Genomic DNA, 57,671 nt, shown 5'->3' on the forward strand with positions numbered 1-57,671 from the left:
CTCCGCGTCCGACAGATCACCACGTTCTCCCCGCCCCATGCCCGGAACAACGAGCAGATCAAGCGACAGTCACATGATCGGCCGGACAGCTCCTAGTCGAGTACACCGCGCTCGGCACCACCCCGCGCGCTGCCCGCCTGCACCTGGCCGTGAAGGACGGCCGGCCGGTCGTCGGCGCGGCCACCACCGAGGGCTGGTGCGCCGACCTCCAGCCCTCCCTGGCACACAACCCCATCGCCATCAGCCGGGATGCCGTGCGCTGCAAGGGAGTTCGGGTCACGGGCGCCAAGCGCGGCAAGCATGCCACCGGCGCGATCATCGACCGTGACGCCGACGCCGAGTCCTCCGCCCGGTTCACCGCCGCCGCCGAGGTGAAGGCCACCGAACTGCTGGCCGCGATGTCCCCGACGGAGGCCGCCATCGCGCGCTGCGCCTTCGGCTTCGACGGCAACCCTCCGATGCTCACCGACGCCGGGAAGCTCGACGCCACCGCGATAGCCGAAGTCCTGGGCAAGACCCCCGGCACCGTGAAAGCCACCTGGTCACGCGCCCTGAAGAAGCTGCGGGCTGCCGCGTGAATCGGGCCGTTAACCGCCCCTGCTCAACACTTCGGGCCCCCGAGATCACGACGGCGGGCACTCTGACCGAGGAGAGAACATCATGATCGAATCCACCGAGTACACGGCCACCCTGGCCGCCCGACACGGTTCCGTCGTCGGCGTCCGCAACGAACGGCTGGGCAGCGTGCTCGCGCTGACCGTCGGCGCGGAGACCACCCGCCCGGCCCGGCTCAACGCCGACCAGTGCCGCACCCTGGCCGCCTACCTCATCCGCCAGGCCAGCGCACTGGACAACACCGCGAAGGCCGACCACACCCCCGCCCCGACCACCCGCAGGACCCCGGGACTGTACGACCGCCCCGTCCCCGAACCGCTTCGCGGCATCGATTCGCACTGGGGGCCGCGCTGAACCGTCCCGAGGCCCTGGACCTTGCCCAGAAGACCGTCACCGCGATGGCGACCAACACCCGCGGCTACCAAGACCAGCCTCTCGAAGCCCGGGTGAGTGCCGTCCTGCGCATCGCCAACTTCCTGACCACCACCGGAGAGACCACCGATGACCCCCGTGCCTGAGCGGCAGACTGTCCGCCCGGACGAGCAGCGCTTCCCCTGCAAGTACGACGGCCCCCGCGACTACGCCCGGCTGCACGTGGACGGAGAAGGCGACATCGGTCTGCTGGTGCGCTCCGACACCACCACGGCGTCGATCTACCTGCACCCGGAGATCGCCGACCTGCTCAGCACCGCGCTGGCCCAGGCCGCGGTGCGCTCCCGCGACACCGTCCAGGAGATCCAGCGCGTCCGCGCCGAGGAGGAGGCTGCCGCCCTGCGCGTCGGCGAGTTGGACGCCGCCCGCCAAGCCGAGCAGGCGCGCCAGGAGGGACAGCCCTACCTGGTGGCCGGCGGCTCGACGTTGCCCACCGAACTGCCGGTGAACACCCTCGCCCTCGCGCCCGCCCCGGAGACCGCCTCTGTGACCCCGCAGCCGCCAACGTTCGCCGACGTGATGTTGCCTGCCACCGACACCGCTGCCGAGCGGGAGCGCGCGTTCCTCCGAGCGGCCGAACTGCTCGGCCCCGACGCCGGAGTGGCCTCCAAGATCGCCATGGCGAGCTTCCTGCTGAAGGGCCCGGCGTGAACCTCACCGTGGTCCACGCCGTCCACCAGGCCGCCCGCGCCTACGAGGCCCGCACCCCGACGGGCGAACACGTGATCGTTATCGAGGCCCTGCACCGCTCGCCCGGACAGCTCACCCGAACGATCGTCACCCTCCCCCAGTACGCCGCGCTCGACCTCGTCACCGACATCGAGTCCGTCGGCTGGTAATACCTACCCCTACGCCCAGGCCCCCGTCTGGCACTGTTCGAACAGTGCCAGACGGGGGCCTTTTTATTTGCCCTTCTACTTATGCCGCGTTAGCTGGAGCCTCTTCCAAGACATCTCCAAGCCGCTCAGCAGCTTCATCCGCCGTAATGAACTGCATTCGCGGCTCGCGCTTCAGTGGGCCTCGGGCCGGGAACAGCAGGATTTTGACTGCAAATTCCTCCAGCAACTCCCGGCGACCCACGATATCTGCCTTCTCCCACTCACTGGCCACCGTTCGCCCAGTCGGTACCGAGTACCACCCGGCAGGCTTCTCCGGGGTGGCCTTCGCCTCCCTCAACTCAGCACCCATCCGCGCGTACTCTCGGCGGTACCACTCGGCGTCATCCTGGTCGTCGTACAGGCCGGCAGCACGGTCGGCCCTCAGCCGCTCCCGGTCGGCCTCCAGGTCCGCGATGCGCTGCGCCACCCCGTTTCCCGGTTCCCATACCCGTTCCGTGAACTCAGCGGGACCAAATTCGGTCAGGAACCGTCGTTCTGCAAACTCGTCCATTTCAGCGATCGGCGCGGACGGCTGAGGGCATTTTTCCGAACCCAGCAAACCATCGGTCCGGGCCTTGCACGCCCACGCCGGGATGATTCCGCTCTTGTGGGATGTGCTGGTCCGGTATAGCCGCACAGTGCAGCAGCCACAGACCGCCACGTTGGGCAACAGCAACTCGGATTTGGGAGCCCTGGGGCCCTTCGGAGCCTTTGTCAGCTTCTCCCTCAAAGCGGCCTGAGTCTGCCGGTCCCACAGGCCCGGGGCGATCCGGACGGGGTGCCCGTCCCGTCCCAGCACCGCCTTCCCCTTATGTGTGAGGTAGCCCAGGGAGGCATCCGAGAGGCAGATGCGCTTGATGATGTTGCCATTCCAGTGCCCGCCCGTCGGCTCCTTCCCGTACATCACGCGCGACCAGTCGGCCGGCGAGAGCACTCCTGCACGAGTCAGCCGAGCCGCCTCGGAGTCCACCGTCACACGGCCGGTCTCGTCGGTCAGCAAACGTCGCACGAACCCGCGGGCGACGACCGCCGAATCGGGCTCGTTCTCTGTGTGAGAGACCTTCCCCCCGAAGGGCAGTCGCACGTGCATGAACCCGTATGCGGGGCGCCCGGCGACTTCCCCCTCACGGCGGGCCCGTTCGGCTTCTTGCCGGTTGCGGGTCCTAATACTCCGGTGCTCGCCCTGGGCCATGAACAGCTTGAGCGTGAACTCCTGCTCTTGCTGCGGGTCGTTCAAGTCCCAGTACCCGGCGTGGTCGGCAGTGAGCAGCGTCCGGCCGGCAGAAGCGTTCTCCCGCGCCAGCCTCAGCCCCTCGTATACGTCGCGGCCGATACGGTCCACGGCGGACGCTGCAAGACCGTCGTACGGGCCGTGCCGGCCCTTGAGCCAGGGCCCCAGCTTCGGGCGAGTGAAAGGGTCGGACGCGCCCGACACCTCCCAGTCGTCCGCCCATCCGATGATGTGCCCGCCCTCGCGGGCCGCAGCGTCCAGGATGAGGTCGCGCTGCCGAGCCGGTGAGCTGGTGGCGGCCTGCACTCGGGAGAGGCGGCGCACGCCGAGCAGGCAACGCCCGCAGCCGTCGTACGGCGTTACGGGCGCGTCGTTGGTGCTGGTCATGGTGGGCATACGTTCCCCAGGGGCCGGGGCGGCTCGCGCCGCTGAACGGGCGAACCCGGCCCCCAGGGGAGCCCATCGTTAGGCGAGCCCTGCCCGTTCCAGCGCCTCCACACCCACGCGCAGTGCGTGGATGCGGCCTTCCACTGAATAGTCGAATCCGCCGGGGGCGAGGGTCAGGGTGGTGACGCCGGCGGCGGCGTAGGCCTGCATGCGGTCGGCGATCCGGGCGGTGTCGCCGAGGAGGGAGGTGGCGTCGATGAACTCGTGCGGGACGGCGGCCGCGGCGGCGGCCTTGTCGCGGGCCAGGTAGTGGGTCTGGACCTCGTCGGCGGCCTGCTCGAAGCCCATCCGGCGGGCGAGCTGGCTGTAGAAGTTCTTCTCCTTGCTGCCCATGCCGCCGAGGTAGAGGGCGGTGTAGTCGCGCAGGGTGTCGGTGGCGGCGCGGATGTCCTCGCCGACGGCGATGTTGACGGTGGGGCAGAGGTCGAAGCCGTCCAGGGTGAGCCCGGCCTTGGCGCGGCCGGCCGCGAGGGCGTCGGTGGAGAGGGCGGCGTGCTCGGGGGCGAAGAACAGGCCGAGCCAGCCGTCGGCGATCTCGCCGGTGAGTTCGAGGTTCTTCGGACCCATCGAGGCGATGTACAGCGGGATGTGCTCGCGCACCGGGTGGACGGTCAGCTTGAGCGCCTTGCCGGGCCCGCCGGGCAGCGGCAGCGTCCAGTTGGCGCCGTCGTGCACCAGCCGCTCGCGGGACATCGCCTTGCGGATGATCTCCACGTACTCGCGGGTACGGGCCAGCGGCTTGTCGAACCTGACGCCGTACCAGCCCTCGGAGACCTGCGGGCCGGAGACGCCGAGGCCGAGCCGGAACCGGCCGCCGGAGAGGGTGTCCAGGGTGGCGGCGGTCATCGCGGTCATCGCCGGGGTGCGGGCCGGGATCTGGAAGATCGCCGAGCCGACGTCGATCCGCTCGGTCTTCGCGGCCACGTAGGACAGCACGGTGGCGGCGTCCGAACCGTAGGCCTCGGCGGCCCAGCAGACCGCGTAGCCCAGGCGGTCGGCCTCCTGGGCGACCGCGATGTTGTCGGCGTCCAGGCCGAGTCCCCAGTAGCCGAGGTTGATCCCGAGTCGCATGTGCCCAAGCCTTCCAGTCGGGTGGTGCCGGTGAGCGTAGCCGTCCGGCCGAGGCCATGCTACTGAGCGGTAGTGGTGGCGCGGGTCCCATCCGGCGGGACGGGGCGCGGCGCGCGGGGACGTCCTCCGCGCGGGTCGTCCCGGGCCCGGAGGGGTTTCGCCGCTACCCTCACTGCTCGTGGGGGACAGCGCCCCCGACCTGCGCCATCCCCCTTTGGCACAGCACGTTGACGGAGGGCCAGATGGAACTGCGACAGCTCGGCCGGACCGGACTGCGGGTCTCCCGGTTCGGCCTGGGCACCCTCACCTGGGGCCGGGACACCGACGAGCAGGAGGCCGCCGAGCAGTTGAAGGCGTTCGTCGACGCCGGCGGCAACCTGGTGGACACCGCGGACGTGTACGCCGACGGCGGCGCCGAGTACCTGCTCTCCCGGCTGACGGACGGTCTGGTCCCGCGCGCCGAGCTGGTGATCGCCTCCAAGGCGGGCTCGCTGCCCGGCACCCGCCGCCCCGACGCCTCCCGCGGCCACCTGCTGACCGCCCTGGACGCCTCGCTGCGCCGGCTCGGCACCGACCACGTCGACCTGTGGCAGGTGCACGCGTACGACCCGGCCACCCCCGCCGAGGAGACCCTGCACGCCCTCGACCTGGCGGTCTCCTCCGGCCGGGCCAGGTACGCGGGCGTCTGCCACTACAGCGGCTGGCAGCTCGCCAAGGCCGCCGCCCACCAGCGGGTCTCGCCCGGCAGCGCCCCGCTGGCCTCGGTGCAGCTGGAGTACTCGCTGCTCCAGCGCGGCATCGAGCGCGAGGCACTGCCCGCCGCCGTGGACGCCGGGGTCGGCCTGCTGGCCTGCTCGCCGCTCGGCCGGGGCGTGCTGACCGGCAAGTACCGGCACGGGGTGCCGCCGGAGTCGCGCGGCGCCTCCCCGCACCCGCACCTGGCCGGTTCGGTGCAGCCCTACCTGGGCGAGACCTCGCGCCGGATCGTCGACGCGCTGGCCACCGCCGCCGACGGCCTGGCCTCCACCCCGCTGAAGGTGGCGCTGGCCTGGGTGCGCGACCGCCCCGGCGTGTCGGCGGCCCTGCTGGGCGCCCGCACCGCCGCCCAGCTGCAGTCCGCGCTGTCGGTCGAGGCCCTTACGCTTCCGGGTGAGATCCGCGCTGCGCTGGACGACGTGTCGGCCCCGGTGCACCGCTACCCGGACCAGGGCTGGACGGAGCTGTGACCCGCCGGCCCGCTGAAGGAGCCTGCCCGCGATGACCACCCCCGAGGAGAGCCCGGCCGAGCAGCGCGCCGAAGCGCCGTCCGCCGACGCCTCGCCCGCCGACGCGACCGCCGCCGAAGCAGCGTCCGCCGGTACGCCGCCGGTCGGCACGCCGTCCGCCGGTGCGGACCGTGCCGCCGCCGTGGCCGCGCTCGCCAAGGCGATCGGCGCGATCAACGCGAACGACATCGTCGCCCCGCCCCGCCCCCCGCGCGACGCCGACCTCCCGGCCGACGACGCACCGGCCGACGACGCACCGGCCGACGACGCACCGGTCGGCGAGGAGTCGGCGGTCGAGGAACCGGTGGCCGAGGAGTCCGTGGCCGAGGAGCCGGTCGTCGACGGGCCGGTGGCGGCCGGGGCGCCGGTCGAGCGTCCGGTGCGCCGTCCCGCCGCGCCGCCCGCCGTTCCGCTCGACGACGCGCAGCGCCGGGCCGCGCTGGCCGCCGTCGCCGAGGTGCTGGCCGGGGGCGGGGCGCCCGCCGAGCTGGCGGAGGCCGCGCTGGCCGAGTTCGGCGAGGGCGCGGCCGAGGAGCTGCGGGAGGACCCGTGGGCGGTGCTCTCGCTGCCCGGGGTGCGTCCCGAGCACGCGGACGGTTTCGCCAAGGGTCTGCTCGGCCCCGCCGCCCGGCCGGACGATCCGCGCCGCGCGCAGGCGCTGGTCGCCTGGCTGCTGGAGCAGGCCGCGCTGCGCGGGCACTCGGCGCAGGAGCTGGGCGAGGTCGCCGCGGCGCTGCGCGCCCAGCGGGTGCCGGATGCGGAGGGCGCGCTGCAGGCGGTGCTGGAGGACGGGCGGGTGATGCCGTTCCAGGAGGAGCTGCCGCTGCCGCCCGGCAGCCACGACGAGGACGCGGAGCCGCCCGTCCGCACCCTGCTGGCCCTGGAGCGCCTGGCGCTGGCCGAGGAGAGCCTGGGCGAGGGCCTGGTCCGCCTGCTGTCGACCTTCGTCCCCGGCGAGGACGGGGCCCCCGGCGAGGACGGGACGGCTGACGGTCCGTCGGCCGCCGACGTCCCCGGGCAGCCCGGTCCGGCGGCCTGGGAGGAGGCCGCGGCGGCGGCGCCGCGGTCCGCGCAGGAGCTGGTCCGGGCGGTGGCCGGGTCCGGGCTGGTGCTGCACACCGGCGGCGAGGCGGCCCGGGCCGAACCGGCGGCGCTGCTGCACGCCGCCGCCGGGCTGGGCCTGCGGGCCCGGGCGGCGACCTGGACGGGGCAGGGCCGGGACGCGCTGGCCGCGCTGCTGCCCGCGGACTCCCCCGCCGCCGGGCGGATCGGCACGCTGGCCGACCTGCTGGGCGGCGCGGACGTGCCGCGCGCCGTCGACGGCACCCTCGCGCTGGACGTGCTGGTGGTGCTGGACGCCCCGCTGCTGGACGTGGAGACCGCGGCGACGCTGCTGGAGGCGCTGCCGGACGGGGCCCGGCTGGTGCTGTCGGGCGACCCGGGCAGCCTCTGGTCGGCCGGTCCGGGCCGGTTCTTCGCCGATCTGCTGGCCGCGAAGCCCTGCCCCGCCGTGGCCTCCCGCACCCCCGACTTCGGCCCGATCGGCGAGCTGGTGTCGGGCGTCGGCGTCGGCGAGCTGCAGCCGGTGGACGCCCCCGACAAGGAGGTGGTGATCCTCACCGCCAAGGAGGGCGGCGAGGCCGTCCACCGGGCCGTCCAGCTGCTCACCGACTCGATCCCGCGCGCCCTGTCCATCCCGTCCGAGCAGACGGTGCTGCTGACTCCGGGCCACGGCGGCCCGGCCGGGACGCGGGCGCTGAACGCCGCCGCCAAGGCGAAGCTGAACCCCGGCCCCGGCCGGTTCGGCGGCTTCGACCCGGGCGACCGGGTGGTGCACTCCCCCGCGCTCGGCGTGAACCTGCCCGGGCGGGTGCTGGACGGCGACGCGCGCGGCCTGCACCTGGAGCTCACCGACGGCGGGCGGCTCACCCTGACGCCCGCGCAGACCGCCGGGCTGCGGCACGGCTGGGCGGTGACGGCCCACCAGGCGGTCGGCCGGCGCTGGCCCGCCGTGGTGGTGGTGCTGCCGGAGGACGCGGCGGCGCAGCTGAGCCGCCAGTGGGTGTACTCGGCGTTCGGCCGGGCCGAGCGGCACCTCTCCGTGGTCCACGCGGCCGGTCCGGCGCTCGCCCAAGCGGTCGCGGAGCGGCCCGCGCAGTCCCGGACGACCCGGCTGCGCTCGGTGCTCGCCGACCAGTAGCGCGGTGCTGCCCCGCGCGGTGGCGCGGGGCAGCGGGAGGGCCCGGCGGGTGCCTGTGCACCGGCCGGGCCCTCGTACGTTCGCGTCGGGTCGGGTCACGGGGCGGACCTCCTGGTCCTCCCCGGCCGACTCAGTCCTCGAGCTCGTCGTCGTAGACCTCGCTGACGTCGAAGCGGCAGATCAGCAGCTCCGGGTCGGTGCCGTCGAAGGGCTCGGGCAGCCACTCGCCGGGCTCGGCCGGTTCGGTGGCGGACACCCACAGCGTGGAGTCGCCCTCCTCCAGGCCGAACTCCTCGGCGCGGGCGGCGATCTCGTCCGGCTCGAACTCGCCGAACAGCACGCCGAGCGCCGCCGTCACCTCGCCCTCCCCTCCCCCGCCCGGGGTCAGCGACTCGTCGACCCGCTCGGCCTGGGCGCGCAGGCGCTTCGGGTCGGCGATCAGGTAGTCGCGGCGGATCAGCACGCTGATCGCCTCGGGCTGCTCGGGGCCCTGGTAGCCCGTCCCGCCCTCGTCGCCCGGGATCTCGAACGGGGTGACCTCGTCGTAGACCTCGTAGAGGATCTGGTCGTAGGCGATGGCGGCCGCCGCGAGCTCCTCGTACGCGTGGACGACGACCGGATCGCCGGGTTCGGTGGAGCTGGAGACAGCCTGCAGGTGGCGGTCGATGGCGGCCTTGACCGCCTCTGCGGCGGCCCGTACCTCGGTGATGGTCAGCTGCGCGGCATCAGACATGGTGCAGACGCTATCCCCACCCGGCGACGACACGCACAGGGGTTGTCACCTACGGCCGTTAAATCCGGGCAAGTTCACCCCGGATGTCCGTTCCGCGTGCATCTGCGCCCGCGTTTTCGGTCCGCCCCGATCCGGAGCCGGGCCCTCCACCCGCTCCCGGCGGGTCCGCCACCGGCCGTCGCGGGTCCGTCGCGGCCCTCGGTGGGTGTCGGCGCGCATCGACGGAGTGCGGCGCGGGTATCCCTGTGGCGAGGGAAAACTGATTGACGATCAGCTCCGAACGGGGCGAGGCTCGGACCGTCCGTCGTGTCGGGCGTACCCGAACCGGCCGCCGGTCGGAGACGCGCCGTAGGCTTGCAGGCAGCACAGCAGCGGAGGAGACGCCTTGATCCCTACCAAAACGGTCCGGCTTCCGGAGTACGAGTACCAGTCGCTTCGCCTCCCGCGCGGCACCACCCGCAACGCCGCGCGCCAGTTCCTCACCGAGCAGGCCGAGTACGGGCACTGGGAGCTCGACCGGCTCCGGCTCTACCCCGACGGGAGCCGGACCGTCCGGCTGAAGCGACGCGTGATCCGGCAGGTCCGCCCCACCTGGTAGCCCCTCGCCGCAGACGTACGGCCCTCGCCCCGCGCGGACGCCCGCGCCCGGGACCGCCCCGCCACCGCACGGTGGTGGGGGTGTCCGGGCGCGGGCGTCCGTTCGTCGTGTCGGCGTTCCCGGGTCCGTGCCGGGGCCGGTATCCCGGTGTCCCTGTATCCCGGGATCAGGGCCGGTGCCGGGGCCGGGGCCTCAGCGGCGGGCGAGGGACCGGGAGCGGCGGTACAGCACGCCGCCGCCGAGCATCAGCAGGGCGCCGGCCGGGGCGAGCACCTCCAGCGCGGAGGCACCGGTGTGGGCCAGCTGCGCCTCGGCCGGCATGGCGGCCCGGGCCTGGACGACGGGCGTCGGGGTCGACGGCGGGGTGGGCTGCTCGCCGTTCTGGCCGCCGTTGCGGTCCGTGCCCGGGGTGGTGGGCGTCCCCGGGGTGCCGCCGTGCTCGCCGCCGGTCTCCGGGCAGTCGTCGGTGGGCGGCGGGGTGGGCGGCTGGCAGTCGTCCCCGGGCGGCGGGGTGACGGGCGGGGTCGCGGGCGGCTGGTGCGGCGCCGGGGCGCTGCCGCACTCGTTGCCGAAGGCCGGGTTCCCTACGCCCACCACGTTCGCCGAGTTGCCGCAGGCGTTGACCGGGGCGCTGACCGGCGCCTGCACCTGGTTGCCGGAGAGGACGCCGGGCGAGTTCGCGGTCGTGCCGCTCGCACCGGAGCCGGCCGTGCTGCCCGAGCCGCCGGAGCCGGACCGGGTGCCGCCGGAGCCCGTGGAACCCGAGCCCGTGGAGCCCGAGCCGGTGGTGGAGCCGTGCCGGCCGCCCGTGCTGACATTGGAGCAGTCGTTGCCGTACGCCGGGTTCAGCAGGCCGATCACGTTGATCGTGTTGCCGCAGGCGTTCACCGGGATGTTCACGGGGACCTGCACCGCGTTCCCGGACCCTACGCCGGGCGAGTTCGTCGCGGCGCCGTGCGCGTCGGCGGCGGCGTGGGCGTACCCCGCGGTCGAGGCCAGCACACTGCCGGTGGCCATGGCCGTGAGGAGGCCCTTCCTGGCGACCTGTCGCATTGACTCCCCTTGGTTTCTCATCCGATGGTCTGACTGAATTTTGTGAAGTTGTCGCACTCCGACCTCCGGAAACGCTTGCCGATCCGATAGTCGGAATTGCCCACCGCCACGGCGGAGGCACTACTTCAACGACCCCTATCGGTGAAGGTTGAGCCATCTGCAGTCGATTCATTCGATCGAGCGAGGTGTCCGGTAACCCGGGAACCGCGCCTTTCACCTGATCGGGTCGGCCGCGTCGTCCGGGAGGCGGGGCGCGGGCCGACCGCGGGACCCCGGGGCGGGCCGGGAACGGCGCCGCCCCCGCGCGGCCCAGGAGGCCGCGCGGGGGCGGGATTTCAAGCTCGGCGGTCCGTCGGTCGACGACGGACCCGCTCAGACGTTCTGGCAGCTGTTGCCGAACGCCGGGTTGAGCAGGCCGATCACGCTGATGGTGTTGCCGCAGACGTTGACCGGGATGTGCACCGGCACCTGGATCAGGTTGCCCGAGAGCACGCCCGGGGAGTTGGTCGCGGCACCGCCGGCGTGCGCACCGCCGTGCGCCGAGGCGACACCGGCGCCCGCGAGCACCAGACCACCGGTGGCGGCGACAACGGCGGCAAGCTTCTTGGCCTTCATCTGGCTGTTCCTCCTGGTCGTTTCCAGCCCGTTCCCCCGGGCTGCACACGGAAGAACGAAGCCCCGGCGACCGGGATACGGCGCCGGGGCTGCATTCACCCGTTGAAGTGATCGAACGAACAGATGATCGCCATTTCGCATGTCGATAATCTCGAATGCTGCTCAGCTCGAATGCTGGGCAGTTGTGATGCTGGGCAGTTGTGATGCTGGGCAGTTGTGATGCTGGGCTGTTCTGATGCTCGACCGACTAGTCGGACCGGGCGGCCGGGGATCGGATCGGGGTCGGGGTCAGGCCAGGTCGATGAACCGGTCCAGCACCCGGACGCCGAACTTCAGGCCGTCCACCGGCACCCGCTCGTCCACGCCGTGGAACATGCCGGCGAAGTCCAGGTCCGGCGGGAGCTGGAGCGGGGCGAAGCCGAAGCAGCGGATGCCGAGGTCCTGGAAGGACTTGGCGTCGGTGCCGCCGGACAGGCAGTAGGGGACGGCCCGGGCGATCGGGTCCTCGGCGCGCAGCGCGGTCTGCATCGCCTCGACCAGGGCGCCGTCGAAGCTGGTCTCGATCGCCTTGTCGTGGTGCAGGCTCTCGCGCTTGACGCGCGGGCCGAGGACGCTGTCCAGCTCGGCCAGGAACTCCTCCTCGTAGCCGGGCAGGAAGCGGCCGTCCACGTGCGCGGTGGCCTGGCCGGGGATGACGTTCACCTTGTAGCCGGCGCCGAGCATGGTCGGCTGGGCGGTGTTGCGCAGGGTGGTGCCGATCATCTTGGCGATGCCGCCGAGCACCCGGAGCGTCTCGTCCATGTCCTCGGGGTCGAGCCGCACGCCCAGCGCGTCCGAGAGCTCGTCCAGGAAGGCCCGGACGGTCTTGGTGATCCGGAGCGGGAACTGGTGCCGGCCGAGGCGGGCGACGGCCTCGCACAGCTCGGTGATGGCGTTGTCGTCGTTCTCCATCGAGCCGTGGCCGGCCCGGCCCTCGACGGTCAGGCGCATCCAGTGCATGCCCTTCTCCGCCGTCTCCACCAGATACAGCCGGGCCTGGTCGTTGACGGTGAAGGAGAAGCCGCCGACCTCGCCGATCGCCTCGGTGACGCCCTCGAACAGCTCGGGGTGCCGGTCGACCAGGAAGCGGGCGCCGTAGGTGCCGCCGGCCTCCTCGTCCGCGAGGAACGCGAGCACCAGGTCGCGCGGGGGCTTGCGGCCGGTGCGGAGCCGGTCGCGGACCACCGCGAGGGTCATCGCGTCCATGTCCTTCATGTCGACGGCGCCGCGGCCCCACACGCAGCCGTCGGTGATCTCGCCCGAGAACGGGTGCACCGTCCAGTCGTCGGCGTTGGCCGGCACCACGTCGGTGTGGCCGTGGATCAGCAGGCCCGGACGGGACCGGTCCTCGCCCTCGATCCGGACCACGGTCGAGGCGCGGCCCTTCGCCGACTCGAAGATCTGCGGCTCCAGGCCGAACTCGGCGAGCTGCTCGGCGACGTACTCGGCCGCCTTCCGCTCGCCCGGGCCAGTGCCGTCGCCGTAGTTGCTGGTGTCGATGCGGATCAGGTCCCGGCAGATCTCGGCGACCTCCGACTCGGCCGTCACCGTGCGCTCGCTGCCCACACTCATCGCTCCCACCTCGTGTCTGCCCGCCCCGGCGCGGCTGCGGCCCGCGCCGCCCCGACCCGGCCGGGGTCCGCGGGCGTCGTCCCGCCATCCTCCCCCAGCACCCGTCCGGCCCCAAGGGCATATCCCCCCGACACTCCTTACCGCCGCCCGCCGCCACCCCCTTTCGAAGCCCGCCCCGCCCCGCGACCCCCGGTTTTGGGTCTGCCAGGCGATCTTTGCTACTGTTGTCCATGTCAGCGCGGGGAACACGCCGCGCGGACGACACCCCGTCCGGGTGGCGGAATGGCAGACGCGCTAGCTTGAGGTGCTAGTGCCCTTTATCGGGCGTGGGGGTTCAAGTCCCCCCTCGGACACCAGCACAGACCCCTCTTCACGAGGGGTTTTTTGCTTTTCCGGGCACCGGCGCGACCGGCCACGTGACCAACGGCCCGGGAAGTCCCCTGGTCGGACCAGGGATGCGAGGCCGATCCGACCGACGCTCGATGCCGCCGACTTCTTCGCCCCCAGCGCGGCGACGGCCGTAGTCGGCCATCGTGCAGCCCGGCGAGTGATGGCGGGCGTTGGCGGAGAACTCCACTGGGTTCTCGCCGTTGTCGAGATCGTTCGTGATCTTCGATTACCCAGCCGAGCAGGGTGGTGCACACCCACATCACGCCCTCGGACAGGGGCGACGCCCTGGCGACGGTCGTCCGCATCGACACCTACCGGCCGACCGCACCGGAAACCCCAACCCCCGTACCCGGAAAACCACTTCGCCCGCAGCCAGCCACGGCAACGAACCCGTTCCCCTCCCTGCTCCGATGCTCGAACCAAAGAAGCCCCGGCCGACAGACCGGGGCTTCTTTCGTTGCTTCCGCCGCCTACGCGTCGCGCGACGTGATCACGGCCCCGAACTTTCCCGCCTTGATCGCGTCTCTCAATGTCTCCCACCCGGCAGCGGACAACACCGCCACCCCGGACGGGCGTTCGGCAGCACGGACCGCCACATACCCCGGAACGTTGACCGCCACCTCCGGCCCACCGCCCACCCCCAACCCGCCGAACCGGAAAGCACTGGAATGCGGCGGGCCCACGGACGGCGGGGGCCGCCACAGAGCGGCGCGAGCAACCGGAGCGGGACGCGGCTCCGACCACAGGTCGAACTCGCACCAGACATGATCCCGCCCGCACCGCCACATGTGGCCGAACCGATCGGCCTCCCACAGGGCTTCCGCAACAGCCTGACGGTCCGCCCCGCTCCCGGACACGTCCAGATCGAGCCGGACACCTTCCGGAAGACCCGCGATACGCACCTCACCCCCCGAGGCCGCAGCCAGCCGGGAAGCAATCCCGAACGCCCTTTCCCGCATCCGGCGTTCAGCCGCAGCGTCACCCACCCCTCAACCCCTGCACAGGACAGCCAGCAGAACCACGACCAGGAGCCCATCCCCCTCACCCACGGTCGCCACCGGCGGGCAGGTACAGATCGAACGCCAGCAACGGCAGATCCTCGGCCCGCGGCTTCTCACCGCTCGCCGCCCTGATCCTCGTCACGCTCGCGGCGTACGCCCGCCGCGTGTCCGCCTGCATCAGCCACAGACGCCCGTGATAAGCGTCCGGGAAGGTCAGCAGCACCAGCCGACCGGGCCCGTCCGGTAGGCAGCAGAACCCGTCCAGGAACAGATCCTTGATGACATACGACCCGGCTACCTTCACCACCTCGTACCGCATCACGTGCGTGTTCGAGCGGACCGGCGGACTCTCCACCCTGGCAGACACAACCACACTCCCTAGCCCTCGACTCCCGGGAACGAGAGAAAACTAAGGGAAGCCGCCATGCCGATCAATAATATTCTCCTTACCGAATAAACGTCACCTTCGGTACATCGCGGCCCACTCGGCGAGCTGGCCCCTGGCGGCATCATCAAAGAGTGCACAGTCTTCAAAAATCGAGAAAATCTCAAGATGACGGGAAACGTCTCGTGGATCCCGGAAGACGATCCGGCCCGTGAATGTTTCAACAGTAGCAAGGCGGTCGTCATAGACAGTGAATGTGTTCATCGGCCCACGCGACATGAGCGCGCCGTACGGAATGACTCCGATTCGAACCGCCGGTAGGTACGTCAGAGACGCCAGTCGGTCTATCTGAATCGCCATAGCATGAGGCGGAACGATGGCCCACTTGACCGCCTGCTCGGTCATGAGGAACGTAAACGACTTGGAATCGTCGTAGAGCACCGCCTGGCGCTCGATCTTTTTTCCGATGACTCCGCTCTTGTCCCCGGGTGAGTGCCCAAGGCTGGCCCGGATGTACTCGGGCGTTGCCAGCAGACCTGTGACCATGGCTGGAAGGAAGTACCGCAGCTCGGCTGCATCGGTCTCCAGCGAGGAGAGTTCGGCCTGCCGCTTCTCGACTCCACGCCGCCAGGAGGTCCGCTTGTCCTGCCATTCGGTATTGGCTGTTCGAGCCAAGGAGGATATCTCTCGGATGACGTCCGCCGGCGCATTGAGAGCTCTCAGAATGCGCTCAACATCAACCAGGCTGGGCACAATCTTTCCTGTTTCAATCTTGCTGATCTTACTCTGGGAAATGCCACAACGCGCCGAAAGCCGGTCTCCCGTGAGACCGGCTTTCAACCGAAGGCTTCTCATCATTTCAGCCAGGTCCGATTTTGATCGACCGAGCTGATCAGGATCGAGCGTCACCCGTGCTCTTTCAAGTAGTCAGCAAAGGGGACAGCGCGCTCCAGAGCCAGCTCCTTCCATTGCTGGTACTTACGCATGTCACCCGTGATCAGCTCTCGGTTGATCTGCGTTCCATCGGGCCTGAAGTTGAGATGGACCACCGATGAGTCGTCGAACAGCCACCAGTCCTGCTGGGGAATCTCGAATTCCTCACCAGTGACGTCGAGAATCCGGATCTCTTCCCCAGCAGCGATGTTGCCCGGGATACCCCAAGCAAACTGGTAGCGCTGGTAGTCGGTGAGTGGCTGACGCACCACCCGCACTCGGCCGATCCTCCGGCCGGAGGACACGAAACCGTGTACCCGGCGGTGCCACGCCGCATTGTGGTCGGCGGGCTTCGGCTCAGCCCGCAGGAAGCGTGCCAGGTTCTCTGCCTCGCGGGGCATCGTGTAGACCGGCTGCGCTTCGAAGCGGAAGGCGTCGCGCTGGTAGCTGTCGAAGTGGCTGCGCCACTGCTCACCATCCAAGAGCACGGACTGCCTCCTCCAGGATGTGCCGGGGGATCTCGACCGCCGACTCTCCACTCGGCACCGTCAAGGCCGTGAAGTGGTCCCCCTGGACGACGAACGTGTCTCGGTCCGTCGCATAGACGTTGGGACAGTCATCGTCGTCGCAGTTCGGTCCCTTGAACCTGCCAGTCAGGCGTGTCAGGTTCGGACGGTCGGTCATGACGCCCCCTCTACAGGTCGGGTACCTCCCAACCCGTCAGACGACGCTAAGGCGATCATCGGCACCTGTCCATGCCGTCTCAGAGATATTCCTGACCCGGAATAAGTAGGCCCCTCGCACCGCCTTGGCGACCCGACGCCCAGCCCAACCACGCGCCCTCACCCACCCCAGCGGGGACGGTGCATGACGGATGGTCACGTGACCAACGCATGACCAACAGCGGTCCGAAGCACTCGGAAACGCCCAGGTCACGTCAGCAACGCCCATAGTCTGCATGGCAACACATCAAGGACGTATCCCCAGGTCAGGACTAACAAATGCTGGTGCCCGAGTGGAGAGTTCAAGTCCCCCTCGGACACCAGCACAGACCCCTCTTCGTGAGGGGTTTTTTGCTTTTCCGGGCACCGGCGTGACCAGCGGGGGTGGTCATTGCCATTCCTCGTCGTTGCCGGGGACTCCGCCGACTTCGAGCCAGAGGTACTCCCAGCCCTGGGTCTTGCGGTGGCCGAACCGGTCGGCGAGGGAGAGGACGCGGAGGACGGCGGTGACCAGGGCTCGGCTGTGGGCTCCGCGGACGCGTACGGACACGCGGACCGCGCCGCCGGGGGTCCAGGTGATCGACGGGCGTTCGTCCGTCAAGGACTTCAGTTCTCCGGCGAGTTCGCCGGCCTTTGCCCGTGCTGCCCGCAGTTCGCCGTCCGGACGGGGGTCGTCCGGCAGGCCGTCGTCACTCACGGTCGGCTCCGGGCAGGCGGTGGGCCTGCCGGTCGGACGGTCCGGAGGGTTCTGCACTTCGACGGGCACGACTCGGCTCCCTGCTTGATCCGGCGAGAGACCAAGCTAGGGCCGACGGGGCCCGACTTTCCCGTTCCTTCGAGAACTCGTCCCGGATGTCCGCCGCAGGGGTGCGTTTCTCGCCACCGTGCGGGTCGAAAACGCCCGGCGGGTGGCGGTTCAGGGTTCAGGGGGTGGGAGGCGGGCCGGACCGCTCGGCGAAGCAGCGGCCCAGTTCCGCGAGGGCGTGCTGCGTGCGGGGGTCCGAACGGCCGAAGAGCCGTCCGAGGTCGCGGACGAGGGTGTTGTGCTGGAGGACGGCGTGCTCCCACTGGCCGGCCAGTTCGAGACAGCGGGCGAGGTCACCGCGGGTGGTGAAGGTCGCCGGGTGGTCGGGGCCGAGGACGCGCAGGCGGTCGGCCAGGACCTGCCGGTAGGCGGTGAGGGCGGTGGGGACGTCCCCGGCATCGGCGCGGAAACCCGCGAGGTTGTTGCGGGTGAGCAGGGTGTCGGGGTGGTCGGGCCCCAGGACCGGCAGTTGGGCTTCGAGCAGCGCTTCGTGGGCGCTGACGGCCTGGGCCGGATCGCCGGTCCTGCCCAGCAGGCCCGCGAGGTTGTGCCGGACCATCAGGGTGTCGGGGTGGTGCGGGCCGTGGACCCGCAGGCGGTCGGTGAGCAGTTCCTCCAGGGCCGCGGCGGCGCCGGCCGGGTCGCCCGCCTCCGCCTGCCAGCCCGCGAGGTTGTTGCGGGTGAGCAGGGTGTCGGGGTGGTCGGGGCCCAGAACGCGCAGGCGGTCCGTCAGCACCTCCCGGTAGTCGCGCACGGCACCCGCCGGATCGCCCGACTCCCCGCGCACCGCCGCCAGGTCGCTCCGGGTGGCGAGGGTGTCGGGGTGGTCGGGCCCCAGGACCCGGAGCCGGTCCGTCAGCACCTCCCGGTAGTCGCGCAGCGCGCCCGCCGGATCGCCCGCCACCCTGCGCCAGAAGGCGATGTTCGCCCGCACGACGAAGGTGTGCGGGTGGTCCGGTCCGATCACGGCGGTCTGCTCGGCGAGCAGCGCCTCGAAGCCGGCCCGCGCTCCGGCCACGTCTCCGGCGTAGCCCTTGGCCGCGGCCAGGTTGTTGCGGGTCAGGAAGACCTCCGGGTCCACCGGGCCGAGGACGCGCAGGCGGTCGGCCAGCACTGCCTCGTGGGCGACGATGGCGGCTTTCAGGTCGCCTGCCGCGGTGTGCAGGTCGGCGATCGCCTGCCGGGTGAGCAGGGTGTCGGGGTGGTCGGGCCCCAGGACGCGGAGGCGGTCGCGGAGCAGGGTCTCGTACCCGGCCGCGGCCCCCGTCAGGTCGCCCTGCCGGGCCGTCAGGCCCGCGAGGTTGCCCCGGACGCGGAAGGTGGTGGGATGGTCCGGGCCCAGGACCCGTTCGAAGTCGGCGACCAGTGCACCGGTGGCCTCGGCGGCGCCGGTCAGGTCCCCGGACTCGCCGCGCAGGTAGGCGATCTCGTTCCGGGTGACCAGGACCGTGAGGTGGTCGGGGCCGTGGGCCCGGGATTCGTCGACGAGCAGCTGCTGGAACGCGGTCAGCGCGCCGGCGGTGTCGCCCGTGTGCCCGCGCCAGAACGCGGCCTCGTGCCGGGCCGAGCGGGTGTCGGGGTGATCGGGGCCGAGGAGGTCGTCGGCGGTGCCCGCCAGGCGCTCGAAGTGCGCGGCGGCCGCACCGGCCTGGCCGCTCGTCCCGAGGCTCTGGCCGGACCGGAACAGCACCGGGTGGGCGCCGTCCTCCCACAGGGCCGGGGTGTTCCGGCTCTCCAACGCCTCGGTGTTGGCGCGCAGTGTCTGGACGAGGGCCGCGTCGCGTCCGGTGCCGGGCCAGATCTCGGTGAGGGCGTCGGCCCCGGCCCGCACGGCGTCGGACAGGCGGGTCAGGCGCTGGGGGTGTTCCTGGACGGCCCGTTGCAGGAGCCGGTGGACCCGGACGCTGCCGTCGGCGGTGTCGTGGTCGAGGAGGTTCAGCCGGTGCAGGACGCGCAGCGCGTCCTCGGCGTCCAGTACGTCCGGCGCGGTGCCGGGGTCGGCTTCCGCCGGGTTCCCGGCCTCGGCCGCGGCGGCCCGGTGCGCGAACGCCCGGGCCGCCCCGCCGGTGAGGACGCCGGCCGGCACGGAGTTCGGGTCGAGGACCGCGGCGAGTTCCAGCAGGGGCCGGGCCAGCCCGCGGGGCCGCTGGGTGTCGGCGAGCGCGAGGGAGAGGTCCCAGACCGCGTCGACGGTCCGGGTCTGGGTGTCGGGCAGGCTGCCGGTGCCGGGCAGCAGTTGGGCCAGGGTGCGGGCGTGGCCCGCGAGCAGTCCGCGGTAGACGGGGACGGAGCGGCCGGTGTCCACCAGGTAGGCGGCGGCCTGGGCGAGGGCCAGCGGGAGGTGGCCGAGGTCGGCGGCGAGCGCCGCGAGGTCGGCGGGCTCGTCGGTCCGTCCTTCGTGCCCGGGCCTGGCGAGCGCCCGGCCCAGGTAGGCGGTGGACTGCTCGGCGCTGAAGAGGCCGAGCCCGGACAGTCCGCGGGTGTCGGTGCTCCAGGCGGCGTCGCGGCTGCGGGTGGTCACCAGGACCCGGCCGGACGGGGTCTCGGGCGGCCAGAGTCCGGCGAGCGTCCCGGGGTCCGGGGCGTCGTCGAGCACCACCAGCCACGGCCGGTCGGTGGTCTGCAGCCAGGCCAGGAACTGCTGGGCCGCGTCGTCGGCGTCCGTGTCCTCCGCTCCGCCGGGGACGACCACGCGCGCGGCCGAGGCGTAACCGGCGGTCACCGCCTGCCGGTTGGTGGCGGTGACCCACACCGTCAGGTCGACACCGGTACGGCCCTGCGCGTCGGCGGGCCCCGCGGCGGCGTCCGCGCCCGGATGCCGCCGGGCCCGGCGGGCGTGCTGCGCGGCAAGTTGGGTCTTGCCGACTCCTCCGGTACCGGTGACGACCTGGCACCGGGCGGCGCCGGGGTGCGCGAGCGCGTCGCTCTCGGGCCGGTGCTGGTAGTAGCCGGCCGGGGACGGGATCACCCCGACCTGCACCGGCCAGTTCGGCTGCTCCCAGCGGGTGACCTGGTGCAGCGTCAGGTTCTCGATCAGCAGCGAACTGCTGGCGGGGCCGAGGGCGTTGCCGCGCATGTCCCCGCCGACGACGGTCGAGTGCGCGCCGCCCGTGACGATCCGCTCGGCAGGGCGGTCGCTGCCGGCCTCGGGCTTTCGGCGCCACGGGCGTGGGGTCACCTGGCCTCGTTTCCCGCTCGCGGTTCCGACGGTCCGGCACGATATCGCACCCGCCCCGGCGACCGGTCCGGCGGTCGGTCCGGCGACCGGTCCGGCGGTCGGGAGCTTCGCAGGTGAGGGGTACGGGGTAGGGGTGGGTCGGCGAGGTGGATCGCAGGCCGACGGTTTTCGGGTTTCCACTATCGTGGCGCTGTTGTGCCGGTGGTGGCAGGGGGTGACGGGGCGTCGGTCCGGTGGGGCGGGGTCGCGGTGATGACGGGCAGTACGGCGGAGCGAGCAGGGGGAGGTCGGAGAGTGTCGAACGGGGAGACGGCGGGGCGTCCGGGGCCGGTGGTGGTTCCGGAGATCACCGAGGAGGAGCGGAACACCGCTGCCCGGCAAGGGGGTTGGGTGTTCCGGTCGGACCCGGGCGGGGGTGACGGGGCCGGGCCGATGCCGCCGGAGGCCGTGCTGGGCGGCTGGCGGGTCGACGCGTACGGCGGGCCGCCGCGGTTCCGGCCGAATCCGCGGTACGGCGTGCCCGCGGCCGGGGCGGGGGAGGCCGCGGGGGCGGCCCCGCTGCCGCCGTTGCGGGCCGGGCGGCGGCCCGCCGGGCGGGCGCTGCTGGGCTGGTTGGACGACGCCCGGGCGCCGCGGCTGTGCCGGGTGACCGGCTCCAGCGGTTCCGGCCGCTCGCACCTGCTGCGCTGGCTGGCCGCGGCCTGCCCGCCCGACCATCCGCGGGCCGGGCGCCGGGTGCACGCGGTGCTGGACGCCGCCGAGGCGACGCCCGAGGGCTTCGTCCGGCGGCTGGCCGCGCTGCTCGGGGTGTCGGTGGGCGGTCCCGACGACCTGGTGGCGGCGCTGGTGGACGGCGTCCCGCGGGTGCTGGTGGTCACCGACCTGGACCGGGCCGGCGGCGACGGCCTGCTGCCGGACGCGGCGGAGCGGATCGCCGCCGAGGTGCTGCGTCCGCTGCTCGCCGTGCCGTGGCTGCGGATCGTCGTCGAGTCCGCCGGGCAGTTGGCCGACCTCCCCGCCGCCGTGCTCGACCTGGACGATCCGCAGTGGACCGACCGGGCGGCGTTCGCCGACTGGGCCGCCGGGCTGACGGGCCGTCGGCTGCCGGACGGGGTGTTCCCCTCCCCCGCGCTGGCCCTGCTGGCGGCGCGCACGGTGGCCGGAACCCCGGCGGAGGCCGGGGCGGAGGCGGAGGCCGGGGCGGCGTTGGAGGCGGCCCTCGTCGCGGACGCCCCGCTCGGGGAGCGGGCGGAGGCGCTGGCGGCGCTCTGGTGGGCGGGCATGTCGGGTTGGGAGCGCGCGCCGCTGATCGCGCTGGCCTCCGTCGGCGGTGGTCTGGAACCGGCCGTCTGGGCGGACCTGCCGGGCGGGGGCGGCGCCGGTGCCGTCGAGGAGGCCGCGGCCAGGCTGCTGCCGCCGGACGGGCGGGGCCGGTACCGGATCTGGCCGCGGGACTTCGGCGCCCGCCTCGACGAGTGGGGCATGGACCACCTGAGCCTGTGTCAGAACCTGCTGCCGGAGCGGCCGGGCCCGGGCGACGCCGCCCGGCTCGGCCTGCTGCTGCGGCACGCCGTCCGGACCGGGAACTCCGCCGATCCGCTGCTGGGCGATCCGGCCGTCCTGGTGCACGCCGACCCGTCGGCCGTCGAACTGGCCCTGGCGCGGGACGACGACGGGACGGACGGGAAGGAGGAGGGGGCCTGGGGCGGGCGGGCCGCGTTGCGCCGGGCGTGGTGGGCGGCCGGGGCGGTGGCCGGGGCCGACGACACCGCGCCGGACCTCCGGGCGGAGGTGCTGCACGCCTGGCTGGCGGACGCGGACCGGCCGCTCGCCGATCGGCTCGCGGGGCTCACCGGCCAGGCGTGGAGGTCGCGTTGGTCCTTCGTCCCGCCGACCGGCGCGGTGGACTTCGCCGTCCGGGAGAACGGTCCGTCGGCCGGGTCCGGGCTGACCGTGGTCGCCGGCGGGGAGCTCGGGACGCTGGACGCGGAGACCGGGCGCGGGCGCAGCGCCGGTCCGCTCCCGGCGGCGGCCGGGCCGGTCGGCCTGGCCACCGGCCCGGACGGGACGCTGCACCTGCTGCTGCCCGGCGGGGCGGTGGAGTCGGTCCGGCCGCCGGGCGCGGAGGACGGCCCGGCCGCCGGTGCGGCGGCGCTGCCGGGGCTGCCCGAGGGGGGTGTCACGGCGATCGCCGCGCGGGGCGGCGGGTCCGGGGTGCTGGTGCTCGGCGACGCGGGCGGGCGGCTCCACCTGCGGGAGGGCGGCGGTGCGACGGTGTCCTCGCCCGGGCCGTGGGTCGACGGCGCGGTGACGGCGGTGGACGTGGTCCGGCACGCCGGTGCCGTCCTGGTGATCGCGGGCGGGCCGGACGGCGCGGTCCGGACCTGGGCGCCCGGTCAGGAGGCGCCGGCGGAGCCGCTGTTCGACCGTCCGGCACCCGTCACCGCCGTCGCCCTCGCCTCGACCCCGCAGGGGCTGATGGCCGCCGTGGCCTGGGCCGACGGCGAACTGCGGGCCGCCCGCTGGGGCGAACACCCCGCCCTGGTCGGCCCGCGCCTGGGGGCCCCGGTGCTCGCCCTCACCGTCACCGACGGGGGTCTGGTCTGCGCCGCGACCCGGACGGGCGTCCTCGGCCTGGACCTGGACGGCCCGGCCGCGGGCTGAGCCGCGCGGCGGGTTCGAAGGCGTGGCGGGCGCGGGGACGGCCGTCGGGCGGGGGCGCGGCGGGCGTGCGCCGGGTGTGACGGTGCCGTGGCCGGGGCGTGACGAACGATCAGCACACTGGTTCCCATGCGGACGACGGTGGGAGCGGCACTGCGGTGGGCCGGACATCCGGGGACGGTGCTGGCGGCGCTGGTGATGGTGGTCAACGACCGGGTGGGGAAGCCGGGTTGGCCCGGTCCGGTGACGGGCAAGCTGAGCGACCTCGGGTGGCTGGTGGTGGCGCCGCCGCTGTGCGGGCTGCTGGCGGCGCTGGTGCTGCCGCGGCTGCGCGGGGACGGTCCGGCGGTGGTCGGTTCGGTGCTGGCGGGTCTGGTGTTCACGGTCGCCAAGTCGTCCGACGCGGGGGCCGGACTGCTGTACCGGGCCTGTGCGTGGACGGGTCTCCCGGTCGGGCGGACGGTCGCGGACCGGACCGATCTGCTGGCGCTGCCCGTGCTGGCCGTCTCCTGGTGGCTGTGGCGGGACCGGTCGGTCTGGTGGCCGTCCGGGCGGCGGCTGTGGGGCGTGCTGGCGGTGCCGCTGGTGGCGGCCGCGCTGGTGGCGGACACGCCGGGCCCGGCGGAGATCGCGAGTCGGCAGCCGGTGCTGCGGACCGAGGACGGGCAGCCGGTCATGCTCCGGGTCCACCACCGCTGGACGACGCCCGACGGCGGGCTGCACTGGACGGCCGCCGCGGGCAACGACCGCTGGGCGGTCCCGGCGGACCCGGCCCCGCCCGCCGAGCAGGGCGTCTGCCTGCCGGAGCCGGACGGGCCGTGCTTCCGCAGGACGGACGAGGACCGGCCGGTGGAGGTCAGCGCGGACCGCGGGCTGACCTGGCGGGTCGACGAGTCCGCGCCCCGGCCGCCGGAGTGGTCGACGGAGCCCGGGTCATCGGCGTCCGGGGCACCGGCGTCCGGACCGCCGGTGACCGCGCACCCGTCCCGGCTGGTGCTGGCGGACGCGCCGGGCGGCGGGCACAACGTCCTGGCGGAGTTCCCGGACCACTACTGGGGCACCGTCCTGGTCCGCACCCCCGACGGGCGGTGGAGCCGGTCGGAGCTGCCGGACGATCTCGCCGCGCTCCCGGTGGAGGCCGATCCGGGGGTGTTCGCGGGGATACCCGCGATGTGGACCGTCGGCTGCGCGGGGGCGGCGGCGGCCGTGGCGGCGCTGCGGCTGGCCCGGGCCCGGCCCGGGCACCGGTGGCGGCCGGTCGGGCTGCTGACCTGGCGTCAGCTCGTGCTGCTGGCCTGGCTGCCGCTGAGCACCGCGCTGCTCGCGCACGGCCTGCCGGGGGTGTCGAACCGGGGCGCCGAGCGGAGCGCGGCCCTGCTGGTGTCGCTGCTCCTGACGGTCCTGGTGGTGCTGCCCCGGGACCGGGAGGCCCGCGGCGGGCGGGTCGCGCCCGGGATGCTGATCGCCGGGTACGGCGTGCTGGCGGGGCTGCTGACCGCCGGCCCGTTCGTGGCCTGGGAGGAGGGCGCGGTCCGTTCCTGGTGGGCGGCGTCCGGCCTGGCCTTCGGCGCGGCGCTGGCGGCCACCGGGGTCGGGCTGCTCCTCGGCGTGCTGCTGGCCGTGGCGTTCCGGGAGCGGCCCCGCCCGGACCTGGCGCTCTTCGAGGCGTTCCCGGAGCCGCCCCGGCCGGACCCGGTGCCCTCCGGCCCGCCCGCCCGGCGACCGGCCCGGTGGGGCCGCCACCGGTGACGCGCGCCGCCGGGAGGGTGCTTCGGATGCCCTCCGGGCGGGTGAGAGCGGGGCCGTTCGTGGGCGGAGTCGGCGTGTCGGGGCGGGGGCGGCTGCCAGGGTGGGCGGGTGATCTCTCGACGTGGACTGCTGCTCGGTTCGGGCAGCGCGATGACGGCCGCCGCACTGGCGGGCCCCGTGGCCGGAGCCTCCCGGGCGGCGGGCGTTCCGGCCGTTGTCCCGGCCGACGACGCGGCGCGGCGGGAGGCGGCGCTCACCATGGCGCGGCGCATCCTGCTCACCGACGCCGAGCACCGGGACCTGACCCTCGACTACCTGAAGCTGCTGACGGGCCGCCGGTCGCTGCCCCGGACCGCGCCGCGCGAGGTCGTGGTGGTGGGCGCGGGCGTGGCGGGGCTGGTGTGCGCGCGGCTGCTGCGGGCGGCCGGGCACCGGGTGCGGGTGCTGGAGGCGAACCGGAGCCGGGTCGGCGGGCGGGTGAAGACCTTCCGCGGCGAGGTGTGGCAGGACCCGCGGCTGCACGCCGAGGCGGGCGCGATGCGGATTCCGTCCAGCCACGTGCTGACCCTGGCGCTGGCCGACCACCTGGGCGTGCCGCGCCGCCCGTTCCACCTGGTGGACGTGCCGCCGGCGCCGGACCTGTCCTCGGGGGACGCCCGGGTGGTGTACCGCTCCTGGACGGGCGAGGAGTTCGCCACCGGCGGGGCTCCCCCGTACACCGCGCCGCCGGGGCTGGGCGGGCGGCTGGTGCACGTGAACGGGCAGACCGTCGGGAAGGCGGCGTACGCGGCCGATCCGCGGCCGGTGAACAAGTCCTTCGGGTGGGACAGCGGCCTGACGGCGGCGGAGGCCCTCGACCGGGCCCTGGACACCGCCCGCGCGTACACCATGGACCGTGCCCCGGACGGGAGTTGGCGGGACAAGCCGATCGAGGAGCGGGTCGCCGGGACGGCCCGGCTGCTGTACGACCTGGACGGGTACTCGCTGCTGCGCTACCTGCGGGAGACCGCGGGCTGGGACGACGCGCAGGTGCAGGCGGTGGGCACCCTGGAGAACCTGACCTCCCGGCTCTCCTACGGCTTCCTGCACTCGGCGTTCGACGCCGCCGACATCAACCCGTCGGTGACGTACTTCGAGTTCACGGCGGGCACCGACGCGCTGACGGAGGCGCTGGCGGCGGGCCTGCCGGTCGAGCGCGACCGGGTGGTGACCCGGGTGCGGGTCGAGGGCGGCGGGGTGACGGTGGTCGCCGAGCCGGAGTCCGGGCCGGAGGACGAGGCGTGCGAGGGCGCGATCGGCGGCGCGGCCCGCGAGTACCGGGCCGACGCGGTGGTGCTGGCGGTGCCGTTCGCGGCGCTGCGGCACGTCTCCTTCGAACCGCTGCTGCCGTACGGCAAGCGGCGGGCGATCAACGAGCTGAAGCACGACACCGCGCACAAGGTGCTGGTCGAGTTCACCGAGCGCTGGTGGGAGTGGGACGAGGACGCCTGGCGGGCCCGGCTGGGCCCCGCCCACCGGCCGGGCCCGCACGGTCCGGCGGTGCCCGCCGTCGGCGGCGGCTGCGTCTCCGACGAGGCGAGCCGGTTCGTCTACTTCCCCTCGCACCCCGGCCCCGACGGGGCGCCCGGCGGCGTGGTGCTGGCCGCCTACAACTGGGCCGAGGACGCGCTGCGCTTCGACGCCCTCACCCCCGCCGACCGGCACACCGAGGCGCTGGACCACCTGGCCGGGCTGTTCGGCGAGCGCGTCCGCCGCTACGCCACCGACCGGCACGTCTCGCAGTCCTGGCTGCGCAACCGCTGGGCGCTCGGCGAGGCCGTGGTGGAGACGCCGGGCCAACTGCTGTCGCTGGGCCCGCACGTGGCCTCGCCCGTGGACGGGCGGCTGTTCTTCGCCGGCGACCACTGCCAGCCCCGCTACCACGCCTGGATCGCCGGGGCGGTCGCCTCCGGCGTGGAGGCCGCGCTCCAGCTGGCCGGGGCGGGCTGACGGCGCTCCGGTCCGGGGGCAGCGACATTGACGGGTAGTCATCTCTATTGATGCGGCGGGCGGCGGACGGGAGACGCCGCTACCATCGGCTCATGCCTGAAGCAGGCCGGACCACCAAGCCCTCCGTGCTCCTGGCGTTCCGCTCGGCGGTGACGCTGCACCGACTGCTGGACGTGCTGCCGGTGTTCGAGGGCGATGATCGGATCGACCGCTGGTTCACCCTGGTGCCCGGCTCCGAGTTCGACATGGATGCGCTGGCAGCACTGGACCGTTCGGGCGCCCGGGTGATGGACTTCGAGCAAGCCCGGGAACACCATTTCGACCTGATCATCTTCGCCAGCCCCAAAGGTGCGCTGACCAGTCTCTCCGCACGCTCCAAGGCGTTGTTGCCGCACGGGGCCGGGTTCAACAAGACGTTCCACGACGAGGGTTCCCCAGGCATCCCGTCCGGTTTGGACCCCGCGTTCTTGCTGGAGGATGGAGAACCGTGGGCCGACCTGCACGGTCTCGGACACGGCTCCGAGCTCGCTCGGCTCGCTGAACACTGCCCGCAGTCGGTCCCCAAGGCTGTCGTGGTCGGCGATCCGACACTGGACCGGCTGCGGGATTCCCTGGGACTCCGGGAGAGGTATCGGACCGACCTCGGCGTCGACGACCAGACCCTGCTGGCTGTACTGAGCACCCACGGGGACGAGAGCCTGCTGGCCCGCCACCACGATCTGCCGCTGGAGCTGACGCTTCGTCTGCCTGTGGACAGTTACCGGGTGGCCTTGGTGATCCACCCCAACAAGGTCAGCGAGAAGGGCCTCCAGAACCTCGCCGAGTACCTCCTGCCCGCGCAGCGGGCCGGTCTGCTGTTGCCCTCCTCGTACCAGGAATGGGCATCCGTCCTGATCGCGGCGGACGCGGTGCTCACCGACCACGGCTCGACCGCTCTGTACGCGGCCGCACTCGGCCACGCCGTAATCCTGGACGGGTACGACGGCGGGACCGAACTGATCCCCGGCACCCCGATGGCCCAGTTGCTCGCGGCGGCACCGCGTTTCACCCGGGCCTCCGAACTGCCCGAGCTGCTGCGCAAGGCCACTGGACCCGATCCGTCGGAATTCACCGCCGAGACCTTCGCCCATCCCGACCGGGCGCTGCCGCTGTTGCGCACCGAACTGTACCGGCTGCTCGACCTGACGCCCCCTCGAACGCCGCCGAAACCTCGGCTCCTGCCGCCCCCTGTGGCACCGCACGCCCCCGCCTCGTCCCTGGCGGTGCGGGCCGAGGTCGAGGGTCGGCGGGTACGCGTGGAACGGTTCCCGAACAGCACCGAGCTGCCCTTCCACCACCGGGTCGCACATCACGGCGCAGTGGGGTTCGCCGAACAGCGCAGCGCCGAGGTCCTGTGGCGCAGACCCGGCACGGGGCGCTGGTCCGTCGCTGGCTGGACCGCGCACGTTCTCGACGAACTGCCCAGCTGCCGGATCGCCGCGGCCCTGCTCTCCCCCGAGCGCTGCCTGCTGGTCCACCGCCACCACGGCGCGTTCGCCCTGCGCGTCCCGCCGCATCGGGCGGACGGCCGGATCCGTCGGATCGATCCGGCCGCAGCGGTCTCGGCGGTCTACGCCTGGCTGGTGGCGCACCCCCGTCTCGCCGGAGAACTCCCGGTCGACATCGAGTGCACCGTCGACACGGTGACGGTGCGTCTGGAACTGGGTGCGGCCGACCCGGAGGAGTTGGAAGCCGAGTTGTGACGTCCGGGACAGCTCCAGTGTCAGGCGTTGTCCTGCCCCGCTCCGGCCGCTGCCCGCAGGACAGCCGCCCGGGCCCGGTGTCGGGCCGCCTCAGAGGGCCGTCCGACCTGGTCGGCGAGTTCGGCGAGTTCGGAACTGATCCGCGCCTCGTCGTAGCCGGAGCCCCGGGCGACCGCGCTCGCCAGCGCCTCGGCCAGCAGTGCCTCGGCCTCCGGGTGGCGGCCGAGTTGCCGCAGGGCCCGGGCCAGCCCGAAGGCAGTCCGGGCGGCCATCCGTTCCCGCCCCGACAGGGCCGTGAACTCGGCCCGCGCCCGCTCGAAGAGTTCGGCGGCGGCGGGCTGGTCCCCGGCGGCGGCCTCGGTCTTCGCCAGCTGATAGGTCTGGAGCGCGGCGCCGTAGGCGTTGCCGATCGCGCTCTGGATCTCCCGGGCCGCGGTGAAGTCGGCGCGGGCGGCGGCGAAGTCGGCGAGCGAGGCAGCCCGGTCCCCGTACTTGGCAGCGGTTTCTCCACGGGCGAGGGCGAGTTGGCCGCGGAAGTCGATCGCTGACCCGGCCATCCGCCGGTGTTCGTACGAGTCGTCGAGCAGTCCCGCCAGCGCACAGGCCTGTTCCAGGGCGGCCGCGGCCTCGTCGAAGCCCCCCTGTTCCCAGAGCGGGCGGGCCAGCATGCTGCGGGTCCGCACCCGGGCGAGGAGGTTCCCGGTGCGGTCGGCGGCGGCGACGCCGGTACGGAAGGCGTCGATGGCGTCCGAGCGGTACCCCTCGACGGGGTCGGTCACCTCGACGTGCCTCGGGTAGTCGAGGAAGTGCGTCCACAGGGATTCGGTGAGGGCCACGGCGTCCTCGTTCCGACCGCTGTCGTAGGCGAGGCCGACCGCACCGTACAGGGTGTGCCGGTTGGCCTCCATCCAGCGCACCGCGTCGGCCCGGACACTGCCCAGGTCGGCGTCCGGAACCCCCGGCAGCGGTGGGAGTTGGGATTGGACGGTGGCCCGGGACCCGGCGATCATCAAGTCGGCCAGGGCGGTCTGCCTGCGCAGCCAGTGCAACAGCCGGGCCCGGGCCTCGGCGAGCTCGGTCCCGTCGGGGTCGGTGATACGTCCGACCCTGCGGGCGTGGCTGCGGACCAGGGCGTGCTGCCGGTAGCCACCGGCCCGGTAGTCGAGCAGACCGGCTTGGACGAGTTCGGCGAGGGCGTCCTCGGCGTCGAACAGGTCGAGGCCCAGCAGAGCGGCGGCGGTCGGCAGGATGGCGAACGGCCCGGGGCATTCGGGCAGGTAGCGGTACAACCGGGCGGTGTCCGGGGCCAGCTCGGCGTAAGCCGTGTCCCAGACCGCTTCCACGGGGGCGCTGCCCCGCTCGTGGAGGTCCGCGGTGAGGCGTTCGGCCAGGGCGGCCAGGCCGCGGTGCGGGAGCTTTCGAGCGAGGTCGCCAGCCACCTCTGCGGCCTTCGGGAGTCCGCCGCAGACTGCGGCCAGGGCCTGCACGGCGGCCGGGTCGGCGGTGGACCAGCGCTGCTCGCCGAAGAACAGACGCAGCAGTTCGGTGATGTGCGTGACGCTGAGCGGGGAGAGGGCCAGCTCCTCGACGGCCGGACCGAGGCCGTGCAGCGGGCCGTGGCTGGTGACCAGGACCAGGCTGCGGGCAGAGGCCGGCAGCAGGGATTCGGCCTCGGCCGCGCTACGGGCGTTGTCGATCACCAGGAGCAGGCGCTTGTTCCTGGTCCGGTCCCAGAACTGGCGGACCAGGCCGCGGAAGTCGTGGCGCAGCCATTCGCGTTCCACCCCGAGTGAGAGGAGGACGTCGATCAGGATGGCGGCGAGGTCGACCACCCCGTCGCGCCGGTGCTCGTCCAGGTCGAGGTAGTACGCGCCGTCCGAGTAGGCGTCGGACAGTCGGTGGCCGACCCGGACGCACAGGGTCGTCTTGCCCACTCCGCCGATGCCGCTGACCGCGACGATCCGCGGCCGGGTGCCGTCGCCGGTCCTGTCCGGTCGGATGCCGTCGCCGCCTGGGGCGCCCAGGGCGGCGATCCGCTCCTGTTCCTCCTCCCGGTCGACGAAGTGGGCTCGTTCGGGAGGGAGTTCGAAGGACGGCCAATGAGTGAGGAGTCGGGGCTGATGGATGTTCACAGTGCCGACGTGGTGGGCCTGTACGACCGTGTCCACCCGGGCGTGGTCACCGACCACGTTGCGCGTCTGCTCAGTCACCCGGCATACCCTACGCGTTCCGTTCCGGGCGCGATGGGGGTCCGGCCGACATCTCGGACCGACCGATAAGCGGGGGTGTTCGATTCCGATCACAAGTCGGGCGTAGACGTGCGGAGTTGTGATCGACCAGACTCGGGGCCATGTCCGGGAACGTGTGTGCGGTGATCGGCGGTCCGAGTGCGGCCGCGGTGTTCGCCTGCCCGCGGCTGTGTCCCGCGCCGACGCCGCTGCTGACCAGCCGTCGCGCCGTCGACTTCGGTTTCGTCGGTTCCGCCCGCTGTCGCTGAACCCGACCGCCGGACGCTGATCGCCGGCCGCCTCCGCGCGGCCCCGGCCCCGGTGTCCGTGCCCCGTGGCGGCCTCCCTGTCCGCCCTGTCCGCTCCGTCCGTCTGCCCCGTCGGTGCCGCCCTGCCGTGTCCGCCGTGTCCGTCGTGCCCGTCGTCGGGTCCGGTCGGCCGCCGCGGCGGGCTGCCCGGTTCCGCGTCGCCGCCCGTCCGTCCGCCCGCCGGCCCCTGTTCGAGGATGCGTCATGACCAGCTCCGCCCCGCCCGTTCCCGACTCCCCCGCCGCAGACGGCTTCCGGCTGCCGCGGCCCGACCTGTCCCGGCTGGACGGGATCACCGCCGCGCTGGCGGAGACCGCCGGCGCGTACGACCGGACCGGGGAGTTCCCGCACGCGGCGGTGCGACTGCTGCACGACGAGGGGCTGTTGACGGCGACGGTGGGGAAGGAGTGGGGCGGTCCCGGGGTCGGGTTCGCGGATCTGGCGCGCATCCTGCTGGCGTTGGGCCGGGGCGACACCTCGGTGGCGCTGATCGCCGCGATGACGCTGGTGCCGCACGTGCTGGAGAGCGGCCGGCCGTGGCCGCCGGACCTGTACCGGCGCATCCTGGCGGAGTCGGCGGAGCGTCCGACGCTGCTCAACCACGCCCGGGCGGAGCCGGACGCCGGTCCGGGCGGCGGCACGGTGGCGCGGCGGACCGCGGACGGCTGGGCGATCACCGGCCGGAAGCGGTTCGTGACGGGCGCGGAGGGCCTGGCGTACTTCCTGCTGTGGGCGGTGACGGACGAGCCGGTGCCGCGGCTGGCGGTGTTCGTGGTGCCGGGCGGCTCGCCGGGCATCGAGATCGTGCCGACCTGGCGGCAGTTGGGGATGCGGGCCACGGTCAGCCACGAGGTGGTGTTCACCGGGGTGGAGGTCGGCCCGGCGGACCTGATCGAGTTCGACGGCTACGGGACGCCGGAGCGGTCCGGCTCCGGCCCGGAGCCGGACCGGGAGCACGCCAACGCGCTGCTGCTGATCTCGTCGGCGCTGTACCTGGGCGCGGCCCGGGCGGCGCAGGACGAGGTGCACCGCACCGGGTACACCAAGGTGCCGAGCCGGTTGGGCCGTCCGGTGGGCACCACCGAGCGGTTCCGGCGGGCGGCGGGCGAGATCGAGGTGCTGCTGTCGACCTCGGAGCAGTTGATCCTGGCGATCGCCGGGAAGCTGGACCGGGGCGAGGAGGTGGCGGCGGCGGCGGCGCTGTCGGCGAAGGTCGCGGTGATCCGCGACCTGACCCGGGCGGTGGAGCTGTCGGTGCGCCTGCTGGGCAGTGCGGCGCTGTCGCAGGACGGGCCGTTGGAGCGGATCTTCCGGGACGTCCAGGCGGCGGGCGTGCACGCCCCGCAGGAGGACGCGGCGCTGCTGGCGGTCGGGGCGGCGGCGCTGACCGACTACGGGCGGCGGCTCGGGTGAGCGCCCGCCCCGCCGTCCGGCCGTTGCCGTCAACTCCCTTGGCCGCCGAGGATGTTGCCGCCGAGGGTGTCCAGGGCGGCGCGCAGCACTCCGGCCAACTGCTTGGGCGCGCCCGCGCGGTAGCGCAGGTAGAGGGGTTCGGGCGGGACGGCGGGGAGTCCGTTCAGGCGGACCAGGCCGGGCGGCGGCGGGCCCTGGTCGGCAAGCAGGGCGACGCCCAGTCCGCTGCGCACCGCGCTGATGACGCCGACGAGTTGGGCGGCCTCGGCGATCACGGTGACGGTGCGGCCGCCGGTGCGCAGCGCGGTCAGGGCGCGGTCGCGCAGGACGCAGGGCCCGTCGATGGCGATCAGCGGGACGGGCGCGCCGGGCGCGGGGTGGTCCCATTCGGGGGCGGCGAACCAGGACAGCGGGACGCCGCCGGCGAGTTCGCCGGGCCGGCCGCCGTTGTCGCCGATGAAGACGGCGGCGTCGAGCGCGCCCTCGTCCAGCGCCTGGTGCAGCCGGCCGCCCCGGTCGAGCCTGAACCGGACGGTGCGGCCGGGGAGTTGGGCGCTGGCGGTGCGGGTGATGGCGGGCAGGACGCGTTCGGCGACGTGCTCGGTGGAGCCGATCAGGTAGCCGGTCGCGGCGGGTTCGGCGATGCCGAGCCGGACGAGTGCCTCGTCGTGGGCGGCGAGCACCCGGCGGGCCTCGGTGAGGGCGAGTTCGCCGGCCGGGGTGAACCGGATGCCGCGGCCGCTGCGCTCGACCAGAGGGCGGCCGAGGGTGCGCTCCAGGCGGCGGACGTGCTGGCTGACGGCGGACTGGGAGATGCCCAGGGCCGCCGCGGCGCGGTGGAAACCGCCGTGGTCGCCGATCGCGGCGAGGCTGCGCAGCACGCCGATGTCCAATGTTCCGGTCATTTTTCGAGATTAACAGCGGGCCGGTCGGCCGGCGCCTTCCGCCGGTCCGGACGGATCGTCAACTCCCTTTCATACATCGGCCGTTGAAGGAGGCTCCGGTCTCCGTCCCGTCATCAGAACGCAACACCGGGAAACAGCGGCCGCGTTCGTGAACAGTTCGAAAGCTTCGAAAGCTCGGAGGAAAGATTCCCATGCGCATCCACAGACCCGGCCCGGCCCGGGTCCTCGCCGCCGCGGCCGCCGGCGTCCTGCTGCTGGCCGGCTGCTCCGGCACCGGCGGCGGCACGTCCGCGGACGCGGGCAAGCCGGTGGCGGGCGGCACCCTGACGTACGCGGTCGACACCGAGCCGGTGTCCTGGGACCCGCACGTGTCGACCCAGGACCTGACGGCGGAGCTGCAGCGGCAGGTCTTCGACTCGCTGGTGTCGGAGGACGCGGAGGGCAAGTTCCATCCGTGGCTGGCCACCTCGTGGGAGGTCGCCCCGGACCTGAAGAGCTTCACCTTCCACCTGCGCACCGACGTGAAGTTCCACGACGGCACGCCGTTCGACGCGGCCGCGGTGAAGGCCAACTTCGACCACATCGTGGCGAAGGAGACCAAGTCGCAGTACGCGGCGAACCTGCTGGGCTCCTACACCGGCACCACGGTGGTCGACCCGGCCACCGCGAAGGTCGAGTTCGCCCAGCCGTCCGCGCCGTTCCTGCAGGCCGCGTCCACCGCCTACCTGGGCTTCTACTCGCCGAAGGCGCTCACCGAGAACGCGGCGAAGCTCGGCCAGGGCGGTGCGGCCGACGTCGGCACCGGGCCGTTCCGGTTCGTGTCGTACAGCAAGGGCCAGGAGGCCGTGTTCGAGAAGAACCCGGACTACGCGTGGGGCCCGGCGACGGCCGCGCACACCGGCCCCGCGCACCTGGACAAGTTCGTGGTGCGGTTCCTGCCCGACGCCTCGGTCCGGGTCGGCGCGCTGAACAGCGGCCAGGTGCAGGTGGCCAAGGCGGTGCCGCCGCAGAGCGTGTCCGGTGTGAAGGCCAACTCCCAGCTGAAGCTGCTCTCCCAGGCCTCGCCCGGCGGCAACTACAACCTGTGGCTGAACGGCTCGCTGGCGCCGCTGGACGACCAGAAGGTCCGGCAGGCGGTGCAGCGCGGCATCGACCTCGACCTCGACGTGAAGACCGTCCAGTTCGGCCAGTTCCCGCGCGCCTGGAGCCCGATCTCCGCCAGCACGCCCGGCTACAACAAGGACCTGGAGAACTCCTGGCCGTACGACCAGGCCCTGTCGAACAAGCTGCTGGACGAGGCCGGTTGGACCGCCCGGGACGGCGAGGGCTACCGCACCAAGGACGGCAGGCGGCTCACCCTGAACTGGCCGCAGCTGACCGCGAACGCCACCCAGCAGAGCCGCGACATCCTCGGCCAGGCCATCCAGGCCGACCTGAAGAAGATCGGCGTCGAGGTGCAGCGACCCGCGCTCGACGTCGGCGCGTACTCGACCCTGGTGTACGGCGGCAAGGCGAACGTGGTGGACATGGCCTGGGCCCGGTTCGAACCGGACGTGCTCTGGCTGTTCTTCAACTCCGGCTCCAACCCGGCCAAGGGCGGCATCAACGCGACCTTCCTGCCCGACCGGCAGCTCGACGAGTGGACCGACCAGGGCCGCACCACCCTCGACCCGGAGCAGCGCGCCAAGGTCTACCGGCAGGTGCAGGCCCGGGCGATCGACCTGGCCACCGTGATCCCGGTGTACACCCCGTACGCGCTGACCGGCGTGTCCGCGAAGGTCGGCGGGCTGGGCTTCGACTCCGACACCTGGCTGAACTTCTACGACGCGTGGCGCACCCCGTGACGACCGCGCACCCCGCACCCTCCGGCCTCGCGGCGGCGGCAGCGCCGTCGCGGGGCCCGGCCCTGCTGCGGGCCGTGCTGCACCGGCTGGCCGGGGCGGTCGCGGTCCTGTTCGGCGCGGCGACGCTGGCGTTCGCCGCGCTCCAACTGGTCCCCGGCGACCCGGTGGCGGTGCTGCTCGGCCCGTCCACCACCGCCTCGCCGGAGGTCCGCGCGGAGATCCGCCGCCAGCTCGGCTTCGACCGGTCGGTGCCCGCCCAGTACCTGGACTTCCTGGGCCGGCTGCTGCACGGCGACCTCGGCCGGTCCTACCAGTTGCAGCGCCCGGTGGCCGGGCTGGTCGCCGAGCAGCTCGGCCCGACCCTGCAACTGGTCGGCGCGGCCGTGCTGCTGGCCCTGCTGGTGGCGATCGCCTCGGCGGTCGCGACGGCCGGGCGGCCGCCCGCGCTGCGGGCGCTGACCGGCGGCTGGGAGCTGGTCGCGGTCTCGACCCCGTCGTACTGGCTGGGCCTGGTGCTGCTGACGGTGTTCTCGTTCCACCTGCGGCTGTTCCCGGTGGCCGGCGCGGACGGCTTCGGCTCGCTGGTGCTGCCCGCCGTGACGCTGGCGCTGCCGCTGGCCGGGACGCTCGCCCAGGTGCTGCGCGAGGGCCTGGAGGCGGCGCTCGCCCAGCCGTTCGCGGTCACCGTGCGGGCCCGCGGGCGCGGCCGCACCGCGCTGGTGCTGCGGCACGCGCTGCGGCACGCCGCGGTGCCGCTGGTGACGCTGACCGGCTGGCTGACCGGCTCGCTGCTGGGCGGGACGGTGCTGGTGGAGTCGGTGTTCGGCCGCCCCGGGGTGGGCGCGCTGGTGCTCGGCGCCGTCAACAGCCGGGACGTGCCGGTGGTGATCGGCGTGGTGCTGCTGTCCGCGCTGGCGTTCGTGCTGATCTCCGCGGTGGTGGACCTGCTCTACACCGTGCTCGACCCCCGACTCGGGAACAGGTGATCCGGTGTCCCTCGCTCTTCCGACCCGGCGCTCCGCCGCCCGGTCCCTGGTGCCGCCGTGGGCGGTGCTGGCGGCCGGGACGGTGCTGGCGCTGATCGTGCTGGCCGCGGCCGCGCCCGGCCTGTTCGCGGCGGCCCCGCCGACCGCCACCGACCCGGTGCACGCCCTGCAGGGCCCGGGCTCCGCACACCTGCTGGGCACCGACCAGTTGGGCCGCGACCTGTGGTCGCGGCTGGTGCACGGCGCGGGCCCGGCGCTGGCCATCGGCTTCGGCTCGACCCTGATCGCGGTGGCCGGCGGCGCCGTCCTCGGCCTGGCCGCGGCGCTCGGCGGCCGGTACGCCGACCAGGTGCTGATGCGCGCCGCCGACGTGCTGCTGGCGCTGCCCGCGACGCTGCTGGCACTGCTGGTGATCACCGTGCTGGGCACCGGCACCGGCAACCTGGTGCTCGCCATCGGCTTCGCCCTGGTGCCCGGCTACGGGCGGATGGTGCGCTCCGAGGCGCTGCTGGTCCGCCGCTCCGGCTACGTGGAGGCGGCGGTCGCGCTGGGCGTGCCGCGTTGGCGGCTGGTCCTGCGGCACGTCCTGCCGAACTCGCTGGCCCCGCTGCTGACGCTGGCCACCGTCGGCTTCGGCAGCGCGCTGATCGCCGCGTCCGCGCTCAGCTTCCTCGGCCTCGGGCCGCGCCCGCCGTCCCCCGAGTGGGGCGCGATGCTGGCCGAGGGCCGGGGCTTCCTGGAGACCGCCTGGTGGCTCGGGGTGTTCCCGGGCGCGGCGGTCACCGTCACCGTGGTCGCCGTCACCGTGGTCGGCCGCCACCTGCAGCAGCGCTTCACCCGGAGGTCCGCATGAGTACCGGCACACCCCTGCTCGCCGTCGACGGCCTGCGGGTCTCCTTCGGCGGCGTCCCCGCGGTGCGCGACGTGGCGCTGCGGCTGGAGCGCGGCGAGTGCCTGGCCCTGGTCGGCGAGTCCGGCTCCGGCAAGAGCGTCACCGCCCGCACCCTGGTCGGCCTGACCGGGCGCGGCGCCGAAGTCGCCGCCGAGCGGCTGGAGTTCGACGGCACCGAGCTGCGCGGCCTGGACGAGCGCGCCTGGCGCCGGGTGCGCGGCCGCCGGATCGGCCTGGTCCTGCAGGACGCCCTGGTCTCGCTCGACCCGCTGCGCACCGTCGGTGCGGAGATCGGCGAGGTGCTGGGCCTGCACCGGCCCGCGCCCCGCCCGGAGACCCGCAAGCGGGTCCTCGAACTGCTCGCCGCCGTCGGCGTCCCCGAGCCCGGGCACCGGGCCGGCCAGTACCCGCACCAGCTCTCCGGCGGCCTGCGCCAGCGCGCCCTGATCGCCTCCGCGCTGGCCGGCGGCCCCGACCTGCTGATCGCGGACGAACCCACCACCGCGCTGGACGCCACCGTGCAGGCCCAGGTCCTCGACCTGCTCAAGGAGCTGCTGGACGACGGCACCTCGCTGCTGCTGATCAGCCACGACCTGGCGGTGGTCGGCCGGCTCGCCCACCGGGTCGCCGTGATGTACGGCGGCGCCGTGGTCGAGCACGGCCCGGTCGAGCAGGTGCTCGGCGACCCGCGGCACCCCTACACCCGGGCGCTGCTGGCCGCCGTCCCGCACCGCGACCGCAAGGGCGGGCGACTGTCGGTCCGCCCCGCCCCGGCCGACCTCCCCGCGCCCGGCCCCGCGGGCTGCGCCTACGCGTCCCGCTGCGCGCTGGCCGAGGAGCGCTGCCTGACCTCGCTGCCGCCCGCCGCCGGGCCGGAGGGCCGCGGCGCGCGCTGCTGGCACCCGGGCGAGGAGCTGCCGTCCGCCGCGCCGTTGCCGCCCGTCCCGCCGCTGCCGCTCGCCTCGCCGGTGCCGCTCGCCTCGCCGGTGCTGCTGCCGCTCGCCGAACCGGTGCTGCTCGCCGCACCGCCGGCGTCCGCCGACCGGCCGGTGCTGCTGGCCGTGGAGGGCCTGTCCAAGGCGTACCGGGGCCGGCCCGTGGTGCGGGACGTGTCGTTCCGGGTGGCGGCGGGCGAGACGCTGGGCCTGGTCGGCGAGTCCGGCTCCGGGAAGACCACGGTGGCCCGGATCGCGCTCGGCCTGCTGGCGCCCGACGCGGGCACCGTGCGGTTCGCCGGCCTGCCCTGGTCGGAGCTGACGGAGCGTCGGCGGCGGCCGCACCGCCGCCTGGTCCAGGTGGTGCAGCAGGACCCGCTGGGCTCCTTCGACCCGCGCCACGACGTGCGCCGCCTGCTCGGCGACGCCCTCGCCGTCACCGGCCTGCCCCGGGCCGCCCGGGACGCCCGGGCCCGGGAGCTCCTCGACCAGGTCGGCCTGCCCGGCACCGTGCTGCGCTCCCGCCCGGCCCGGCTCTCCGGCGGCCAGCGCCAGCGCGTCGCCGTCGCCCGGGCGCTGGCCGTCGAACCCCGCCTGCTGGTCTGCGACGAGCCGGTCTCCGCGCTCGACGTCTCCGTGCAGGCCCAGGTCCTCGACCTGCTCACCGAGCTGCAGCGCGAACTCGGCCTCGCCATGCTGTTCATCTCGCACGACCTCGCCGTGGTGCACCACGTGAGCGACCGGCTGATCGTGATGAAGGACGGCGAGGCCGTCGAGACCGGCGACGTCCACGAGGTCTTCGACCGCCCCCGGCACCCCTACACCGCGAGCCTGCTGGCCGCCGTCGGCGCCGGGAGCCCGGTCGGATGAGACGCCTCCGCGACCGGCGACCCGCGTACGATCCCGACCATCAGGGCGGCCGGTGGCGTCCGACCGCCGCTACCGAGGGGAGCACGACCGTATGAACTCCGACCTGTGGCTGCGCCGCTACCACTCCGCGCCCCCGGCCGCGCCGCGGCTGCTGTGCTTCGCGCACGCGGGCGGGTCGGCGAGCTTCTGGCACCCGCTGTCGGCGGCGCTGGAGGGCCGGGTCGCGGTGACGGCCGTGCAGTACCCGGGCCGTCAGGACCGGTACGCCGAACCGCCGGTGGACGACCTGCACCGGCTCGCCGACCGGATCGCCGAGGTGCTGCTGCCCGACTGGACGGCCGGCGCGCCGGCCGCGCTGCTCGGCCATTCGATGGGCGCGCTGCTCGCCTACGAGACCGCCCGCCGGCTCGTCGCGGCGACCGGGCGCGGGCCCCGGCTGCTGGTCGTCTCCGGGCGGCGCGCGCCGTCCGCCGTCCGGGGCGAGAAGGGCCTGCACGACGCGCCCGACGAACTGCTGCTGGCCGAACTCGCCGAGCTGGGCGGGACGATGCCGACCGTGCTCGCTGACCCGGAGCTGCGCGAACTGTTCCTGCCGCCGCTGCGCGCCGACTACCGGGCGGTGGAGACCTACGCGCACCGGGAGGGCCCGCTGCTGGCCTGCCCGGTGACGGTGCTGACCGGCGACCGCGACGACAAGGTGACCCCCGCCGAGGCCGCGGCCTGGTCCGGGCACACCGAGGGCCCGGCCGAGGTCCGCAGCTACCCCGGCGGGCACTTCTTCCTGACGGACCACCAGCAGGCCCTCGCCGACCTGCTCGCGGGCCTGCTCGCCGCCGACCCGGCGGGCCGCCCCGCCTGACCCCGGGCCGGACCCGGCCCCGGTCCCGGGCCGATCCGGCCCCCACCCCTCCGGCCGGACAGCGCCGTCCGACGGACACGCGACACCCAGCGACAGCACCGGGACGGGCGCCGGCGCCGGCGGCCGCCCCGGTCCGACCCACCGGGAGCAGATGTGGTCCCCGTCGAACGCCACGAGCAACTCGACCGATTCACCGGCCTGTTGGACGCCTGCACCGAGGGCGCCGGGGGCGTGCTCGCCGTCACCGGCCCGGCCGCCTGCGGGAAGACCGACCTGCTGCGCTCCCTGACCGGGCACGCCGCCCGGCGCGGCGCGGTGGTGCTGTCCGCCACCGGGCGCTGCTCGGAGCGGTCGGCGCGCTTCGGCGTGCTCCAGCAGCTGCTGGGCCGGCCGGGGCTGCCCGCCGGGGTCCGGGCGGCCGCGGCGGCGCTGCTCGCCGAACCGGAGCCGACCGAGTCCTGCGCGGCCGACCCGCTGGCGGCGGGCCGGGTGCCGTCCCGGGTGCACCAGGAGCTGTGGGCGCTGCTGGCCGACTGGTCGGCCCGGGTGCCGCTGGTGCTGGCCGTCGACGACCTGCGGCACGCCGACCCGGCGTCCCAGCAGGCCCTGGTGCAGCTCGCCGCCCGCGCCCCCGAGGCCCGGGTGCTGCTGCTGGTCACCGAGCCGGACCCACCGAGCGACCCGGGCGCGGACCGCGACTGGTGGGCGGCGCTGCTGCGGCTGCCGGACCTGGCCCGGCTGCGGGTGGACCGGCTCTCCCCCGCGGGCACCGCCGCGCTGCTGGAGCGGCTGCTGCCGGGCCGCCGCACCGACGCCGCGGCCTGGTACCGGACCACCGGCGGCAACCCGCTGCTGCTGCGCGCCCTCGCCGAGGACACCGCCTCCGCGGACCCGGCCGACGGGCCGACGGCGCCGCGCCCCGGCCCGGCGTTCGCGCTCGCGGTGCGGGCCTGCCTGCACCGGGTCGGCCCGGCCGCCGCCGAACCGGCCCGGGCGCTGGCCGTGCTGACCTGCTCCGGTTCGACGGCGCTGCTGCCCCGGCTGCTGGGCCGCCCCGTGCCCGGCGCGCTGGCGGCGCTGACCGCCGCCGGGCTGGTCGAGGACGGCCGGCTGCGCGACCCGGCGATGGCCCGGGCCGTGCTGGACGGCCTCGGCGACGCCGAGCTGACCGACCGCGAACTGCGCGCCGCCCGGCTGGTGTACGAGTCGGGGGCGGACCCGGAGGCCGTCGCCGGGCACCTGCTGGCGGCCCGGGACGGCTCGCCGGGCTGGGCCGGGCAGGTGCTGCGGGAGGCCGCGGCGGCGGCGCTGCGCCGGGACGACCCGGGGTTCGCGGAGTCCTGCCTGGTGCTGGCCGCGGCCGCCGACCCGGCCGACCCCGAACTGGTGCTGGCCCGTGCCACGGTGCGGTTCCGCGGCGACCCGCGCTCCGCGTACCGGCACGTGCGGGTGCTGGCCGAGCGCCCGCACGAGCTGACGGACCGTCAGCGCACCAGCGTGCTGCGGATGCTGGCCTGGCACGGCACCGAGGACGAGCTGACCGGCCTGGCCGCCCGGCCGGAGCCCGCCGCCCCCGCCGACCGGGCCGAACTCGCCCGCGCGCTCGAACAGTTGCGGGCGCTCTCGCCGCACCTCGTCCCCACCGGGCGGCCCCTGCCGCCGGACGGCCTGCCGCTGGACGAGCCGCAGCAGCGCTCCTCGCTGGCCCTCCCCCGGGTGCTCCGCGCGGGCGCCACCGAGGAGGACCTGCGGACCGCCGAACTGGTGCTGCGCACCACGCCGTTGGAGGACGGCACCTTCGGCGCGCTGGTCTCCGCGCTGCACGTCCTGCTGTACGCGGACCGGGCCGCCGAGGCCGAACCCTGGTGCGCCGGGCTGCTGCGCGAGGCCGGGGCGCGCCGGATACCGGTCTGGCAGGCCGTGCTGACCGCGACGCTGGCCGAGGTGTCGCTGCGCACCGGCGGGCTGCGGGCCGCCGAGCGGCACGCCGCCCGGGCGCTGGAGCTGCTGCCCCCGGACGGCTGGGGGGTGTGGGTGGGCGCGCCGCTGTCCGCGCTGCTGCTGTCCGCCGCCGGGCTGGGCCCGCGCCCGGACGCGGAGCGCCGGCTCCCGGCGCTGCCGGAGCGGCTGCACCGCTCCCGCTACGGGGCGCAGTTCCTGCACGCGCGCGGCCGGCACCGGCTGGCGTCGGGCGCGCCGGACGCGGCGCTGGAGGACTTCGCCCGGTGCGGGCGGCTGCTCCAGGAGTGGGGTTTCGACGTGCCGTCCTTCCTGCCCTGGCGGGGCGACGCGGCCCGGGCCCTGCTGCTGCTCGGCCGGCCCGCGCGGGCCCGGGAGCTGGCGCGCGAGCAGGTCGCGCACCCGGCGGCGGGCGCGCCGCGCACGGCGGGCCTGTCGCTGCGGGCGCTGGCGGCCTGCGAGCCGGCCGACCGGATCGAGCTGCTGACCGCCGCCGCGGACCGGCTGGAGGGCCTGGACTCCGTCGAACTGGCCTGGACACTGGCCGAGTTGGGCGAGGCGCAGCTGGCCGGGGGCCGGGACCGGCCGGGCCGGGAGGCGCTGCGCCGGGCCCGGGAGCTGGCGGAGGCGGCGGGGCTGCGGCCGCTGCTGGAGCGGCTGCGGGCGTCCGCCGACGGGGACGAGTGGGGGCTGAGCGCCTCGGAGCGGCGGGTGGCCGAGCTGGCCGCGGCCGGGCACTCGAACCGGGAGATCGCCGAGCGGCTGTTCATCACGGTCAGCACGGTCGAGCAGCACCTCACCCACACCTACCGGAAACTGCGCGTCAAGGGCCGGGCGGAGCTGGCCCGTTCGGAACTGGTCCGCTCCGGGCCGGCCCGCGCGGAGCAGGCCCGCCCGGAGCAGGCCCGCCCGGAGCCGGTCCGCTCCCCCGAGGAGGGGGACGGGGCGCGGCACGCCGGCGGGCGGCGGGCCGTGCCGCGTCCGGGCGGGGCGGGCGGTCAGGGGGCGCCGAGACCGAGCCGTTCGCGCAGGGTCTCCTCGGCGTAGGCGGTGCGGTGGACGCCGCGCCGCTGGAGTTCGGGGGCGAGCCCGGTGGCCAGCGCGGGCAGGTCGTGGGCGGTGCTGGCGGGGCGCAGCCGGTAGCCGGTGAGTCCGGCGGCCTGCCAGTCCTGGAGCAGGTCGGCGAGTTCGGCGGGGGTGCCGGCGAAGACCAGGGCGTCGGAGGTGTGCTCCTCGCCGAGGGTCTCGTCGAGGAGCGCGCGCCGGTCGGCGGCGGCGCCGGGCTTCTCGTCGAGGTGGACGAGCAGGTCGGCGAAGACGTGCACGGTGCGGTCGGCCCGTCCGGCGGCGGCCTGCTCGGTGCGGATCACCCCGACGGCGTTGCGGATGTCCTCGGTGCTGTGCGGGGTGATCGCGACCACGTCGGCGGCGCGGGCGCCGTAGCGCCAGGGGATGCGGATGTGGGCGAGGGTGAAGACCACGGGGTGGCCCTGCGGGGGGCGGGGCGCGGTGGACGGGGATGGGTCGGGGCTCCACTCGCCGGGCAGGTCGGGGCCGGTGGCGAAGCGGCCGGGGGCGAGCGCGGCCAGCGCCGCCTCGTCCTCGACGCCGTCCCAGAGGGCGCGCAGCACGGCGACGAGTTCGGCGGCGCGGTCGAAGCTGTGGCCGATCTGCTCCTGCACCTCGGGCAGGAACAGGGTCTCCAGCGGGATCGGCTTGGCCGGGCTGAGCTGGGTGCGGACCCCGGCCCGGCCGGCGGTGAGGTGGTCGAGGGTGGCTGTCGCCTTGGCGATCGGCGCGGGCCGGGCGGTGTTGAGGACGACGGTGGGGACGATGCCCAGGTGCCGGGTGCGGGCGGCGAGCGCCCCGGCCAGGGTGAGCGCGTCGAGGCGGCGCAGGGTGTGGCCGAGGCGGCGGTCGAGGTCCTCGGCGGGGCCGGGGAGCCGGGACAGCGGGTCCTCGACGGTGACGAAGTCCAGCAGCGCGGCCTCCGCGAGGGCGGCCTGCCCGGCCCAGTGGTCGAGGTCGAACCGCGGTGCGCCGTCGGCCAGGTGGCGGGCGGCGGGGTGCCAGCCCGCGCCGTCCAGGGCGGCGGACAGGTGCAGGTGCTGCGGTGTGCTCACGGGCGGGGCCTTTCGGGGCTGGTGCCTGCCGGGGCAGGTGCTTTGCGGGGCGAGTGCTTTGCGGGGCAGGTGCCTTGCGGGGGCGCGCCCGCTGCTGCGGGCGCGCCGGGTTTTTCCGATGCTCCGTCAGTTCTTCTTCTGCGTACGGGTGATGACGAACAGGGCGATCAGGACGGCGAGGCCGCTGAACGCGGCGGCGGCGGTGACGGCGGTGGCCAGGCCGTGCGCGAGTTCGGGGCGGCCGGGGTGGGCGGCGCCGTGCAGGGTGCGGCCGTAGACGGTGACCAGGACGGCGACGCCGAGCGAGAGGCCGATCTGCTGGACGGCCTGGAGCAGGCCGGAGGCGGCGCCGGTCTCCTTCGGGGCGAGGCCGGACAGGATGGTCATGTTGAGCGGGACGAAGCCCAGGCCGAGGCCCGCGCCGAGCAGCAGCAGCGGCCCGAACAGGCCGTCCCAGTAGCCGCTTTCCGGCCCGGTGGCGGCCAGCCACAGGCTGTCGGCGAGCAGCAGGGCGGCGCCGGTGACGATCAGGGCCTTGGCGCCGAACCGGGGGATCAGCTTCGAGGCGTTGCGGGCGGTGAGGAACTGGGCGACCGCCAGCGGCAGGAACGCCAGTCCGGCGGTCAGCGGGTGCAGGCCCAGGCCGTCCTGGACGTACAGCGACAGCAGGAAGTAGGTGCCGCTCATCGCCGCGAACAGCAGCAGGAAGACCGCGTAGGCGGCGGAGCGGTCGCGGCGGGCGAACAGCGACAGCGGGATCAGCGGGCGGCTCACCCTGGCCTGGCTCAGCACGAACGCGGCCAGCAGCAGCACGCCGAGGACCAGCGCGGTCACGGTCGCGGTCGAGCCCCAGCCCGCCGAGGAGGCGTGGATCAGGCCGAACACCACGGCCGTGGAGCCCGCCGTGGAGGTGAGCGCGCCGAGCACGTCGAGGCGGCCGGGGTGCTTGGCGGTCTCCGGCAGGTGACGGTACGCCAGCAGGACGGCGGCCAGGCCGATCGGCACGTTGACGAAGAACACCAGCCGCCAGGAGAGCGTGGTCAGCAGGCCGCCGAGGATCAGTCCGAGCGTGATGCCGAGGCCCGCGACGGTGGAGAACACGCCCAGCGCCCGGTTGCGTTCGGGGCCCTCGGCGAAGGTCACGGCGATCAGCGAGAGCGCGGCGGGCGCGGCGAACGCGAAGCCGACGCCCTGCAGGGCGCGGGCCGCGATCAGCACGCCCGCGTTCGGGGCGAGGCCGCCGAGCAGCGAGGCCGCCACCACGGTGAGCAGGCCCCAGGCGAACATCCGGCGGCGGCCGAGCACGTCGCTGGTCCGGCCGCCGAGCAGCAGCAGGCCGCCGAAGGCCAGCGAGTAGGCGCTGAACACCCAGGCCAGGCCGCCCGGCGAGAAGCCCAGGCCGGACTGGATGCGGGGCAGCGCGATGTTCACGATGTTGCCGTCCACCGCCACCATCAACTGGCAGGTGACGATGACCGCGAGGGCGAGCGCGCCGGCCTTGGACGGGGCCGGGCCCTGGGGCTGGGGCTGGGACTGGGACTGGGACTGGGGTGGTACCGGTGCCGCGGGCGCCTCGATCGGGGTGCCGGTGGCGGGGGGTGACTGGTCATGAGTGGTCATGACGGGCTCCTGGAGCGCAGGGCGGAGGAAGCGCCGAGGGTTCGACCGCGGTCGACGCTTGTAGACTGCTTCATGGTAGGGACGCCCCGATCTTTGGTCAACGAGCGTTGAACTTTCGGCCCCGAGGAGGCGGCATGACGGCACCCGAGCAGGACGGCCCCGGCGCCCGACGGACCCGCAGCCGGCAGGCGATCCTGGCGGCCGCCCGGGAGCTGTTCTCCACGCACGGCTACGAGCAGACCACCGTCCGGGCGGTGGCCCACCGCGCCGGGGTCGACCCGGCGCTGGTGATGAAGTACTTCGGCTCCAAGGAGGGCCTGTTCGACGCCGTCTCGGAGATCGGCCTCTCCTTCGGCGGCGCGCTCTCCGGCCCGCCCGAGCAGCTCGGCGAACGCCTGCTGGCGCACGTCCTCGCCGACATCGACGGCCGGCCCGACCGCAGCATGCCCGTCCTGCGCTCGATGCTGACGCACCCCCAGGCCGCCGAGGCGGTCCGCTGCGCGGTCGCCGACCCCGGCAACAGCCCCCTCGCCGACGCCCTCACCGGCGAGGACGTCGAACTGCGCGCCACCCTGGTCGGGACGGTGGTGCTCGGCCTGCTGGTCTCCCGCTACCTGCTGCGCGTCCCCGAGGTCGACGAGGCCCCCGCCGAACAGCTGACCGCCCTGCTCGGCCCCTGCCTGCGCCCCCTGCTCACCACCGACCCGGCCCCGGGGCCGCTCGCCGCCCTCACCGCCGCCGAGACCGAACGCCGCGCCGCCGCCGCCCGCGTCGACCGCCTGGCCCGCGAAGCCCTCGCCGCCGGAGCCTCCTACGCCGACCTCGGCCACCTCCTCGGCATCACCCGCCAGGCCGCCCGCAAACGCTGGCCCCGCCCCGAACCCACCCCCGCGACAACCCAGGTTGTCACCCACTCCTGACCCTCCTCCCGACAACTTTGGTTGTCATCGACGGACACACCGCACGTCGACCGCCCACCGCCAGGCCGACCCGACAAGCAGGGTTGTCGCCCGGAGGGCCGCCGCAGGCGGGGGTGTGTCGTCAAGGCCGTGCGGCCAGCGTGGTGAGCCAGTCGTGGACGGTGTCGGCGGTGGTGGTGGAGTGCTCTTCCAGGACGGTGAAGTGGTCGCCGGGGATGTCCTGGGTCCGGTGCGGGGGGCGCCAGAAGGCGTGCCAGTCCGGGGTGTCGGGCGGGGTGCCGGGGAGGGGGGTGTCGGCGCGCAGCAGGAGGGTGGGGGTGCGGATCGGGGTGGGCTGCCAGGGGCCGAAGGTGCGGAGGTAGGCGCCCATGGCGGTGAGGCCGGTGTCGGTGAAGGTGAGGTCCTGGTCGCCGATCCGGTCGAGCATGCCGTTGACCATGGCGGGCATCCACCAGTCCAGGCCGGGCAGTGTCGCGGTGTCCATCGGGAAGCTGTCGACCAGCGCGAGCCCGAGCGGCCGGACGCCGCGCCGTTCCAGTTCGGCGGTGACGGCGTGCGCCACGCATCCGCCGAGGGAGCGGCCGAGGACGGCGAACGGCCTTTCCCCGTAGAGCTGTTGGACGGCGTCGGCCTGGAGGGCGACGAACGCCTCGGCGCTGTCGGGCAGGGCACTGCCGGGGCGGTAGCCGGGCGCGGGGACGGCGTGCGCGGTGCGCCGGCCGTCGAGGGCGCGGCCGAACCGGGCGTACTCGTGCGGGCCGGAGAGGGCGGTCAGTGCGGGGAAGCAGACCAGGGCGGGCCCGGGCCCGTCGGCGAGCGCGACCGGCGGGACGGCGTGCCCGGCGCGTCCGTCGGTGTCGAAGCCGGTGCGCAGTTCGGAGGCGGCCAGCAGCACCTGGGTGGCGGCGGGGATGCGTCCGGCCCGGCAGAGGCTCAGGTAGACCTCGGCCAGGGGTTCGGCGGCGGCCGGTCCGGGGCCCCGGCGGTCCGCCAGTTCGCGGTGCAGGTGCTCGGCGAGGGCGGCGGGGTCGGGGTGGTGGATGGTCAGCGCGCCGGACAGGCGCAGACCGGTGGCGGCGGAGAGCCGTTCGGCGAGTTCGGTGGCGGTGAGCGAGTCGAAGCCGATCTCCACGAACGGGGCGTCGGCGGGCAGCCCGGCCGGATCGGGGTGGCCGAGCACGGCGGCGGCCTCCGCTGTCACCAACTCGTGCAGGGCGTCCAGCAGTTCACGACCCGCCAGCCCGTCCAGCCGTCCGACGGCGGGCGCGGGCGCGGGCGCGACCGGTGCGGGCGCGGTGGCGGGGCCGGCGTCCAGCCAGTGGCGGCGGCGGTCGAAGGGGTAGCCGGGGAGGGCGGTCCGGCGGGTGGGGGGGCCGCCGAGCGGGGCGGTCCAGTCGACGGGGGCGCCGGCGGCGTGCAGGCGGCCGACGGCGTCGAGCAGGGTGTCCGGTTCGGGGCGGCCGCGGCGCAGCGCGGCGGCGAGGACGGCGGGTCGGCGGCGGGCCCGGTCGGGGTCCTCGTCGGCGAGGGCGTCCTTGGCGAGGGCGGTGAGGATGCCGTCGGGGCCGAGTTCGAGGAACCGGGTGGCGCCCTCGGCGCGCAGGGTGCGGACGGCGTCCAGGAAGCGGACGGGGCGGCGGGCGTGCGCGGCCCAGTACTCGGGGTCGGCGAGTTCGGCGGGGGCGGCGGGGCGTCCGGTCAGGTCGGAGACCACGGTCACGGTCGGTTCGTGCGGGGTCAGTTCCTTGGCGGCGCTGCGCAGTTCGTCGAGGACGGGGTCCATCAGGTGCGAGTGGAAGGCGTGGCTGACCCGGAGCCGGGCCGCTCGGCGGCCGCGGGCCCGGAACGCCTCGGCGACCTGTTCGACGGCGTCCGCGCGGCCGGAGACCACCACGGCGCGCGGGCCGTTGACGGCGGCCAGGTCCACCGTGCCCTGGTGGCGGGCGAGTTCGGCCAGTGCCTCGATCTCGTCGGCCTCCAGGGCGGCCATCGCGCCGCCTGCGGGCAGGCCCTGCATCAGGGTGGCGCGGGTGGCCACCAGGGCGGCGGCGTCGGCGAGTTCGAGCACTCCGGCGGCGTGCGCGGCGGCCAGTGCGCCGATCGAGTGCCCGGCGACCAGGTCGGGGCGGACGCCCCAGGACTCCAGCAGCCGCAACAGCGCGGTCTGCAGGACGAACAGCGCGGGCTGGGTGTACGCGGTGCGGTTCAGCAGGTCGGCGTCGCCGGTGCGCAGCACGGTCTCCGCCACGGAGTACGGCAGGTGCGGGTGGAAGGCGGCGGTGGCCTCGTCGAAGGCGGCGGCGAAGGCCGGGTACGTCCGGTACAACTCGGCGCCCATGCCGGGGCGTTGCGCGCCCTGGCCGGTGAACAGGAAGGCGGTCCGCCCGCCCGCGGCGGCCCGGGGCGGTTCGCCGGTGCCCCGGGCGAAGGCCGCCAGCTGTGCGGCGGCCCGTTCGGGGCGGGCGGCGAGCACGGCGCGCAGCGGGTGGCGGGGCAGGGCGGCGGCCGCCCGGGCGAGTGCGGCGGCGGCGCCGGGGCCGTCGGCGGCGAGGAGGTCGGCGAGCTGTCCGGCGCGGGCCCGCAGCGCGCCCTCGGTGCGGGCGCTGAGCACCCACGGCAGCGGCGCGTCGGCGGGCTCCTCCTCCGGCGCGGGGGCTTCCTCCGGTTCGGTCCACTGCTCCAGGACCACATGGGCGTTGGTGCCGCTGACGCCGAACGCGGAGACCCCGGCCCGGCGCGGGCGGCCGGTCTCCGGCCAGGGGCGGCGCTCGGTCAGCAGGGCGACGCCGCCGCCGTCCCAGGCGACGTGCGGGGTCGGCGCGTCCACGTGCAGGGTGCGGGGCAGGACGCCGTGGCGCAGTGCCTCGACGGTCTTGATGACGCCCGCGACGCCGGCCGCGGCGGCGGTGTGGCCCAGGTTGGACTTCAACGAGCCGAGCAGCAGCGGCCGTTCGGCGTTCCGTCCGGCGCCGTAGACGGCTTGCAGGGCCTGGGCCTCGATCGGATCGCCGAGGGTGGTGCCGGTGCCGTGGCCCTCGACGGCGTCGACCTCGGACGGGTCGAGTCCGGCGTCGGCGAGCGCCTGCCGGATCACCCGCTGCTGGGCGGGCCCGGACGGGGCGGTGAGGCCGTTGGAGGCGCCGTCCTGGTTGACGGCGCTGCCGCGGACCACGGCGAGCACCCGGTGGCCGTGGCGGCGGGCGTCGGAGAGCCGTTCCAGGACCAGGACGCCCGCGCCCTCGGCCCAGCCGGTGCCGTCGGCGGCGGCCGCGTAGGAGCGGCAGCGGCCGTCCGGGGAGAGGCCGCGCTGGCGGGAGAACTCGACGAAGCCGGTGGGTGAGGACATCACGGTGACGCCGCCGGCGAGGGCGAGGTCGCTCTCGCCGGCGCGCAGCGCGCGGACGGCCAGGTGCAGGGCGACCAGGGAGGAGGAGCAGGCGGTGTCGACGGTGAGGGCGGGGCCGGTCAGGCCGAGGAGGTAGGAGATCCGGCCGGAGGCGACGCTGGGGAGGTTGCCGAGGCCGAGGTGGCCCTCCAGCTCGGGGCGGGCCGCGCCGGGGCGGGTGTGGTAGTCCTGCGCGGTGAGGCCGGTGTAGACGGCGGTGCGGCTGCCGCGCAGACTCTCCGGGTCGAGTCCGGCGTGTTCCAGGGCGTGCCAGGTGGTCTCCAGCAGCAGGCGCTGCTGGGGGTCGGTGGCGAGGGCCTCGCGCGGCGAGAGGCCGAAGAACGCGGCGTCGAACTCGGCGGCGTCGTACCGGAATCCGCCGCGGACGGTGTAGCTGGTGCCGGGGACGGCCGGGTCGGGGTGGTACAGGGTGTCGACGTCCCAGCCGCGGTCGGTGGGCCAGTCGCCGGTGGCGTCGCGCTCGTCCAGCAGCAGCTGCCAGAGCTGTTCGGGCGAGTCGGCGCCGGGGAGGCGGCAGGCGGTGCCGATCACGGCGATCGGCTCGGTGCGGTCGGCCTCGGCCTGTTCGAGCTGCTGCTGGGCTTCGCGCAGGTCGGTCAGGGCGCGCCGCAGGTACTGGCGGAGCTTCTCCTCATCGGCCACCGTCGCGGTTCCTTCCGGTGCGGGCGCCGGCGGGGCGGGCGCGGTCGAGTGCGGCGAACAGGTCGTCGTCGTCGGCGAGTTCGAGGTCGAGGTCGGGTTCGGGGTCGGGTTCCCGGAGGGGTTCGGGGGCGAGGCGGGCGGCGAGGGCGGCCAGTCGGGCGGCCAGCTCCCGGCGGTCGGCGTCGGTGCCGGGCAGGGACTGCTCCAGCTTCTCCAGCAGGTCGGGCAGTTCGGTGCTCCCGGCCGGGGCGGCGGCGCGGTCCAGCTGTGCGGCCAGGTGGGCGGCGACGGCGACGGGGGTGGGGTGGTCGAAGAGCAGCGTGGCGGGCAGCTTCAGCCCGGTCGCGGTGTTCAGCCGGTTGCGCAGGTCGACGGCGGTCAGCGACTCGAACCCCAGGTCGCGGAACGGCCGTTCGGCGGACACCTCGTCCTCGTCGGGGTGGCCGAGCGCGACGGCGGCCTGTCGGCGCACCAGGTCGAGCAGGGCGGCGTCCCGTTCGGCGGCGGGCAGGGCGGCCAGTCCGGCCGCGAACGCGCCGACCTCCGGGGTGTCGTCCTCGGCGGGTGTCTCCAGCGCGAACGCGCCGGTGAGCGGGCCGAGTTCGGCGTCCAGCCAGTAGCGGCGGCGCTGGAACGGGTAGGTGGGCAGCGCGGCCGGAACCCGGCGGGCCCCGGCGGTCAGCGGGCCGAGGTCGACCGGGACGCCGTGGGTGTGGGCGGTGCCGAGGGCGAGCAGGAAGCGGTCGGGGCCGCCGTGGTCGCGGCGCAGCGTCTCGGCGGCGGCCCCGCCGCGACCCCCGGCGTCCAGGGTGTCCTGGATCGCGCCGGTGAGCACCGGGTGCGGGCTGACCTCGATGAACAGCGTCCTTGCGGTGTCGGCGAGTTGCTCCACGACGGGGGCGAAGCGGACGGTCTCGCGCAGGTTGCGGTACCAGTGCGCGGCGTCCAGTGCGGTGCCCTCGACGGGGGCGGCGGTGACGGTGGACCAGAGCGGCAGCCGCCCCGGGCGGGGGCGGACGGCGGCGACGGCGGCCAGCAGTTCGTCCCGGACCTGGTCGATCACCGGGGAGTGCCCGGCCAGGGTGGCGTTGCGCAGCCGCTTGGCCCGGACGCCGTCGGCCTCGCAGGCGGCGAGCAGTGCGTCCAGGGCGTCCTGCTGCCCGGCCACCACCACCTGGCCGGGGCCGTTGACGGTGGCCACCGAGAGCCGGCCGGGCCAGGCGGCGAGGCGCCGTTCGGCCTCCTCGGCGGAGAGCGCCAGCGAGGCCATCGAGCCCTGGCCGACCAGGCGGGCCAGGATGCGGCTGCGGGCGGCGACGATCAGCGCGGCGTCGTCCAGGCCGAGTGCCCCGGCGACGGTGGCCGCGGCCACCTCGCCCTGGCTGTGCCCGACCACGGCGTCCGGGTGCACCCCGTGGGACTCCCAGAGCGCGGCGAGCGCCACCAGGACGGCCCACAGGGCGGGTTGGGCGACCTCGACCCGGGCCAGGTCGGCGGCGTCGGTCTCCTGCCGGAGCACGGCGAGCAGGTCGAAGTCCAGGTACGGGGCGAGGGCCTGCGCGCACTCCTCGATCCGGGCGGCGAACACCGGTGCGGTGGCGAGGAGTTCGCGGGCCATCCCGGCCCACTGCGAGCCGTGTCCGGGGAACACGAACACCACCTGCGGCGCCCCGTCGGCCCGGCCCCGCACCACGTTCTCGGCCGGTTCCCCGGCCGCCAGCGCCCGCAGTCCGGCCGCGGCCCCGGCGGCGTCGGCGGCCACCACCACGGCCCGGTGCTCGAACGCGGCCCGGCCGTCGGCCAGGGTCCGGACCAGCTCCGCGGGCGCGTGCCGCGTCCCGTCCAGCCGGTCGGCCACCCGCCCGGCCTGCGCGACCAGCGCGGCCGCGCTCCGGGCACTCACCACCCACGGCAGCGGCACGCCGGCGGCGGTGTCGGTCGCGGTGTCGGCCGACGGGCCGGTCTGCGGCTCGGCCGCCGGATCGGTCTGCGGCTCCGTCGGGGGCTCGGTCGGCGGCTCCTCGATGATCACGTGGGCGTTGGTACCGCTGACGCCGAAGGCGGAGACCGCGGCGCGGCGCGGGCGGCCGGTCGCGGGCCAGGGGCGGGCCTCGGTGAGGAGGCGGACACCGCCGGAGGACCAGTCGACCTCGGGCGCGGGGTCGTCGACGTGCAGGGTGGCGGGGAGGACGCCGTGCCGCAGCGCGCCGATCATCTTGATCAGGCCGGCGGCTCCGGCGGCAGCCTGGGTGTGGCCCAGGTTGGACTTCAACGAGCCCAGCCAGAGCGGCTGTTCGGCGCTCCGGTGCTGCCCGTAGGTGGCGAGCAGGGCCTGCGCCTCGATCGGGTCGCCGAGCCGGGTGCCGGTGCCGTGCGCCTCGACGGCGTCGACCTCGGACGGGTCGAGCCGGGCGGCGGCGAGGGCCTGCCGGATCACCCGCTGCTGGGCGGGCCCGGACGGGGCGGTGAGGCCGTTGGAGGCACCGTCCTGGTTGACGGCGCTGCCGCGCAGGACGGCGAGCACGGGGTGGCCGTGGCGGCGGGCGTCGGAGAGCCGTTCCAGCAGCAGGAGTCCGACGCCCTCGGCCCAGCTGGTGCCGTCGGCGGCGGCGGCGAACGCCTTGACCCGGCCGTCGGGGGCGAACGCCCGGTGGCGGGAGGTGGCGACCATCCCGGCCGGGGAGGCCATCACGGCGACGCCGCCCGCGAGGGCGAGGTCGCTCTCGCCGGTGCGCAGGGCCTGCGCGGCGAGGTGCAGCGCGACCAGGGAGGAGGAGCAGGCGGTGTCGACGGTGACGGCGGGGCCCTCGAAGCCGAAGGCGTAGGAGATCCGGCCGGAGGCGACCGAGGCGGCGCTGCCGTTGTGCAGGTAGCCCTCCAACTCCTCGGGGAGGGTGTGGAGTCGGCCGGCGTAGTCGTTGTACATGACGCCGAGGTGGACGGCGGTGCTGCTGCCGCGCAGGGTGTGCGGGTCGATGCCGGCGCGTTCGAAGGTCTCCCAGGCGGTCTCCAGCAGCAGGCGCTGCTGGGGGTCGGTGGCGAGGGCCTCGCGCGGGGAGATGCCGAAGAACGCGGCGTCGAACTCGGCGGCGTCGTGCAGGAATCCGCCGTACTGGGTGTAGGTGCGGCCGGGCCGGTCGGGGTCGGGGTCGTAGAGCGCGTCGTTGTCCCAGCCGCGGTCGGTCGGCCAGGGGGTGATGGCGTCGCGGCCCTCGGCGACCAGTTCCCAGAGCTGTTCGGGGGTTTCGACGCCGCCGGGGAAGCGGCAGCCGGCCGCGACGATCACCACCGGGTCGTCCCGGTCGACGGCGGCGGCGGCCGGGACGGCGGGCCCGGCGGCGGCCACGGCCGTTCCGCCGGGCAGGAGTTGGCCGATCCGGGTGGCGAGGGCCTGCGCGGTGGGGTGGTCGAAGACCAGGGTGGCGGGCAGCCGCAGGCCGGTCGCGGCGGCCAGGCGGTTGCGGAGTTCGACGGCGGTGAGCGAGTCGAACCCGAGTTCCTTGAAGGCGCGTTCGGCGTCGACGCCGTCGCCGCCGGTGCGGCCGAGGACGGCGGCGGCCTCGGTGCGGACCAGGCGCAGCAGGGTCTGCTGCCGGCGGGCCGGGTCGAGGGTGCGCAGCCGGTCGGCGAGGCCGTCGCCGGTGCCGCCGGTGCCCGCGCGGCGGCGGGCGGCACCGGTTCCGCCGGTGCCGGTGCTCCGGGGCAGGACGTCGCGCAGCACGGCGGGGACGGCGGCGGGTTCGGCGGCGGGGCGGAGGGCGAGCGGGACGGGTGCGGGGTGGCCGGCGGCGAGGGCGGCGTCGAGCAGGGCGCGGCCCTCGTCGGCGGTGAGCGGGCGGACGCCCTGGCGGGCCAGGCGGGTCAGGTCGCCGGCGGCGAGGTGGCCGGTGAGGGTGCTGCTGTCGGCCCACAGGCCCCAGGCGAGCGAGGTGGCGGGGAGGCCGCGGGCGCGCCGGTGGGCGGCGAGGGCGTCCAGGAAGGCGTTGGCGGCGGCGTAGCCGGACTGGCCCTGGGTGCCGAGGACCCCGGCCGCGGAGGAGTACAGCAGGAAGGCGGTGAGCGGGAGTTCGGCGGTGAGTTCGTGCAGGTGCCAGGCGGCGTCGGCCTTGGGGCGCAGCACGGTGTCCAGCCGCTGCGGGTCGAGGGCGGTGAGCACACCGTCGTCGAGCGCCCCGGCGGTGTGCACGACGGCGGTGAGCGGGTGCGCGGCGGGGATCTCGGCGAGGGCGGCAGCGAGGGCGTCCCGGTCGGTGGCGTCGACGGCGACGGCCCGGGCCTCGGCGCCGGACTCGGCGAGTTCGGCGAGGAGTTCGGCGGCGCCGGGGGTGTCGGCGCCACGGCGGCCGAGCAGCAGCAGGTGGCGGACGCCGTGCGCGGCGACCAGGTGGCGGGCGGTGAGCGCGCCGAGCAGGCCGAGTCCGCCGGTGACCAGGACGGTGCCTCCGGGGTCGAACCCGACGGCCTCCCCGGCGGCCTCCCCAGCGGGGGCGGCGGTGAGCCGCGGCACGTGCAACCTGCCTTCACGCAGGGCGAGTTGGGGTTCTCCGGCGGCGAGGGCGGTGGCGAGGGCGGCGGGCAGGACCCCCGGGCCCGGCACGGTGTCGCCGAGGTCGACCAGCAGCAGCCGCCCGGGGTGTTCGGCCTGGGCGCTGCGCAGCAGGCCCCAGACGGGGGCGGTGGCCAGGTCGGGGTCCTCGCCGTCGAGGGCGGCGGCGTGCCGGGTGGCGACGGCGAGCGGGACGTCGGCCGACTCGGGCTGTGCGAGCCACTCCTGGACGGTCGCCAGCACCTCCCCCAGCACCTCCCGAACCTGCTCCGGCGGGGTGCCGGGCCGGGCGGTGACGGGCAGCCAGGCGAGCGCGGGCGGCGCGGTGCCCGCGCGCAGGGCGGCGGCGAGCGCGGCCGGGTCGGCGTGGCGGGTGCCGCCGAGGCCGAACGGGTCCTCGGCGCCGAGCACCGCCCATTCGCCCAATGCCTCGGCGCCGATCGGCAGTTCGCGCCAGCCGGCCACGTACAGCGGGGTGGCGGTGGCGAGTTGGGCGGCGGTGACGGGGCGGGAGACCAGGCCGGCGACGGAGAGCACGGGGGTGCCGTCGGGGTCGACGGCGTCCAGCGCGAGGGCCCCGTCGGGGGTGGTGCGCAGCCGGACCCGCAGGGTGTGCGCGCCGGTGGCGTGCAGGCGAACGGCGTTCCAGGCGAACGGGAGCGGGACGGTGCCGTCGGCGGCGGCCGGGGCGGCGAGGTCGGCGAGGTGGAAGGCGGCGTCGAGCAGGGCGGGGTGCAGGCCCCAGCGGGCGGCGTCGGCGTGGTCCTCGGCGGGGAGTTCGAGCTCGGCGTAGTGGGTGTCGCCGTGCCGCCAGGCGGCCTTGAGGCCCTGGAAGTGCGGGCCGTAGGCGCGTCCGGTGGCGGCGAGGCGCGGGTACAGGCCGTCGACGGGGACGGGTTCGGCGCCGGGCGGCGGCCACTCGGCGTCCTGGGGCGGGTCCGCGTCCGGCTGTGCGGCGGCGAGCAGGCCGTGGGCGTGGCGCTGCCAGGGGCCGGGGTCGGCGTCCTGCGGGCGGGCGTGCACCTCGACGGGGCGGCGGCCGGCGGCGTCGGCCGCGCCGACGGTGACCTGCACCTCGACGGCCTGCTGACGGGGCAGCAGCAGCGGTGCTTCGAGGACGAGTTCGTCGAGGACGGGCAGTCCGGTCTCGTCGCCCGCGCGGACGGCGAGTTCGACCAGCGCGGTGCCGGGGACGACGGTGCGGCCGTGCACGGTGTGGTCGGCGAGCCAGGGGTGGGTGTGGGCGGCGAGCCGCCCGGTGAGGGTGGCGCCGCCGTCGGCGGTGCCGAGGACGGCGCCGAGCACGGGGTGTCCGGCGGGGCGCAGGCCGAGGCCGAGCGGGTCGCCGGCCGCGCCGGCGGGGCGGTCGATCCAGTGCCGGGTGTGCTGGAAGGCGTAGGTGGGCAGGTCGACGCGGGCGGCGGGGCGCGGTCCGAGGACGGCGGCCGGGTCGACGGGCGCGCCCGCGGTGGTGGCGGCGGCGAGCGAGGCGAGGAAGCGCGCGGGGCCGCCCTCGTCGCGGCGCAGCGAGCCGGTGGCGGTGACGGGCTGTCCGGCGTCCTCGGCGGTGGCCTGGACGGCGGCGGTCAGGACGGGGTGCGGCGAGACCTCGACGAAGATCCGGTGGCCGGTGTCGAGCAGGCGGCGGGTGGCGTCCTCGAAGCGGACGGTCTGCCGCAGGTTGGTGTACCAGTAGGTGCCGTCGAGCAGCCGGGTGTCGATCCAGTCGCCGGTGACGGCGGACAGCAGCGGGAGGCGTCCGGTGCGCGGGGTGACCGGGGCGAGCGCGGTGGCGAGTTCGGCGCGCAGCCGCTCGACCTGCGGGGAGTGCGAGGCGTAGTCGACGGGGACGCGGCGGACCCGCAGGCCGGTGGCCTCGCCGTGGGCGAGGAGTTCGTCGAGGGCGGCGGTCTCGCCGGCCACCACGACGGCCTCGGGGCTGTTGACGACGGCGATCGAGAGCCGGTCCGCCCAGGGGGCGATCAGTTCCTCGGCCCGCGCGCGGGGCAGCGGGACGGAGGCCATACCGCCGGTGCCGGCCAGGGCGGTGATGGCGCGGCTGCGCAGGGCCACCACCAGGGCGGCGTCGTCGAGGTCGAGGGCGCCGGCCACGGCGGCGGCGGCGATCTCGCCCTGACTGTGGCCGACCACGGCGTCGGGGCGCACCCCGTGGGACTCCCACAGGGCGGCGAGCGCGACCATGACGGCCCACAGGGCGGGCTGGACGACGTCGACGCGGTCCAGGCCGGGCGCGCCGTCGCGGCCGCGCAGCACGTCCTCCAGCGACCAGTCGACCCAGCGGGAAAGCGCTTTCTCGCAGGCGGCGATCCGCTCCGCGAACACCGGGGCGGTGTCGAGCAGCCCGGTGGCCATGCCGAGCCACTGGGCGCCCTGGCCGGGGAACACCAGCACCACCTTGGGGTCGGCGGCGGCCCGGCCGCGCACCACGGCGGCCGAGGGCTCGCCGGCGGCCAGCGCGTCCAGGGCGGCGAACAGCGCGGGCGCGTCGGCGCCGACCACGGCGGCGCGCTCCTCGAAGGCGGTGCGCTCCTCGTACAGGGCGTGGCCGATCGCGGCGAGGGCGGCCGGCGAGGTGTCGGCGGCGGTGCGCAGCCGGTCGGCGAGGCGGGCGGCCTGGGCGCGCAGCGCGGCGTCGGTGCGGGCGGAGAGCGGCCACAGCACGGGGCCCGCCGGGGCGTCGGCCCGGACGTCGGCCCGGACCTCGGCGGGGGTGTCGGCGAGGGTGCCGGTCGGGGCACCGGCGGAGTCCGGTTCGGGGGCCTCCGCCAGGGCCTCCTCGGGGGCTTCCTCCAGGATGATGTGGGTGTTGGTGCCGCTGACGCCGAACGCGGAGACCCCGGCCCGGCGCGGGGTGCCGGTGCGCGGCCAGGGCTGCTGCTCCGTCAGCAGC

Annotated in this window: 35 protein-coding genes, 1 tRNA gene and 2 pseudogenes (1 of these 38 running past the window's edge); 20 read left to right on the top strand and 18 right to left on the bottom strand. The window is 75.1% G+C overall.

The window, feature by feature from the left end; genetic code table 11:
• Window positions 1-149: 149 nt before the first annotated feature.
• The 4 genes from ACIQBJ_RS33155 to ACIQBJ_RS33170 all read left to right on the top strand — a co-directional run bounded on the left by ACIQBJ_RS33155 (window position 150) and on the right by ACIQBJ_RS33170 (window position 1,886).
• Window positions 150-578, top strand: a complete 429-nt coding sequence (locus ACIQBJ_RS33155) for an RNA polymerase sigma factor (RefSeq protein ID WP_400718209.1) — start codon at window positions 150-152, stop codon at window positions 576-578.
• 82 nt (window positions 579-660) lie between these two features.
• Window positions 661-969, top strand: coding sequence for a hypothetical protein (locus ACIQBJ_RS33160; RefSeq protein WP_400718211.1), 309 nt, complete (start codon window positions 661-663; stop codon window positions 967-969).
• 147 nt (window positions 970-1,116) lie between these two features.
• A complete protein-coding gene (locus ACIQBJ_RS33165) occupies window positions 1,117-1,698 on the top strand; it encodes a hypothetical protein (protein WP_400718213.1) in 582 nt (193 codons plus the stop codon).
• Window positions 1,695-1,886 carry a hypothetical protein gene (locus ACIQBJ_RS33170; protein WP_400718215.1) on the top strand — a complete coding sequence of 64 codons (192 nt, stop codon included), beginning with the start codon at window positions 1,695-1,697 and terminating at the stop codon, window positions 1,884-1,886. Before ACIQBJ_RS33165 ends, ACIQBJ_RS33170 begins: the two co-directional genes overlap by 4 nt.
• 79 nt (window positions 1,887-1,965) lie before the next feature.
• Here ACIQBJ_RS33170 and ACIQBJ_RS33175 read toward each other — a convergent pair whose 3' ends face one another.
• Both ACIQBJ_RS33175 and ACIQBJ_RS33180 read right to left on the bottom strand, forming a co-directional pair.
• On the bottom strand, window positions 1,966-3,543 hold the full coding sequence (locus ACIQBJ_RS33175; protein ID WP_400718217.1) for a recombinase family protein: 1,578 nt from the start codon (window positions 3,541-3,543) through the stop codon (window positions 1,966-1,968).
• Between the two features lie 78 nt (window positions 3,544-3,621).
• A complete protein-coding gene (locus ACIQBJ_RS33180; protein WP_400718220.1) occupies window positions 3,622-4,674 on the bottom strand; it encodes an LLM class F420-dependent oxidoreductase in 1,053 nt (350 codons plus the stop codon).
• A gap of 242 nt (window positions 4,675-4,916) precedes the next feature.
• On the opposite strand from ACIQBJ_RS33180, the gene ACIQBJ_RS33185 reads away from it, so the two are divergent.
• Both ACIQBJ_RS33185 and ACIQBJ_RS33190 read left to right on the top strand, forming a co-directional pair.
• Window positions 4,917-5,900 carry an aldo/keto reductase gene (locus ACIQBJ_RS33185; protein WP_400718222.1) on the top strand — a complete coding sequence of 328 codons (984 nt, stop codon included), beginning with the start codon at window positions 4,917-4,919 and terminating at the stop codon, window positions 5,898-5,900.
• A gap of 31 nt (window positions 5,901-5,931) precedes the next feature.
• Entirely contained in the window at window positions 5,932-8,139 is a 2,208-nt protein-coding gene (locus ACIQBJ_RS33190; RefSeq protein ID WP_400718224.1) for a helix-hairpin-helix domain-containing protein, read from the top strand.
• Window positions 8,140-8,269: 130 nt separating this feature from the next.
• On the opposite strand, the gene ACIQBJ_RS33195 is transcribed toward ACIQBJ_RS33190, so the two are convergent.
• A complete protein-coding gene (locus ACIQBJ_RS33195) occupies window positions 8,270-8,872 on the bottom strand; it encodes a hypothetical protein (RefSeq protein WP_400718226.1) in 603 nt (200 codons plus the stop codon).
• A 388-nt stretch (window positions 8,873-9,260) separates the two neighbouring features.
• Here ACIQBJ_RS33195 and ACIQBJ_RS33200 point away from each other — a divergent pair, with 388 nt between their 5' ends.
• Window positions 9,261-9,470, top strand: coding sequence for a DUF5703 family protein (locus ACIQBJ_RS33200; RefSeq protein ID WP_400718336.1), 210 nt, complete (start codon window positions 9,261-9,263; stop codon window positions 9,468-9,470).
• 192 nt (window positions 9,471-9,662) lie between these two features.
• On the opposite strand, the gene ACIQBJ_RS33205 is transcribed toward ACIQBJ_RS33200, so the two are convergent.
• The 3 genes from ACIQBJ_RS33205 to ACIQBJ_RS33215 all read right to left on the bottom strand — a co-directional run bounded on the left by ACIQBJ_RS33205 (window position 9,663) and on the right by ACIQBJ_RS33215 (window position 12,749).
• Complete coding sequence (locus ACIQBJ_RS33205) at window positions 9,663-10,487, bottom strand: chaplin (protein ID WP_400718228.1); 825 nt, start codon at window positions 10,485-10,487, stop codon at window positions 9,663-9,665.
• 408 nt (window positions 10,488-10,895) lie between these two features.
• Window positions 10,896-11,138, bottom strand: coding sequence for a chaplin (locus ACIQBJ_RS33210; RefSeq protein ID WP_400718230.1), 243 nt, complete (start codon window positions 11,136-11,138; stop codon window positions 10,896-10,898).
• A gap of 288 nt (window positions 11,139-11,426) precedes the next feature.
• Window positions 11,427-12,749, bottom strand: coding sequence for a M20/M25/M40 family metallo-hydrolase (locus ACIQBJ_RS33215; protein WP_400718231.1), 1,323 nt, complete (start codon window positions 12,747-12,749; stop codon window positions 11,427-11,429).
• A gap of 268 nt (window positions 12,750-13,017) precedes the next feature.
• Here ACIQBJ_RS33215 and ACIQBJ_RS33220 point away from each other — a divergent pair.
• Window positions 13,018-13,105: transfer RNA gene (locus tag ACIQBJ_RS33220), tRNA-Leu, on the top strand.
• A 1,075-nt stretch (window positions 13,106-14,180) separates the two neighbouring features.
• On the opposite strand, the gene ACIQBJ_RS33225 is transcribed toward ACIQBJ_RS33220, so the two are convergent.
• From ACIQBJ_RS33225 to ACIQBJ_RS33250, 6 genes are all read right to left on the bottom strand, one after another.
• Window positions 14,181-14,507: a hypothetical protein gene (locus ACIQBJ_RS33225; RefSeq protein WP_400718233.1), complete on the bottom strand. Its 327-nt coding sequence runs from the start codon at window positions 14,505-14,507 to the stop codon at window positions 14,181-14,183.
• Between the two features lie 93 nt (window positions 14,508-14,600).
• Window positions 14,601-15,434, bottom strand: coding sequence for a helix-turn-helix domain-containing protein (locus ACIQBJ_RS33230; RefSeq protein WP_400718236.1), 834 nt, complete (start codon window positions 15,432-15,434; stop codon window positions 14,601-14,603).
• Window positions 15,431-15,946 carry a DUF6879 family protein gene (locus ACIQBJ_RS33235; protein ID WP_400718238.1) on the bottom strand — a complete coding sequence of 172 codons (516 nt, stop codon included), beginning with the start codon at window positions 15,944-15,946 and terminating at the stop codon, window positions 15,431-15,433. The genes ACIQBJ_RS33230 and ACIQBJ_RS33235 overlap by 4 nt, the downstream gene beginning before the upstream one ends.
• Complete coding sequence (locus ACIQBJ_RS33240; protein WP_400718241.1) at window positions 15,930-16,142, bottom strand: hypothetical protein; 213 nt, start codon at window positions 16,140-16,142, stop codon at window positions 15,930-15,932. Before ACIQBJ_RS33240 ends, ACIQBJ_RS33235 begins: the two co-directional genes overlap by 17 nt.
• 426 nt (window positions 16,143-16,568) lie before the next feature.
• A complete protein-coding gene (locus tag ACIQBJ_RS33245; protein ID WP_400718244.1) occupies window positions 16,569-16,877 on the bottom strand; it encodes a hypothetical protein in 309 nt (102 codons plus the stop codon).
• Window positions 16,878-17,103: 226 nt separating this feature from the next.
• The gene (locus ACIQBJ_RS33250) at window positions 17,104-20,163 is read right to left on the bottom strand and encodes a tetratricopeptide repeat protein (RefSeq protein WP_400718246.1); all 3,060 of its coding nucleotides are present in this window, start codon (window positions 20,161-20,163) and stop codon (window positions 17,104-17,106) included.
• A gap of 294 nt (window positions 20,164-20,457) precedes the next feature.
• On the opposite strand from ACIQBJ_RS33250, the gene ACIQBJ_RS33255 reads away from it, so the two are divergent.
• The 4 genes from ACIQBJ_RS33255 to ACIQBJ_RS33270 all read left to right on the top strand — a co-directional run bounded on the left by ACIQBJ_RS33255 (window position 20,458) and on the right by ACIQBJ_RS33270 (window position 28,304).
• The gene (locus ACIQBJ_RS33255) at window positions 20,458-22,827 is read left to right on the top strand and encodes a hypothetical protein (protein ID WP_400718249.1); all 2,370 of its coding nucleotides are present in this window, start codon (window positions 20,458-20,460) and stop codon (window positions 22,825-22,827) included.
• Window positions 22,828-22,953: 126 nt separating this feature from the next.
• Window positions 22,954-24,573, top strand: coding sequence for a hypothetical protein (locus ACIQBJ_RS33260; protein ID WP_400718251.1), 1,620 nt, complete (start codon window positions 22,954-22,956; stop codon window positions 24,571-24,573).
• A gap of 108 nt (window positions 24,574-24,681) precedes the next feature.
• Window positions 24,682-26,562: a flavin monoamine oxidase family protein gene (locus tag ACIQBJ_RS33265; protein ID WP_400718253.1), complete on the top strand. Its 1,881-nt coding sequence runs from the start codon at window positions 24,682-24,684 to the stop codon at window positions 26,560-26,562.
• A 92-nt stretch (window positions 26,563-26,654) separates the two neighbouring features.
• The gene (locus ACIQBJ_RS33270) at window positions 26,655-28,304 is read left to right on the top strand and encodes a translation initiation factor 2 (RefSeq protein ID WP_400718256.1); all 1,650 of its coding nucleotides are present in this window, start codon (window positions 26,655-26,657) and stop codon (window positions 28,302-28,304) included.
• A gap of 20 nt (window positions 28,305-28,324) precedes the next feature.
• Here the strand turns inward: ACIQBJ_RS33270 and ACIQBJ_RS33275 are convergent, their stop codons facing one another.
• Window positions 28,325-30,514 carry an AAA family ATPase gene (locus ACIQBJ_RS33275; protein WP_400718258.1) on the bottom strand — a complete coding sequence of 730 codons (2,190 nt, stop codon included), beginning with the start codon at window positions 30,512-30,514 and terminating at the stop codon, window positions 28,325-28,327.
• Window positions 30,515-31,044: 530 nt separating this feature from the next.
• Between ACIQBJ_RS33275 and ACIQBJ_RS33280 the strand changes: the two genes are divergently transcribed.
• The gene (locus ACIQBJ_RS33280; protein WP_400718260.1) at window positions 31,045-32,253 is read left to right on the top strand and encodes an acyl-CoA dehydrogenase family protein; all 1,209 of its coding nucleotides are present in this window, start codon (window positions 31,045-31,047) and stop codon (window positions 32,251-32,253) included.
• A gap of 29 nt (window positions 32,254-32,282) precedes the next feature.
• On the opposite strand, the gene ACIQBJ_RS33285 is transcribed toward ACIQBJ_RS33280, so the two are convergent.
• Window positions 32,283-33,158, bottom strand: a complete 876-nt coding sequence (locus ACIQBJ_RS33285; RefSeq protein WP_400718262.1) for a LysR family transcriptional regulator — start codon at window positions 33,156-33,158, stop codon at window positions 32,283-32,285.
• A 191-nt stretch (window positions 33,159-33,349) separates the two neighbouring features.
• On the opposite strand from ACIQBJ_RS33285, the gene ACIQBJ_RS33290 reads away from it, so the two are divergent.
• From ACIQBJ_RS33290 to ACIQBJ_RS33315, 6 genes are all read left to right on the top strand, one after another.
• The gene (locus ACIQBJ_RS33290; protein WP_400718264.1) at window positions 33,350-35,002 is read left to right on the top strand and encodes an ABC transporter substrate-binding protein; all 1,653 of its coding nucleotides are present in this window, start codon (window positions 33,350-33,352) and stop codon (window positions 35,000-35,002) included.
• Window positions 34,999-35,988 (top strand): ABC transporter permease, encoded by a 990-nt coding sequence (locus tag ACIQBJ_RS33295; RefSeq protein WP_400718266.1) that lies wholly within the window; start codon window positions 34,999-35,001, stop codon window positions 35,986-35,988. Before ACIQBJ_RS33290 ends, ACIQBJ_RS33295 begins: the two co-directional genes overlap by 4 nt.
• Before the next feature lie 4 nt (window positions 35,989-35,992).
• Window positions 35,993-36,841, top strand: coding sequence for an ABC transporter permease (locus ACIQBJ_RS33300; RefSeq protein ID WP_400718268.1), 849 nt, complete (start codon window positions 35,993-35,995; stop codon window positions 36,839-36,841).
• Window positions 36,838-38,685, top strand: coding sequence for a dipeptide ABC transporter ATP-binding protein (locus tag ACIQBJ_RS33305; protein ID WP_400718270.1), 1,848 nt, complete (start codon window positions 36,838-36,840; stop codon window positions 38,683-38,685). The genes ACIQBJ_RS33300 and ACIQBJ_RS33305 overlap by 4 nt, the downstream gene beginning before the upstream one ends.
• Window positions 38,686-38,776: 91 nt before the next feature.
• The gene (locus ACIQBJ_RS33310; protein WP_400718273.1) at window positions 38,777-39,544 is read left to right on the top strand and encodes a thioesterase II family protein; all 768 of its coding nucleotides are present in this window, start codon (window positions 38,777-38,779) and stop codon (window positions 39,542-39,544) included.
• A 153-nt stretch (window positions 39,545-39,697) separates the two neighbouring features.
• Entirely contained in the window at window positions 39,698-42,550 is a 2,853-nt protein-coding gene (locus ACIQBJ_RS33315; protein WP_400718275.1) for an AAA family ATPase, read from the top strand.
• Here ACIQBJ_RS33315 and ACIQBJ_RS33320 read toward each other — a convergent pair.
• Both ACIQBJ_RS33320 and ACIQBJ_RS33325 read right to left on the bottom strand, forming a co-directional pair.
• The gene (locus ACIQBJ_RS33320) at window positions 42,502-43,626 is read right to left on the bottom strand and encodes an LLM class flavin-dependent oxidoreductase (RefSeq protein WP_400718277.1); all 1,125 of its coding nucleotides are present in this window, start codon (window positions 43,624-43,626) and stop codon (window positions 42,502-42,504) included. The genes ACIQBJ_RS33315 and ACIQBJ_RS33320 overlap by 49 nt on opposite strands.
• A 126-nt stretch (window positions 43,627-43,752) precedes the next feature.
• Window positions 43,753-45,246: an MFS transporter gene (locus ACIQBJ_RS33325; RefSeq protein ID WP_400718279.1), complete on the bottom strand. Its 1,494-nt coding sequence runs from the start codon at window positions 45,244-45,246 to the stop codon at window positions 43,753-43,755.
• Between the two features lie 134 nt (window positions 45,247-45,380).
• Between ACIQBJ_RS33325 and ACIQBJ_RS33330 the strand changes: the two genes are divergently transcribed.
• Window positions 45,381-46,166 (top strand): TetR/AcrR family transcriptional regulator, encoded by a 786-nt coding sequence (locus ACIQBJ_RS33330; protein WP_400718281.1) that lies wholly within the window; start codon window positions 45,381-45,383, stop codon window positions 46,164-46,166.
• Window positions 46,167-46,287: 121 nt separating this feature from the next.
• On the opposite strand, the pseudogene ACIQBJ_RS33335 reads toward ACIQBJ_RS33330, so the two are convergent.
• A pseudogene (locus ACIQBJ_RS33335) lies at window positions 46,288-50,214 on the bottom strand (type I polyketide synthase); the annotation flags it as partial.
• Window positions 50,215-50,509: 295 nt separating this feature from the next.
• Window positions 50,510-57,671: pseudogene (locus tag ACIQBJ_RS33340) on the bottom strand (type I polyketide synthase) (its annotated part continues 1,268 nt past the right edge of the window); the annotation flags it as partial.

This window comes from Kitasatospora sp. NPDC088391 (genome assembly GCF_044753345.1).
In the GTDB taxonomy this organism is placed as follows: Bacteria; Actinomycetota; Actinomycetes; order Streptomycetales; family Streptomycetaceae; genus Kitasatospora.

Bases quoted from the DNA above. Each gene is read 5' to 3' on its own strand.
- ACIQBJ_RS33195 (WP_400718226.1), bottom strand. From the start codon at position 8,872: ATGTCTGATGCCGCGCAGCTGACCATCACCGAGGTACGGGCCGCCGCA.
- ACIQBJ_RS33180 (WP_400718220.1), bottom strand. From the start codon at position 4,674: ATGCGACTCGGGATCAACCTCGGCTACTGGGGACTCGGCCTGGACGCC.
- ACIQBJ_RS33330 (WP_400718281.1), top strand. From the start codon at position 45,381: ATGACGGCACCCGAGCAGGACGGCCCCGGCGCCCGACGGACCCGCAGC.
- ACIQBJ_RS33175 (WP_400718217.1), bottom strand. From the start codon at position 3,543: ATGACCAGCACCAACGACGCGCCCGTAACGCCGTACGACGGCTGCGGG.
- ACIQBJ_RS33190 (WP_400718224.1), top strand. From the start codon at position 5,932: ATGACCACCCCCGAGGAGAGCCCGGCCGAGCAGCGCGCCGAAGCGCCG.
- ACIQBJ_RS33305 (WP_400718270.1), top strand. From the start codon at position 36,838: ATGAGTACCGGCACACCCCTGCTCGCCGTCGACGGCCTGCGGGTCTCC.
- ACIQBJ_RS33215 (WP_400718231.1), bottom strand. From the start codon at position 12,749: ATGAGTGTGGGCAGCGAGCGCACGGTGACGGCCGAGTCGGAGGTCGCC.
- ACIQBJ_RS33205 (WP_400718228.1), bottom strand. From the start codon at position 10,487: ATGGCCACCGGCAGTGTGCTGGCCTCGACCGCGGGGTACGCCCACGCC.
- ACIQBJ_RS33280 (WP_400718260.1), top strand. From the start codon at position 31,045: ATGACCAGCTCCGCCCCGCCCGTTCCCGACTCCCCCGCCGCAGACGGC.
- ACIQBJ_RS33325 (WP_400718279.1), bottom strand. From the start codon at position 45,246: ATGACCACTCATGACCAGTCACCCCCCGCCACCGGCACCCCGATCGAG.
- ACIQBJ_RS33285 (WP_400718262.1), bottom strand. From the start codon at position 33,158: ATGACCGGAACATTGGACATCGGCGTGCTGCGCAGCCTCGCCGCGATC.
- ACIQBJ_RS33160 (WP_400718211.1), top strand. From the start codon at position 661: ATGATCGAATCCACCGAGTACACGGCCACCCTGGCCGCCCGACACGGT.
- ACIQBJ_RS33270 (WP_400718256.1), top strand. From the start codon at position 26,655: ATGCCTGAAGCAGGCCGGACCACCAAGCCCTCCGTGCTCCTGGCGTTC.
- ACIQBJ_RS33165 (WP_400718213.1), top strand. From the start codon at position 1,117: ATGACCCCCGTGCCTGAGCGGCAGACTGTCCGCCCGGACGAGCAGCGC.
- ACIQBJ_RS33290 (WP_400718264.1), top strand. From the start codon at position 33,350: ATGCGCATCCACAGACCCGGCCCGGCCCGGGTCCTCGCCGCCGCGGCC.
- ACIQBJ_RS33185 (WP_400718222.1), top strand. From the start codon at position 4,917: ATGGAACTGCGACAGCTCGGCCGGACCGGACTGCGGGTCTCCCGGTTC.
- ACIQBJ_RS33210 (WP_400718230.1), bottom strand. From the start codon at position 11,138: ATGAAGGCCAAGAAGCTTGCCGCCGTTGTCGCCGCCACCGGTGGTCTG.
- ACIQBJ_RS33240 (WP_400718241.1), bottom strand. From the start codon at position 16,142: ATGACCGACCGTCCGAACCTGACACGCCTGACTGGCAGGTTCAAGGGA.
- ACIQBJ_RS33310 (WP_400718273.1), top strand. From the start codon at position 38,777: ATGAACTCCGACCTGTGGCTGCGCCGCTACCACTCCGCGCCCCCGGCC.
- ACIQBJ_RS33260 (WP_400718251.1), top strand. From the start codon at position 22,954: ATGCGGACGACGGTGGGAGCGGCACTGCGGTGGGCCGGACATCCGGGG.